General features: G+C 55.0%; 45 protein-coding genes. 34 read left to right on the top strand and 11 right to left on the bottom strand.

Features of this window, described 5'->3' with window-relative positions:
* Positions 1 to 26 precede the first annotated feature (26 nt).
* Both DI14_RS01440 and lipA read right to left on the bottom strand, forming a co-directional pair.
* Positions 27 to 857 carry a lipoate--protein ligase family protein gene (locus tag DI14_RS01440; protein ID WP_034804275.1) on the bottom strand — a complete coding sequence of 277 codons (831 nt, stop codon included), beginning with the start codon at positions 855 to 857 and terminating at the stop codon, positions 27 to 29.
* Positions 858 to 875: 18 nt separating this feature from the next.
* Positions 876 to 1,775, bottom strand: a complete 900-nt coding sequence (lipA, locus tag DI14_RS01435) for a lipoyl synthase (protein ID WP_255344249.1) — start codon at positions 1,773 to 1,775, stop codon at positions 876 to 878.
* Between the two features lie 326 nt (positions 1,776 to 2,101).
* Between lipA and DI14_RS01430 the strand changes: the two genes are divergently transcribed.
* Positions 2,102 to 4,051 carry a glycoside hydrolase family 3 protein gene (locus DI14_RS01430; RefSeq protein ID WP_034804270.1) on the top strand — a complete coding sequence of 650 codons (1,950 nt, stop codon included), beginning with the start codon at positions 2,102 to 2,104 and terminating at the stop codon, positions 4,049 to 4,051.
* A 51-nt stretch (positions 4,052 to 4,102) separates the two neighbouring features.
* On the opposite strand, the gene DI14_RS01425 is transcribed toward DI14_RS01430, so the two are convergent.
* Positions 4,103 to 4,948: a DegV family protein gene (locus DI14_RS01425; RefSeq protein WP_034804267.1), complete on the bottom strand. Its 846-nt coding sequence runs from the start codon at positions 4,946 to 4,948 to the stop codon at positions 4,103 to 4,105.
* A 4-nt stretch (positions 4,949 to 4,952) separates the two neighbouring features.
* A complete protein-coding gene (locus DI14_RS01420; RefSeq protein WP_152545850.1) occupies positions 4,953 to 5,795 on the bottom strand; it encodes a biotin/lipoate A/B protein ligase family protein in 843 nt (280 codons plus the stop codon).
* Positions 5,796 to 5,901: 106 nt separating this feature from the next.
* On the opposite strand from DI14_RS01420, the gene DI14_RS01415 reads away from it, so the two are divergent.
* From DI14_RS01415 to DI14_RS01405, 3 genes are all read left to right on the top strand, one after another.
* Positions 5,902 to 7,197, top strand: coding sequence for an HD domain-containing protein (locus DI14_RS01415; protein ID WP_034804262.1), 1,296 nt, complete (start codon positions 5,902 to 5,904; stop codon positions 7,195 to 7,197).
* A 22-nt stretch (positions 7,198 to 7,219) separates the two neighbouring features.
* A complete protein-coding gene (locus tag DI14_RS01410; protein WP_034804259.1) occupies positions 7,220 to 8,806 on the top strand; it encodes a Na/Pi cotransporter family protein in 1,587 nt (528 codons plus the stop codon).
* A gap of 145 nt (positions 8,807 to 8,951) precedes the next feature.
* Positions 8,952 to 9,545, top strand: a complete 594-nt coding sequence (locus DI14_RS01405) for a hypothetical protein (protein WP_152545849.1) — start codon at positions 8,952 to 8,954, stop codon at positions 9,543 to 9,545.
* A gap of 33 nt (positions 9,546 to 9,578) precedes the next feature.
* Here the strand turns inward: DI14_RS01405 and DI14_RS01400 are convergent, their stop codons facing one another.
* The gene (locus DI14_RS01400; protein WP_034804254.1) at positions 9,579 to 9,767 is read right to left on the bottom strand and encodes a 2-hydroxymuconate tautomerase; all 189 of its coding nucleotides are present in this window, start codon (positions 9,765 to 9,767) and stop codon (positions 9,579 to 9,581) included.
* Between the two features lie 66 nt (positions 9,768 to 9,833).
* Positions 9,834 to 10,613 (bottom strand): VLRF1 family aeRF1-type release factor, encoded by a 780-nt coding sequence (locus DI14_RS01395; protein ID WP_034804251.1) that lies wholly within the window; start codon positions 10,611 to 10,613, stop codon positions 9,834 to 9,836.
* A 155-nt stretch (positions 10,614 to 10,768) separates the two neighbouring features.
* Here DI14_RS01395 and DI14_RS01390 point away from each other — a divergent pair, with 155 nt between their 5' ends.
* The 9 genes from DI14_RS01390 to DI14_RS01350 all read left to right on the top strand — a co-directional run bounded on the left by DI14_RS01390 (position 10,769) and on the right by DI14_RS01350 (position 19,125).
* A complete protein-coding gene (locus DI14_RS01390; RefSeq protein WP_034804248.1) occupies positions 10,769 to 11,623 on the top strand; it encodes a neutral zinc metallopeptidase in 855 nt (284 codons plus the stop codon).
* Positions 11,624 to 11,730: 107 nt separating this feature from the next.
* Entirely contained in the window at positions 11,731 to 12,579 is an 849-nt protein-coding gene (locus tag DI14_RS01385) for a MurR/RpiR family transcriptional regulator (protein ID WP_034804245.1), read from the top strand.
* Complete coding sequence (locus tag DI14_RS01380; RefSeq protein ID WP_034804242.1) at positions 12,576 to 13,040, top strand: N-acetyltransferase; 465 nt, start codon at positions 12,576 to 12,578, stop codon at positions 13,038 to 13,040. Before DI14_RS01385 ends, DI14_RS01380 begins: the two co-directional genes overlap by 4 nt.
* A gap of 126 nt (positions 13,041 to 13,166) precedes the next feature.
* The gene (gene murQ / locus DI14_RS01375; RefSeq protein WP_081825794.1) at positions 13,167 to 14,060 is read left to right on the top strand and encodes an N-acetylmuramic acid 6-phosphate etherase; all 894 of its coding nucleotides are present in this window, start codon (positions 13,167 to 13,169) and stop codon (positions 14,058 to 14,060) included.
* A gap of 13 nt (positions 14,061 to 14,073) precedes the next feature.
* Positions 14,074 to 15,447, top strand: a complete 1,374-nt coding sequence (locus DI14_RS01370) for a PTS transporter subunit EIIC (RefSeq protein ID WP_034804239.1) — start codon at positions 14,074 to 14,076, stop codon at positions 15,445 to 15,447.
* 49 nt (positions 15,448 to 15,496) lie between these two features.
* Complete coding sequence (locus DI14_RS01365) at positions 15,497 to 16,549, top strand: DUF871 domain-containing protein (protein ID WP_034804237.1); 1,053 nt, start codon at positions 15,497 to 15,499, stop codon at positions 16,547 to 16,549.
* 57 nt (positions 16,550 to 16,606) lie between these two features.
* A complete protein-coding gene (locus tag DI14_RS01360) occupies positions 16,607 to 17,110 on the top strand; it encodes a YwhD family protein (RefSeq protein WP_034804234.1) in 504 nt (167 codons plus the stop codon).
* 157 nt (positions 17,111 to 17,267) lie between these two features.
* The gene (locus DI14_RS01355; RefSeq protein WP_034804232.1) at positions 17,268 to 18,530 is read left to right on the top strand and encodes a dicarboxylate/amino acid:cation symporter; all 1,263 of its coding nucleotides are present in this window, start codon (positions 17,268 to 17,270) and stop codon (positions 18,528 to 18,530) included.
* A 61-nt stretch (positions 18,531 to 18,591) separates the two neighbouring features.
* The gene (locus tag DI14_RS01350) at positions 18,592 to 19,125 is read left to right on the top strand and encodes a TVP38/TMEM64 family protein (protein ID WP_034804229.1); all 534 of its coding nucleotides are present in this window, start codon (positions 18,592 to 18,594) and stop codon (positions 19,123 to 19,125) included.
* Here DI14_RS01350 and cls read toward each other — a convergent pair.
* Positions 19,101 to 20,624 carry a cardiolipin synthase gene (gene cls, locus DI14_RS01345; protein ID WP_235193364.1) on the bottom strand — a complete coding sequence of 508 codons (1,524 nt, stop codon included), beginning with the start codon at positions 20,622 to 20,624 and terminating at the stop codon, positions 19,101 to 19,103. The genes DI14_RS01350 and cls overlap by 25 nt on opposite strands.
* 139 nt (positions 20,625 to 20,763) lie before the next feature.
* On the opposite strand from cls, the gene DI14_RS15405 reads away from it, so the two are divergent.
* Positions 20,764 to 20,910, top strand: coding sequence for a hypothetical protein (locus DI14_RS15405; protein WP_160165635.1), 147 nt, complete (start codon positions 20,764 to 20,766; stop codon positions 20,908 to 20,910).
* Positions 20,911 to 20,949: 39 nt separating this feature from the next.
* Here the strand turns inward: DI14_RS15405 and DI14_RS01340 are convergent, their stop codons facing one another.
* Positions 20,950 to 21,870, bottom strand: coding sequence for an EAL domain-containing protein (locus DI14_RS01340; RefSeq protein WP_034804223.1), 921 nt, complete (start codon positions 21,868 to 21,870; stop codon positions 20,950 to 20,952).
* 205 nt (positions 21,871 to 22,075) lie between these two features.
* Between DI14_RS01340 and speE the strand changes: the two genes are divergently transcribed.
* The 4 genes from speE to DI14_RS01320 all read left to right on the top strand — a co-directional run bounded on the left by speE (position 22,076) and on the right by DI14_RS01320 (position 25,316).
* The gene (speE, locus tag DI14_RS01335; protein ID WP_034804220.1) at positions 22,076 to 22,915 is read left to right on the top strand and encodes a polyamine aminopropyltransferase; all 840 of its coding nucleotides are present in this window, start codon (positions 22,076 to 22,078) and stop codon (positions 22,913 to 22,915) included.
* Entirely contained in the window at positions 22,912 to 23,793 is an 882-nt protein-coding gene (gene speB, locus DI14_RS01330; RefSeq protein WP_034804217.1) for an agmatinase, read from the top strand. Before speE ends, speB begins: the two co-directional genes overlap by 4 nt.
* 21 nt (positions 23,794 to 23,814) lie before the next feature.
* The gene (locus DI14_RS01325; protein WP_255344248.1) at positions 23,815 to 24,165 is read left to right on the top strand and encodes a DUF2294 domain-containing protein; all 351 of its coding nucleotides are present in this window, start codon (positions 23,815 to 23,817) and stop codon (positions 24,163 to 24,165) included.
* Positions 24,166 to 24,365: 200 nt separating this feature from the next.
* On the top strand, positions 24,366 to 25,316 hold the full coding sequence (locus DI14_RS01320; RefSeq protein WP_034804212.1) for a sodium-dependent bicarbonate transport family permease: 951 nt from the start codon (positions 24,366 to 24,368) through the stop codon (positions 25,314 to 25,316).
* A gap of 35 nt (positions 25,317 to 25,351) precedes the next feature.
* Here DI14_RS01320 and DI14_RS01315 read toward each other — a convergent pair whose 3' ends face one another.
* A complete protein-coding gene (locus tag DI14_RS01315) occupies positions 25,352 to 26,104 on the bottom strand; it encodes a homing endonuclease associated repeat-containing protein (protein WP_034804209.1) in 753 nt (250 codons plus the stop codon).
* A 462-nt stretch (positions 26,105 to 26,566) separates the two neighbouring features.
* Here DI14_RS01315 and DI14_RS01310 point away from each other — a divergent pair, with 462 nt between their 5' ends.
* From DI14_RS01310 to DI14_RS01275, 8 genes are read left to right on the top strand one after another with little or no spacing between them, the layout of a single operon-like run.
* Positions 26,567 to 28,480, top strand: a complete 1,914-nt coding sequence (locus tag DI14_RS01310) for a nucleoside-diphosphate sugar epimerase/dehydratase (protein WP_034804207.1) — start codon at positions 26,567 to 26,569, stop codon at positions 28,478 to 28,480.
* Positions 28,477 to 29,505, top strand: a complete 1,029-nt coding sequence (locus DI14_RS01305) for an NAD-dependent epimerase (protein WP_034804206.1) — start codon at positions 28,477 to 28,479, stop codon at positions 29,503 to 29,505. The genes DI14_RS01310 and DI14_RS01305 overlap by 4 nt, the downstream gene beginning before the upstream one ends.
* Positions 29,505 to 30,848 (top strand): phenylacetate--CoA ligase family protein, encoded by a 1,344-nt coding sequence (locus DI14_RS01300; RefSeq protein WP_034804204.1) that lies wholly within the window; start codon positions 29,505 to 29,507, stop codon positions 30,846 to 30,848. Before DI14_RS01305 ends, DI14_RS01300 begins: the two co-directional genes overlap by 1 nt.
* A gap of 25 nt (positions 30,849 to 30,873) precedes the next feature.
* Positions 30,874 to 32,238, top strand: coding sequence for a phenylacetate--CoA ligase family protein (locus DI14_RS01295; RefSeq protein WP_034804202.1), 1,365 nt, complete (start codon positions 30,874 to 30,876; stop codon positions 32,236 to 32,238).
* Positions 32,239 to 32,251: 13 nt separating this feature from the next.
* Complete coding sequence (locus tag DI14_RS01290; RefSeq protein ID WP_152545848.1) at positions 32,252 to 33,583, top strand: nucleotide sugar dehydrogenase; 1,332 nt, start codon at positions 32,252 to 32,254, stop codon at positions 33,581 to 33,583.
* Positions 33,571 to 34,701, top strand: coding sequence for a glycosyltransferase family 4 protein (locus DI14_RS01285; RefSeq protein ID WP_034804198.1), 1,131 nt, complete (start codon positions 33,571 to 33,573; stop codon positions 34,699 to 34,701). The genes DI14_RS01290 and DI14_RS01285 overlap by 13 nt, the downstream gene beginning before the upstream one ends.
* A gap of 27 nt (positions 34,702 to 34,728) precedes the next feature.
* Entirely contained in the window at positions 34,729 to 35,430 is a 702-nt protein-coding gene (locus tag DI14_RS01280; protein ID WP_051622491.1) for a hypothetical protein, read from the top strand.
* Between the two features lie 51 nt (positions 35,431 to 35,481).
* A complete protein-coding gene (locus DI14_RS01275; RefSeq protein WP_152545847.1) occupies positions 35,482 to 35,850 on the top strand; it encodes a hypothetical protein in 369 nt (122 codons plus the stop codon).
* A gap of 27 nt (positions 35,851 to 35,877) precedes the next feature.
* Here DI14_RS01275 and DI14_RS01270 read toward each other — a convergent pair whose 3' ends face one another.
* Together DI14_RS01270 and DI14_RS01265 are read right to left on the bottom strand one after the other, a co-directional pair.
* Positions 35,878 to 36,639 carry a MerR family transcriptional regulator gene (locus DI14_RS01270; RefSeq protein ID WP_034804194.1) on the bottom strand — a complete coding sequence of 254 codons (762 nt, stop codon included), beginning with the start codon at positions 36,637 to 36,639 and terminating at the stop codon, positions 35,878 to 35,880.
* Positions 36,640 to 36,686: 47 nt separating this feature from the next.
* On the bottom strand, positions 36,687 to 37,151 hold the full coding sequence (locus DI14_RS01265) for a GNAT family N-acetyltransferase (protein ID WP_034804191.1): 465 nt from the start codon (positions 37,149 to 37,151) through the stop codon (positions 36,687 to 36,689).
* A gap of 213 nt (positions 37,152 to 37,364) precedes the next feature.
* Between DI14_RS01265 and DI14_RS01260 the strand changes: the two genes are divergently transcribed.
* From DI14_RS01260 to DI14_RS01225, 8 genes are all read left to right on the top strand, one after another.
* Entirely contained in the window at positions 37,365 to 39,092 is a 1,728-nt protein-coding gene (locus DI14_RS01260; RefSeq protein ID WP_034804188.1) for an alpha-glucosidase, read from the top strand.
* A 127-nt stretch (positions 39,093 to 39,219) separates the two neighbouring features.
* Positions 39,220 to 39,639 (top strand): DUF1934 domain-containing protein, encoded by a 420-nt coding sequence (locus tag DI14_RS01255; RefSeq protein ID WP_034804186.1) that lies wholly within the window; start codon positions 39,220 to 39,222, stop codon positions 39,637 to 39,639.
* A complete protein-coding gene (locus tag DI14_RS01250; protein ID WP_034804183.1) occupies positions 39,636 to 40,064 on the top strand; it encodes a hypothetical protein in 429 nt (142 codons plus the stop codon). The genes DI14_RS01255 and DI14_RS01250 overlap by 4 nt, the downstream gene beginning before the upstream one ends.
* 47 nt (positions 40,065 to 40,111) lie before the next feature.
* Positions 40,112 to 40,627 carry a GNAT family N-acetyltransferase gene (locus DI14_RS01245; RefSeq protein ID WP_034804180.1) on the top strand — a complete coding sequence of 172 codons (516 nt, stop codon included), beginning with the start codon at positions 40,112 to 40,114 and terminating at the stop codon, positions 40,625 to 40,627.
* 6 nt (positions 40,628 to 40,633) lie between these two features.
* Entirely contained in the window at positions 40,634 to 41,350 is a 717-nt protein-coding gene (locus tag DI14_RS01240; RefSeq protein WP_034804177.1) for a hypothetical protein, read from the top strand.
* A gap of 90 nt (positions 41,351 to 41,440) precedes the next feature.
* Positions 41,441 to 43,567, top strand: coding sequence for a (Fe-S)-binding protein (locus DI14_RS01235; protein WP_034804175.1), 2,127 nt, complete (start codon positions 41,441 to 41,443; stop codon positions 43,565 to 43,567).
* Positions 43,568 to 43,669: 102 nt separating this feature from the next.
* Positions 43,670 to 45,028, top strand: a complete 1,359-nt coding sequence (gene mgtE, locus DI14_RS01230; RefSeq protein ID WP_034804172.1) for a magnesium transporter — start codon at positions 43,670 to 43,672, stop codon at positions 45,026 to 45,028.
* Positions 45,029 to 45,316: 288 nt separating this feature from the next.
* The coding region (locus DI14_RS01225) for a transposase (RefSeq protein WP_034804169.1) at positions 45,317 to 46,048 on the top strand (732 nt) is incomplete at its 3' end.

The following is a 46,048-nucleotide window of genomic DNA, read 5'->3' as shown; positions in this document are numbered from 1 at the left end:
AAAAACGAGTCGCGCGACTCGTTTTTTTAGCGTTTCCATATCCATTCGTCACTCTCGTACTTCAAGACGAGCTGACGGATTTCTTCTTGTTGCGACTCGGTGAAGACGAGCGGTTCGAACGTCAAGTCGAACGCGTCACGGAACCCATCCGTGAACGCGGCAGCGACCTCATCGAACGACACGTCGCGTCCGAGCGTCTCGTTGAGCGAGACGGCCTTATCTCCGAATCGTGCTTTCGCTTCTACTTTTTCGTCTGCCTCGAGGTTGAAGCAGTCGAACAAGACGTCATCGTCCATCGACAAGGGAATCGACCCGTGCTGCAAGACGGCGCCTTGATGGCGCACTTGGGCGCTGCCGGCGATCTTCTTCCCGTCGACGGCAAGCTCATAATACGAGGCGGCGTCGAAGCAGACGGCCGACTTCGGTTTCCGAAGTGCTTCGCGGTCGGCTTCTGTCAGCGGGACAGAAAATTCGGCCGGGACATCGAGTGCGCGGTATCCGCGACGTACCCCTTCGGTCAACAAGCGATAACTCTCGATGACGTTCGTCGGGAGGGACGGCATCGTCTCCGGCAAGATGACGCTATACGTCAGCTCATCCGCATGGAGCACGGCGCGCCCGCCGGTCAGGCGCCGGACGACCGGGATTTGGTTCTTCCGTAACGCGTCCCGGTCAAGGTCGCGCGTGGCCCGTTGGAAGCGACCGACGCTGATGGCGTGCGGGGCCCATGAGTAGAAGCGGAGCGTCGGTTTTAATTCGCCTCGCGCGACGAACGTCGCGACGGCTTCATCGATGGCCATGTTCTCGGCCGGCGAGCGACCTTCTGTCGTGATTAAGTGCCACGTCGTTCCATTCATACACTTCTCTTCTTTCTGTTAATCGATTGGGAGCATCGTGTGGCGACGCGCCTTGTGGACTTGTTCGTCGGCATGATACGACGAGCGGACGAGCGGGCCGGCCTCACAGTGTGAGAAGCCTTTCATCAACGCGATCTCTTTCAACTCGGCGAACTCGTCCGGATGGTAGTAACGCTCGACGTCTAAGTGTTTCTTCGTCGGTTGCAAGTATTGGCCGAGCGTTAAAATATCGACGTGGTGAGCCCGGAGGTCATCCATCGCTTGAATCAACTCATCTTTCGTTTCACCGAGCCCGACCATGATCGACGACTTCGTCGGGATGTCCGGATTCAGCTCTTTTGAACGCTTCAAAAACTCGAGCGTGCGGTCGTACGTCGCTTTCGCCCGGACTCTCGGCGTCAGACGGCGCACCGTCTCCAAGTTGTGGTTCATGATATCGGGACCGGCATCGATCAACGTCTGGAGCGCCGAGAAGTCGCCCATCATATCGGACGGCAGTACTTCAATCGACGTCTCCGGATTCATCGCGCGGACGGCCCGGACCGTCTCGGAGAACACCGTCGCCCCGTAATCGCTCAAATCGTCGCGCGCGACAGCGGTGATGACAACGTGCTTCAAGTTCATAAGGCGGACCGATTCGGCGACGCGTTTCGGTTCTTCCCAGTCGAGCTCGTTCGGTTTGCCGGTCGTGACCGCACAGAAGCGGCAGGCGCGCGTACAGATGCTTCCGAGAATCATGAATGTCGCCGTGCGGCGGACGGCCCAACATTCATGGATGTTCGGACATTTCGCTTCCTCGCAGACGGTATGTAGGTTTTTCTCGCGCATCATGTTTTTCAGGCCGGTGTATGTCTCGTTCGTGTTCAGTTTGATTTTCAACCATTCCGGCTTTCGTTTCAGTTCCCCTCGTGCCAAGATGATTTCCCCCTTTTTTAAGTTAACCCCTAACGAAATGAGTTTACCAAAAAATACGGAAGATTCGAACCACCGAAATTATTGGTTTTGCCAATACAGAGGAAGGTTGTTACAAAACAGGTTGTTTATTTCAAATTGGTTACGCTTTCATGTGAAGTATTGTTTCCCTTTTTTGAAGTTGCTATACTGACGTTGACCACCTGAATAAGGACCATATGTAACTGATACGATCAGGCATGGGGTGAACGAGCGTTGATGAGGCAACGCTTCTTCCTCCATGCCTTTTCGTTTGGGGGTCGGGGATAAACTTTCAAAAAGGAGTGGGGAACATGAACAAAGCATTGAACTGGACGGCGACACTCGGGCTGACGACGGCACTCTTCGTCTCATCGGTCCCGATGGCGAACGCGGTCGTGGCGGAGGAGGCACCACCGCTCTCGGTCGAGCAGCGGGTGACGAGCAAACTTGACGCCATGACGCTCGAACAGAAACTCGGTCAAATGATCATGCCAGACTTCCGATTATGGAACGGAGCGAACCATACGGCACTCGCACCGGATGTGGCGCGGGTCATCGACCGGTTCGACCTTGGTGGCGTCATCTTTTTCGCGGAGAACGTGACCGAGACCGAACAAACGACGAAACTCGTCCACGACTTGCAAGAAGTCGTCAAACAAGATGAGAGCAACGACATCCCGCTCTTCATCACAATCGATCAAGAAGGCGGCATCGTGACGCGGCTCGGGACCGGCACGAACCTACCGGGCAACATGGCGCTCGGCGCGACGCGGAGCAGCCAGTATGCGTATGATGCGGGGAACATTATCGGTTCAGAGTTGAACGCGCTCGGGGTGAACGTCAACTTCGGACCGGTTCTAGACGTCAACAACAATCCGGCCAACCCGGTCATCGGCGTCCGTTCGTTCTCGAGCGACCCAGAACTCGTCGGTGAGCTCGGTTCGGCGATGACGCAAGGCATCCAAGACCAAGGGGTCGCCGCGACGGCGAAACACTTCCCGGGACATGGGGATACGGCCGTCGATTCACACTATGGCCTCCCGATTGTCGACAAGTCGCTCGAGGACTTGCGCGGTCTCGAGTTGCTCCCGTTCAAACGGGCCATCACGGAAGGCATCGACATGATCATGACGGCTCACATCGGTATGCCGCAAATCGAGGATGAGGTCGTCGAATCAGCGCGCGGCACGTTCCCGCTCCCGGCGACGCTCTCGGATGATGTCATCACAGGCGTCTTACGTGAAGAGATGGGCTATGACGGCATCGTCATCACGGACGCGTTGAACATGCAGGCGATTTCGGACAACTTCACAGAAGCCGAAGCCGTCATCAAGACGTTCGAGGCGGGCGTCGATATCGCGCTCATGCCGACAATCTTACGGACGAACGCGGACGTCGTGAAATTGGAACGCATCTTTGATGAAGTGAAAGCCGCGGTCGAGAGCGGACGGATCGACGAAGCGAAAATCGATGCGGCCGTCGAGCGGATTTTGACGCTCAAGGCTGAACGCGGTATTTGGGAAGAGTCGGTCGACACGACGACGCTCGAGGCGAAGCTCGCCGAGGCGAACGCGGTCGTCGGCAGTGCAGAACATAAAGCGAAAGAACGTGAAATCGCAGAAGCGGCTGTCACACTCGTGAAAAATGATGACAAGACGCTGCCGTTCAAGCCGAAAAAAGGAGACACGGTCCTCGTGATTTCGCCGGCGAAAGATCAGACGGACAGCATGGTGAAGGCGATCAAGTCGCTCGAGAAAAACGGGGGCAACATGAAAGACGTGGTCGTCACGACAGCGAACTATACGGCGTCGACACCGCGCCTAGCGAACAACCCGAGCCTGAAACAAAAAGTCGAGGCGGCTGACTATATCATCGTCGGCTCGAACGTGAACAACAGCGCGAAGCTCGGACCGAATGCGGCGGACAACTACGTGCCGGCGGAAGTGTTCCGTTACGCGAACGAGACCGGGAAGAAGTCGGTGCTCCTCAGCCTCCGGAACCCGTATGACGTCGCCGTTCAACCGGACGCACCGGCCCAGCTCCTCATTTACGGTTTCAAAGGGGACCCGAACGGACCGGACTCAGAGGCAGGGAACTTGAAGTCGGCTGGGCCGAACCTCCCAGCTGGCATCCGTGCCATCTTCGGTGAAGTGAAACCAGGCGGTAAGCTTCCGGTCGACGTACCGAAGTTCGAGAACGGGACGTTCCAAAACGAGCTTCATCTCGAATTCGGTGACGGATTTAAAAATTGGAACAAATAAAAAGACAGCGAGCGCCCATACGGGTGCTCGCTGTTTTCGGTCGTCCATCGATTACGCCTCGAAATACGCGACGACGAGGAGGCCGGGACCGGTGTGCGCCCCGATGGCAGAGCCGACGATCGTCTTCGTCACGTGACGCGGCGTGACGTGTTCACGAAGCATCGATTCGAACTGGTCCGCCTTTTCAGGGTCGTCCCCGTGGCCGATAAAGACGTCCCCGCCTTCGACGATCGGTTTCGATTCGGTCATCCATTCCGTGATGCGGCGGAGCACTTTTTTATGACCGCGAACCTTCTCGATTGGGACGAGTTTCCCGTCCTCGACCGTGAGGAGCGGGAGGATGGTGAGCAAGTCGCCGATGAATGCGCTTGCTTTCGAGACGCGGCCACCGCGCATCAAATATTCGAGCGATTCGACCGTGAACAAGTGGCGAATCTTGCCGACGAGCGTCGACGCGTAGGCGACGGTCTCTTCGTATGTATGCTCTTGCCCGTACTCGGCGACCGTCTTGACGAACAGACCCTGTCCGACCGAGGCGGTACGCGTATCGAGAATATGGAACGGGCTGTCCGGGTATTCTTCTTTTAACGCGTTGCCGACCATGACGGCCGTCTGGTACGTGCCTGACAGTTCGCCGGAGAAGGCGAGATACAGGAACGGGATTTCCGACTCGAGATGTTGCCGGAAGCAATGCTCGAGGCGCGCGGCCTCGATTTGAAACGTCTTCGGCGTCTTGCCGGAACGCATCGCGGCGTACACATCTTTCGGCTGAATCGTCTCGCCGTCGAAAAATTCTTCATTGTCGATGATGACACCGAGCGGTAGTAGTTCCAAGCCGTATTCGACGATTTGGTCTTGGGTCAAGTCGGCGCCGGTGTCCGTGATGATTTTAAACATGCGTTCACTCCTCTTCTAGTTGGTGTTCAATGTCGCGAATCGGTTCATTTCGTTTCCACATCCGATCGAGTTGCGCGGCGAGCATCTCTTGTTCGGCCGCGTCGAGCGTCCCTGACTCTAGCTCGCTGACGCTTTCGAGCACGTCGTACGCCCGTTTTAACACGTCTTGGACGGTGAGTGGAATCCCGAGCAACTCCTCGAGCGAGGCCATCGTCTCAGGAATGATTGCCGGATACGTGTGTCGCGTCGGTTCGCCTTGAATCGCGGCGTCATAAAAGTCGCGGATGAGGGCTGCGCGTTCGCTCCCACTCTTTCGGACGCTTAAATAAATTTGAACGGCGACGCCACCGCGGACGCGGCGCTGCGAGATGCCGGCGAACTTTTTGCCGTCGATTGACAAATCGAAGCTACCGGGACAGTACGACCCGACGATTTCCCCGGCGACGATGGCGTCGGTCACGTCACGGAACATCTGTTGGATGAGTGACGTCATCGCCTCGTAGCCGCTGTCGATTTGAATTCCGTCATTCTCGGGTAAGATAAGAGATAAGTTCAATACATCTTCGTCAAGGACGACGGCAAGTCCTCCTGAATTTCGGACGACGGGGCGATACCCGCGCTCATGGAGCAGACGGATTCCGTCTTTCAAGTGGGGAAGGCGCGCGTCTTGAATCCCCAGCACGACCGTGTTCAAATGGACCCAGGCGCGGAGCACCGCACCTTGGATTTTCGTCGAGGCGCATAGCGTGTCGTCGGTCGCGAACGACTGCTCGGCTTGGAACATCGGACCGAGCGACGATTGGTCGATGAGGCGATAGGCCGGTTGGCGTAAAAGTGGATGGATCATATACATTAATTCCTTTTCAAAAGATAGTTTCCTGTTCATTATAGCATGGAGGGAACGACGCGCTGAAAGGCGAAATACATATTATTGAAACGTAGGGGGCAACGTCATGTACACGTCACGAGGTCAATTGTCCGGGTCGAAAGTGTTCAAAGACCCGGTTCATCGCTATATTTACGTCTACGATCATCTCATCTGGGAGTTGATTAACACGAAAGAGTTTCAACGGTTGCGTCGCATCAAACAGCTTGGGACGTCATTTTTGACGTTCCACGGGGCCGAACATACGCGCTTCCACCATTCGCTCGGCGTCTATGAGATCGCACGCCAACTCATCGACCAGTTCCATGAGTATCCGGAGTGGGACGACCGCAATCGGGAGCTGTTGCTCGCGGCGGCGCTCCTGCACGACGTCGGTCACGGGCCGTTCTCGCATGCGTTCGAACACGTCTTCTCGGTGCGCCACGAAGTGTGGACCGAGCGCATCATCTTAGGCGATACGGAAGTGAACAAAGTGCTTTCGGAGATGGGAATCGGCTTCCCGGAAGAAGTCGCGGCCATCATCAACAAGACGCATCAGAACCGGCTGCTCGTCAACATGCTCAGTTCACAGCTCGACGTCGACCGGATGGACTATCTTCTCCGCGACGCCCATTTCGCCGGCGTCAGTTACGGCAAGTTCGACTTGGAACGGATGCTTCGCGTCCTTCGTCCGGATGAAGATCAAGTCGTCGTCAAACAGTCGGGCATGCATACGATTGAAGACTATATCATGCGCCGCTATCAGATGTATTGGCAGGTCTATTTGCACCCGGCGACCCGCTCGAGCGACCTGCTCTTGAAAGCTGTCCTCGAGCGGGCGCAAGAACTGTACGAGTCAGGCTACACGTTCAACATGGAGCCGCGCCACTTCCTTCCCATCTTCAACCGCGAAGACATGACGCTCGCCCATTACTTGAAGCTCGACGAGACGGTCGTCTACTTCTATTTCCAAGAGTGGATGGAAGAGGCGGACCCGATTTTGGCGGATCTCGCGAGCCGATTCGTCAACCGTCGCCTATTGAAGTATAAGAACTTCCCGGAAGCGAGCCGGGTCCGCTATATGGACCGTCTTAGACAGACGATGGAGACGATTGGCCTGCCGACGCGTTATTACTTGCTCGAAGACCAATTGAGCCAATTGCCCTACGATCTATATAAAGGCCACGGCAACTACGAAGGGATTCTTCTACAGATGAACGATGGGGAGCGCCGCGAAATCTCGGAAGTGTCGATGCTCGTCCAATCGATTCTCAACTCGCGTCAGTCGGATGAGAAGATTTATTATCCGGAGGATGTGCTTTTGAACTTAAAAGATCATGCTTCAGAAAAGTCGTGGATGCTGTCAACGTTACGAGGAGACTGATCGCTGAAAAGGAAGTGACACGATGGGGATCGCGACTTTAGTCGGAGGGATTGGGATTTTCCTGCTCGGCATGATGCTCTTGACGGATACGCTGAAAAGCCTCGCTGGGGAGCGGCTCCGGCGCCGGCTCAATCAGTTCGCGGAAGGGCCGGTCGCGGGTGCCGTGCTCGGGGCGACGCTGACGACGTTGTTTCAATCCTCGACCGTGACGACGCTCATGACGATCGGTTTTGTCAGCGCCGGCTTGTTGACGTTCGTGCAGGCACTGACACTCGTCATTGGGGCGAACGCGGGCAGTGCGACGACCGGGTGGATCGTGGCGCTCCTCGGTTACAACCTGGATATCCGCCAACTGTTCTTACCGCTCATCGGGGTCGGCATGGCGTTACGCTTTATCAATCGCCGGTTACGGCGAATCGGGATGTTGTTTGTCGGCATCGGGCTCATTTTTGTCGGGATCGGCACGCTCCAAGAGTCGATGCGCGACGTCGTCACGTTCTCGCTCAACGAGTGGAACGCGGACACGCCTCTGCACCAGTTGGCTTTGCTCGGAACCGGGCTCTTGATGACAGCGGTTTTGCAATCGTCGACGATTGGCCTCGTCTTGACGATGACGGCGCTCGCGACCGATACGGTATCACTGACGCAAGCTTGTCTGCTCGTCCTCGGGCAAAGCGCCGGGACGAGCCTTGTCGTCGCCATCGGCTCGATCGGGGGTTGGAAGTCGGCGAGACGGATCGTGCTCGCCCACGTCCTCATTCATGGGTCGATTTTAGTCATCGGTTGGCTGACGTTTCCGCTCTTGTTCGGAGTCGTCAACGAGGTGGCCGACCGGCTGAATTGGAATGAACTATTGCGGCTCGCCTTGTTCCATACCTCGTTCCATCTGCTCGGAGTGTTCACGTTCCTCCCGTTCCATGAGGCGTTCAGCCGTCAGTTGCTTAAGTGGATCCCGAGCCGGGCGGAAAAGCTAACCCGCTTCCTCGACCCGAACATGGCCCGCATCCCGACGGTCGCGCTCGAGGCGGCCCGGCGCTCGTTGATTGAGATTGAGCGCTATTTGGCCAAAGAGACGCAACTGTTGCTGAACGAGGCACGTAAACGTGATGATGAGCTCCAACTCGTCGAGAAGACGCTCGGCGACGTCCGCGTCTTTTTGAGTACGATTCAATTGGAGGAAGGGCGAGGACGCAACGACTATGGCCAACATCTGTCGCTCCTCCATACGATTGATCACTTGGAGCGGTGGCTGTTCGTCATGCGGGAAGTCGACCCGGTCGACGCGCTCCGCGATACGGACTTTCTGGTCGCGCGCCAGCTCGTCTTGCATGAACTCGATATGGTTGAGACGCTCAATCATCACACGCCTCCGGAAGAGTCTCGACAGTGGAAGACGGCCTCGAAGCAGCTCGCCGAGTATCGGAAGGCGCACCGGGCCGAACTGCTCGAGGAGACGGCGGCCAATCAGCTCGAGATGGACCAAACGATTCAAAAGGTGCAAGCGCTCCTGTGGCTCGACCGAATCGGTTATCACGTTTGGCGTGCGACGCGTCATCTCATTAAACCGACCGTCCCGAGCGAGCGGTTCGAAGTGAATCTGGAAGACTGATGAGTTGGTAAAATTTTCTTCCTGCTTGTAAAGAGACTCTTCCTCGGCTATAACAGGAGAAAGAATGAACAATAGGGGGAGAAGCATGGCGACATGGGTCACGCATTTTCGGATTGCAGAAACGTTATTACACGAGGAGCCCAGCTTGGATCGCATTGCTTTCCTAGTCGGGAATATAGGGCCTGATTGTGGGCTTGTCGGGGAAGACGGCCGTCCGGTTCCGCCAAAATCGATCACGCATTTCAAGCAGGATGGTCAACTTCCTTCAGAGTTGTTCAAACAACAATATTTGAACGATTTGGAGCAAGCGTCGAACGTCACACGCTCGTATCTGCTCGGCTATTATTTACACCTCGTCACAGATGAACACTGGATTCAATTGACGACCGCCAAAAAACGAGAGTCTCCCGTGCAAGAAATTGTCGGAACACCCGATTATACGCGTCTCGTCAAGACGGACTGGTATGGCGTTGATTTTCAGTATTTGGCCACGCATCCAGAACACATCTTTTGGACCGACTTCCGACACGTGCAGTCGTTCGAAGACGTGCTCCCGTTCTTTCCCCAAGGCCAGACCGCGCAACAGATTCGAAACATTACCACGTTCTATGAGACACATACGCTCGAAGCGAATCACGTGTTTCGTTATATGCATCCGCATGACATCGATTTGTTTATTGACCGGACGCTCGTTGCATTGCGTTCGAGTTTGTCCTCGCTACTTCGACAGAGCGTTTAAAAGGAGCCCATCCATCGGATGAGCTCCTTTCGTTTACTTCTTATCCGCGTGCATGACACCGGCTTGGCCGTAATGCGTCGCATCCATCTCTTCGATGAAGACAGTGATGTTCTCTTTCGGTGCGTTCGTCGTCTCGGAGACGGCGTCCGTCACTTTCTCAATCAAGGCGCGTTTTTGCTCGAGCGAGCGTCCCGGTAACATTTTCACGGTCACGTATGGCATATCGATTCCTCCTTTTTCTCGTACGCTTTTATTTTAGAGAATCGAGGCGCGCGAGGGAAGTAAAAATCAATGGAATGCCGCTTCGACGATGTGCGATTCACTCGACTTCGACAAATTCTTATGCACGACACGTTCGGGTTTCGTCCGGAGCTCGTCTCGGAACGAGTTGGCCAGTTCGGCCTCGCCGATGACGACGAGCCCTTCCCAGTCGTGCGCGCCTTTCATCTGTTCGACCGTTTGGGCAAGGTCCCGGTAAAAGCGGTTCAAGTTCTCGGCGAGACGACGATCGAACTTATCGACTTGCGAGCTACTCGAAGCCATCCGGTCACCTGACGCCGTTCCCTCGAAGCGGACCCATTCTTCCGTCTCGGGATCGAATGCGAACAAGAAGGCGGCATCGACATGGCCAAGCGACGTGTCGAGGACAGTCACGTGATCGAGGTTCGTCAAGATGACGCCCGTCGACGGATACTTAGTATGCAACGCCTCGAGCGGTTCGAGCACCGGTTTCGTCTCCCAATGGAACGCCGTCTCGACGTCATGCTGTAAGTAGTATGACTCGAATAGGTTATTTTGTTCTGAGGCGAAGATGACGAGGCTGCGGGTGAGATCGTTCCGGTGTTTGCCAAGCTCGTCGTCGACTTGTTTGCGCAACTTTTTGAAGCTCTTCAGTTGCGTCGCATCCCCGGACGCCTCTAAGTATTCGCCGATGCGTTTCAAGCCGTTCTTCAGATGAATATTCCAGTCGCCTTGTTGGTTCGGTCCTGTATTCAAATAAACGGACAAGACGCACTTGTCCTTGCATTCGACATCACGTAAACGTTTCAAATCACTCGCTAATCCCATAATCATTCCTCCTTAAAATTTGTGTCTCTTAGTCTGTATCCTACTTGCCCTCCACATAAACGCTAGAGACGGTGGGAAATCGTGAAAAATCAGGTGCGAAACGTATAGAAACGGGGTAAGGAACAAGACAGACTCGACGTAGGAGGAAACGATATATGAAATGGAAGGGTAGACAGGCGAGCCGGAACGTGGAGGACCGACGCGGACAACGGGTCGGCGGGAAAGGCATCGCCGGCATCGGTGGTGGTTTCGGTCTCATCTTGGTCATCGTGTTCACGCTCTTGAACGGCGGCAACCCGGCCGACATCGTCAACAACATCGGATTGAATGAACCACAATCAGCTGAAACGTATCAAGGATCGGCCCGGGAAGAAGAAATGGCCGATTTTGTCTCGGTCGTGTTACGAGACACGGAGGAAGTATGGACCGACATCTTCGCCGAGAACGGACTCACGTATCGAGAACCGACGCTCGTCCTCTTCACCGGACAAGTCGAATCCGCATGCGGCATCGCCGGTTCCGCCGTCGGACCGTTTTACTGTCCGGGCGACCAGAAACTGTACATCGATTTGAGTTTCTATGACGAGCTGAGCCAGCGCTTCAACGCGCCAGGCGACTTCGCGATGGCCTACGTCGTCGCCCACGAGGTCGGCCATCACGTCCAGACGCTTCTCGGGACGACGAACGAGATTATGCCGCTCCGAAATGAGATGAGTGAGGCCGAATTCAACAAATACTTGGTCCGGTTCGAGCTTCAAGCCGACTATTACGCCGGGGTGTGGGCGCACCACGCCCAAGGGATGGGCTATCTCGAGGCCGGTGACTTTGAAGAGGCGATGAACGCGGCCCATCAAATCGGGGACGACACGCTTCAAAAGCAAGCACAAGGATATGTCACGCCGGACTCGTTCACGCACGGGACGTCGGAGCAGCGGAAACGTTGGTTCGAAAAAGGGTTCCAAAACGGGACGATTCAAGGCGGGGACACGTTCAACACGAACAATCTATGAGTCGAGGGTCGGGCGGATGCTCGGCCTTTTTTGATTGCGGTTGGCTTGTATTGAAAGAATCCGCTATCATTAGAACAAGACACCAGTAGCAGGAAGGGGATGACCGGATGGAATCCTTACTTAAGAAAATCGAACTCGCCTTGAGCGAGATGACGTCCGTCGAGAAGAAAATCGCGGACTATATTTTGACGCACTCGACACTCGTCCCGAACATGACGACGAAAGAGCTCGCGCAAAAGACCGACGTGTCGGAGGCGAGCATCGTCCGCTTCGCGCGTGTCGTCGGCATCGACAGCTTCAAAGCATTCAAGCTCGCGCTCGTGAAAGACTTGGCGATTACCGAGACGACGTTGACTGACTTCAATGTGCTCCAACAAAAGGACACCCCGTACGACTCGTTCCAAAAAGTCATCCATGTCAACAAGATGGCCATCGAAGCGTGTGCCGAGGCGATGGACAAGCGCGAGCTCGAGCACGCAATCGATACGTTCGCCCGTGCCAACCGGGTCGTCTTCTACGGCGTCGGTGGTTCGTCAACGGCAGCCTATGACGCGCAGTATAAGTTCACGAAGCTCGGCTACGCCGCCCAGACGTCGCAAGACTTTCATTACATGTTATCGCTCATCCCGCACCTCGGACCGACCGACGTCTTCGTCGCCATCAGCACGTCAGGACGGACGAAAGACGTGCTCGAACTCGTGCGCTTCGCGAAAAAACAAAACGTTCCTGTCGTCGCCATCACCGATCTCGACAAGTCACCGCTCTACCGCGAAGCCGACGTCCGGCTCTGCACGCCGAACGTCGAGCGCGATTTTAGAATCGCGAGCATCGCCTCACGGATGACGCAACTGACGATCGTCGACACGCTCTACATGGGTTTGCTCCACCGAAAAGGAGAAGGGCTCATCGACAAGTACGCCGAGGCACGCGACGAGATGGTGAAATTGCGGCGATGAAGCTCGCGTCGTATAAAGCGGCGGACCGTGCGCGTTTCGAGGCGTTCCTTCGCCGGCAACAAACGTTCGCTGCCTTGAGCGGCCAGACAATCGATGCGTTTAGCGAAGAGAACGTTGCGGACTTCGAGGCGGACGGGACGATCAGCTTGATCGTGGAAGCAGACGCTGAAGTGATCGCCGTCGTCGACTTGTTGAGACGGCATCCGGTCGACGGCTCGCTCTGGCTCGGTCTGTTCGTCGTCGACGAACGATACCACGGCAACGGAATCGCACAATCGCTTTATGAACAACTTGAGCAAGAGCAGATGCTTCCTTTTCACTCGGTATTCCGGCTCGGCGTCTTGCCACATAATGAACGGGCGTATCGTTTTTGGCAACGCCAAGGTTATGTGTACGAGAAAGAGTCCGTGACGGCACGAGGCGACCACGTCCACGTACTCATCAAGACAATCTGTCCGTAAACTCGACTGGTGAACAGTCGGGTTTTTATTTAGAAAAAAATGTAATGAAACTTTATTTCCTTATTTTTTTAAATAAGTTTGACTTTAAATTTCAAATTAGTAAAATGGACGTATAGAGAAGAAAGGATGGTGGCGATGCTACATAAACTTGCTACAGAACGACGGAATGAACGGACGATGCACTTAGACGAGCTGTCTGTCGAGACGTTATTGACCGTGATGAACGAGGAAGACGAGCGTGTGCCACACGTCATCAAGGAAGAGGTACCTGTCATCGCCCGAGTGGCAGAACGGGCCATCGCTTCGTTCAAACAAGGCGGACGTTTGATTTATCTCGGCGCCGGCACGAGTGGACGACTCGGGATTTTGGATGCGGCCGAATGTGTGCCGACGTTCGGGGTATCACCGGATATGGTCGTCGGACTCATCGCTGGGGGCGAACGCGCACTCATCAAGGCGGTCGAAGGGGCAGAGGACAGCAAAGATTTGGCGGTTAACGATTTGAAAGCGCTTCACTTGACGGAGCGCGACACGGTCGTAGGCATCGCGGCGAGCGGACGGACACCGTACGTCATCGGCGGACTCGATTACGCCCGTGAAGTCGGGGCGACGACGGCGGCATTATCTTGCAACAAAGGTTCAAAAATCAGTGAACACGCCGAGTTCAAAATCGAGGTCGAGACGGGTCCGGAAGTGTTGACCGGATCGACGCGACTGAAGGCCGGGACGGCGCAAAAGCTCGTCCTGAACATGATCTCGACGGCGTCGATGATTGGCATCGGCAAAGTGTATCAAAACTTGATGGTCGACGTGCAACCGACGAATGAGAAGTTAGAGATTCGGGCGAAACGGATGATTGCGGAAGCGACAGGGGTCGACGAACAGACGGCCGCGCGTTATTTCGATTCATCGAACGGCCACGTCAAGACGGCTATCGTCATGATTTTAGCCGACGTCCCATATGCGGAGGCAGTCGAGCGACTAGAGCGTGCGAACGGATTCGTCCGCGACGCGTTATAAGGGGGAACACGAGATGAAGAAAGAAGAGGTGTTGGCACACGCCATACTCGAGCATGTCGGGGGGAAAGACAACATCCGTCAGCTCGCACATTGCATGACACGCGTGCGTTTGGCGTTAAAAGATCCGACGAAAGCGAATATCGAAGGTTTGAAAAAAATCGACGGTGTCATGGGGGTCATCGATGACGAGACGCTCCAAATCGTCGTCGGGCCGGGGACGGTCAACCGCGTCGCCGACCATTTGAGCCGCGAGACGGGACTTGCGATCGGGGAAGAAGCGGTCGATGCGAACTTGACGCCGGACGAACGGGCCGCCATCGAGCGTCAAAAAGTGAAAGAGAAGCAGAAGTCACCGTTCAAGCGTTTCTTGCGTCGCTTAGGAAATATCTTCATCCCGCTCATCCCGGGACTTGTCGCCTCGGGAATCATTAACGGGACGGCGAACTTCGCGAAAAACGCCGGCGTTGACCCGACCGAGACGTGGATGCAAATCCTCTTATTGCTTGGTAGCACGGTCTTTGCGTATCTCGCCATCCTCGTCGGCTGGAACACGGCGAAAGAGTTCGGTGGGACACCGGTACTCGGAGCCATCGCCGGGGGGATTCTCTTCAACCCGATGCTCGCCGACATTACGATTTACGGGGAGCCGCTCGTCGTCGGACGTGGTGGATTGTTCGGGGTCATCTTTGCCGCATGGCTCATGACGTACATCGAGAAAAACGTCCGTCGCTTCATGCCGACGGCGGTCGATATCATCTTCACACCGCTCCTCACCGTCCTCGTCGTCGGTTTCACGGCGCTTTATGCGATCATGCCGGTCGCGGGCGTATTGTCAGACGGCATCATGCGTGGGTTGAACGCCGTGCTTGAGATTGGTGGGCCGCTCGCCGGCGCCGTCCTCGCCGGTTTCTTCCTCCCGCTCGTCATGGTCGGGTTGCACCACGGGTTGACGCCGATTCACTTGGAGCTCCTGAACACGGTCGGGAACACGGCGCTCTTGCCGATCCTCGCGATGGCCGGTGCCGGACAAGTCGGGGCCGCGCTTGCGATTTTCGTGAAGACGCGCAACCAACGTCTCCGTAACATCATCAAAGGTGCGATTCCGGTCGGATTCCTCGGAATCGGCGAGCCACTCCTCTACGGGGTCACGCTCCCGCTCGGGCGCCCGTTCTTGACGGCGTGTATGGGCGCCGCGGTCGGTGGTGCGTTCCAGGCGACGATGAAGACGGCCGCGCTCGGGATTGGCGTCTCAGGGCTCTCGCTCACGCCGCTCATCGACAATGGCATGTACTTGACGTATATTGGAGGTCTCGTCATCTCATATACGGCAGGCTTCATCTTCACGTACCTCTTCGGCTTCAAAGAAGAGATGGCAGACGGGATTTGACAATCGAGGTGGCTCTTTGGAGTCACCTTTTTGCATAGGAGGAAGGCAGATGAGAGGACTATCGGTTTATTTGAGTCAGCCTGTGACGGCTGCATACGAGACGTGGCTCGCCGAGATGCGTCAGAGCGGGTTCACGTCGCTATTCACGTCGCTCCATATCCCTGAGGATGACGCGTCCGTCTACACGGAACGGCTCGAACACCTCGGGCGAATCGCCAAGGCGCTCGAGATGGAACTGTTCGCGGACATCGCCCCGACGTCGCTCGAAGCACTCGGGAAGACGTGGGACGACGCGCATACGCTCCTCGACTGGGGCGTGACCGGACTTCGCGTCGATTATGGCGTGACGCCGAAGCAAGTGGCCGACTTGTCGCAGCGGATGACGGTCGCGCTGAACGCGAGCACGTTGTCCGAAACGGAACTGGCCGAGATGGTGCGCCACGGTCTCGATTTGAGGCGGGTCGAAGCGTGGCACAATTTCTATCCGCGACCGGAAACGGGGCTTGACCGAGACTGGTTCGATGCCAAGAACGACTGGCTGAAGCGGCAAGGTTTGAGCGTCCAGGCGTTCATTCCCGGGGACGGGACATTACGTGGACCGCTGTTCGAACGGCTGCCGACGCTCGAGGACCATCGCAAGCTGTCGACGTTCGCTTGTTATTTAGATCTCGAGGATTCCGTCGACCGTATCTTGATCGGCGATCCGGGACTCGCCGACGAGACGATAGAACAGTTCGCCTCACACGCCGACGAGATGCTCGTCCTGCGGGCCGAAGCGGGGACGACGATTGAGGCCGCCTTCTATCGTGTCCAGACGAACCGGATGGACCCGGCACGTGACGTCGTCCGTTCGGTCGAATCGAGGGGCTATGGCCGTCCGGGGGACCGCTTGCTCGAGCCGATGGCAGCAAGACCGCGTCCGCTCGGAACGATCACGGTCGATAATGCGAAGTACGGACGCTACGCCGGCGAGCTGCAAATCACAAAACACGATTTAGTGGCCGACGAACGGGTCAACGTCCTGGGGCGTGTCATCGAGGCAGACCGGCCGCTCATCCAGGCGATTGGACCGGGTACGAAGTTTCGAATCGAGTGGTGCTGACGTTCCGGATTGCCACATTCCCTTGTCTTTGTGTACAGTAGAGAGGGAGGGAATGCCATGAAAGAGATCAATTTTAATATCGTCGCTGACGATTCGACCGATGGCCACGGCGGTTTTGGGGTCGGTTCGCTCAGTTTGAACAATATGTCTCCCGTCATCATCGATGTCGAGGCGGGGACCGCGGTCATCGATATGGGAGCCATGCATGCCAAATCGGCGATCGAGAAACGCATCAAGTTTTTGACCGACCCGGAAGCGGTGCCGAACGGCAAACCGTATTGGATCGTCTGGGTCACGGTCGGCCGAAAGCCGGAAGGGTTCTATTACGGCGGTGTCGCGGCTTGTGACATGTCGATTGACCTTGAGGTACGGCGCGGTTATAAACTATTGCCGTATCACGTCAACCAGATGGACAAGTCACTCAAAGGCCGCATCCTGATTGATATGATGGATGCCCCGTCACGTGAGGTGCTCGCTGCCTTCTTGAAAGAACATCGTCCTGAAATTTGGGAACAATCGACCGAACTTCAAACCGAGCTTGAGCGTTTGAGCGCCGAGTGAAAAGATTGGACCGTTTTGGTCTCCAATCTTTTTTGTTTTCGTGACAGACATAGTAAAATCGTCAACATGTTACAAAATTGTGACACTGGCGTAATTGTATGAATATTCAGCATTATGCTATACTAAACACACTGTGTAAAAGAGAAAGGGTGACACGATGAGTGAAACTAAGAAAATTATGATTGGGCTACTGTTGGGGGTAGCCGTCGGTCTAGGATTAGCGGGATTACCGGGTAACATCTATGATATTACGAACACGTATGTCCTCTCGCCAGTCGGAACCGTATTTTTGAACTTAATTAAAATGTTAGTCGTCCCGATCGTCTTCTTCTCGATCATTCTTGGTGTCATGGGTCTTGGTGACCCGAAAGAACTTGGTCGCGTCGGAACGAAGTCGATTCTATTCTTCTTGACGACGACAGCTATCGCCATCGTGTTGGCACTTGGTGTGGCTGCGATTGTGAAACCTGGAGAGCGTGGAGACTTCCCGACGACAGGCTTAGAGTTTGACGCTTCTGGTTCAGAAGAGTCATCGGATATCGTCAGTACCCTTGTGAACATGATTCCAACGAACCCGGTTCAAGCGCTCGCGGAAGGCAATATGCTTCAAATCATCGTCTTCGCGGCATTTATCGGATTTGCGTTGATCGCACTCGGTGAAAAGGCGCGCACGTGGCGCCGGTTCGTCAAACAAGGCGACCGCATCATGATGTACTTGATTCACTTGGTCATGAAGCTTGCGCCATATGGTGCGTTCGCGTTGATTGCTTCAGCAATCGGTGGAATTGGATTTGCAGCTGTTCAAGCGATGGCGTGGTATATGTTTGCCGTCGTCTTCACATTGGTCTTGCACTCCGTCTTGATTTACGGAGGAGCGGTTGCTTTCCTCGGAAAGATGAATCCAATCTTCTTCTTCAAAAACTTCTACGAAGCAATGACGTTCGCATTTTCAACATCGTCGTCGAACGCGACGCTCCCGGTGTCGATGGAAGTGGCGCAAACGAAACTCGGCGTCCCGCGCTCGATTTCTTCGTTCGTCCAACCGCTCGGTGCTACGGTCAACATGGATGGGACGGCCATCATGCAAGGGGTGGCGACAATCTTCATCGCGCAAGTGTTCAATGCCGATTTAACGATGGCTGAACTCGTGACGGTCGTCATCACAGCGGTACTCGCCTCAATCGGGACGGCGGGCGTACCAGGTGTCGGACTTGTCATGCTCGCGCTCGTCTTACAATCGGTCAACTTACCGGTCGAAGGGATTGCCCTGATCATCGGTGTCGACCGCGTCCTCGATATGCTCCGGACTACGGTCAACATTACGGGAGATGCGGCCTGTGCGGTCGTCGTCTCGAAACTCGAAGAGAAGCATCTTCCTGCAGTCGACGAAGACTCGTGGGATGAAGTGGACGCAAAATAACTTAAAGGCTGACCCGGTTCATACCGGGCCAGCCTTTTTACATGAAGTGAGGTTTTAATGAATGGAATGGGAAGTTCTGCCGATCCCGCTGTTTGTCGTAATCAGTATCATATTAAACAGCATCATCGCCATCGTAGGTGTGTTACCGAGCGCGTTTTTGACGGCGCTGAACGTGCAACTGCTAGGGTTCGGACCCGGAGTCGCCGTCTCCGTCGTCGGTGAGGCCGTCGGCGCCGTGCTCAGCTTCATCCTGTATCGCCGGGCGCTCCATCGTTATACGTCACCGGACGGGAAGCGGCTGCGACGTCTCCGCGAGGCCGAAGGAATCGAGGCGTGGTTCCTCGTCCTCGGTCTCCGGCTGTTGCCATTCGTGCCGTCCGGTCTCGTCACGCTGTCGGCCGCCTTCAGCCGGATGTCGCTCCCATCGTTCGCGGTGGCGAGCACGGTCGGAAAAGTGCCGGCGTTATTGATTGAGGCGCTTGCGGTCGCGACCGTCCTAAACGTCGCAACCGGATGGCAACTCGGCCTTGTCGGTATGCTCGCCGTCCTGTACGCCGTGTATCGCTTATCTCAAAGGAGCGGCGAGAAGATATGACAGAACGCTTCGACGAAGCGTTTGCCGTTCGACTTCTTGCGCAGCATCGACCAGTCGACGAGAATCGATTCATCAAAGTCGTTCAAGAACGCTTGATACAGCTCTTGGATGGACGATGTCTCGAATTGGGCTATGGTCATCTCGTGGTTCAAATACATGCTCCGAAAATCAAAGTTAGCCGTCCCAACGAGTGCGATTTTGCCATCGATGAGGACGGTTTTTGCGTGGATAAAATGACGATTGTATTTATAAATTCGGATATTCCGCTTGAGCAGTTGCTCGAAATAATATTCAGTCGCATGGAAGCTGAACCATTCGTCGCCTTTCCCAGGCACGACGATGCGAACGTCGATGCCGCGCTTACCGGCGACTTCTAACAATGCGAGCATTTCGGGCGGCGGAATCAAGTAAGGGGTCGTCATCCAAATCGATTCCTTCGCCTCCATCAACAGGGCTATGAGCCCATCCCGAATCGTCACGTCTTTCCCCGGGGACGTGACGAGTAGCTGCGTCGCCCCGTTGTCTGGTTGTGGCTCATCGATAAAGTATTCTGGTAAGTGTTTGCTGTCGGCAAATAAATCCCACGTTTCTTGATCTTCCTCATGACCGGCATATAACCAATTCTCGACGAACAAACGTTGCATTTCCCGCACGAGCGGTCCTTCGAGACGAAGATGGGTATCCCGCCAAAATCCAAGTTTTTTGTGTTTACCCAAGTATTCATCTCCGACGTTCAAGCCGCCCGTGTAGGCGATCCGTCCGTCGATGACGATCAACTTCTGATGATTACGGAAGTTGGCGTTAAACACGAGAAGCGGATGAACGACCGGATCGAACGCTTGGACGTAGACGCGGGACTCACGGAGCGGTTCGATGAATTCTTCATTGATTTCCTGACTGCCGAGCCCGTCGTACAAGAAGCGGACGGTGACGTTCTCATTAGAGCGTTTAATCAAGGCGTCGCGAATTTTGAGCGAAATCTCATCAGTCCGGAACAGATAGTATTGGACATGGATGTGATGCGTCGCTCGCTCGATGTCGTGGAGCACCGCTTCGAACTTGGCGTCCCCGTTGACGAGCAGTTTCGTCGATGTGTGACCGTCGGCGCCGGTCGCCCCGAGTTTTTCGAGCGTGCGCGTGAGCGGATAGCGGTCGGACACGTCGTTGGACGTCTCGATACGTTCCCCTTCAATCGCTTGCCGGAACATTCGAATCTCGGTCGAGGTCCGTTTGATGCGGCGGTGGCGTCGCGGTGTCCGTCCGAACAATACCCAGGCGAGGGCGCCAAGGAAAGGGATGAACAGGACAGCGAGCAGCCAAGCTAGCTTGGCCTGCGGTTGGACTTGGTCGAATAAAATTTGCCAGCCGACGAGGAGCGGTGCCACGATTGCGAGACCGATCAGGAATGGAATCAATCCGTCCACAGAATAGAGGACGAGGAGAAGGAGGAGGCCGAGTACAATCATGGTGAGGAGTTGCCAAACGCGTCGTTTCAACACGTACACCTTCTTTCTGTTCAGTTGTCATCACTGAATTCATTCCACCGTTTACACATTGTTAATCTAAAATCACGTTTCACGACATGTTCTAAGGGAATTATCGTAACTGTACGACACAACGTATAAAGGGGTGCTAATGATGAGGAAGAAAGGTACATTGGCCGCGTCGCTCTTAGCGACAGGCATCATTCTCGGGGCTTGCGGGGGAGCAGACGAAGAACCGATGAACAACGACGATACGGAAATGCAAGAGAACGATGATGATATGGACGAGGACGACGATTAAAAAAACGGCCTAGAGCGGATGCTCTAGGCCTTCATTGCGTCAAAGCGAATACGGGGACGGTTTGCCAAAGTAATAGCCTTGGGCGAGGTCGAAGCCGAGTTCACGACAGACGTCGACTTCTTCGGCGCGTTCGATACCTTCGGCGAGAATCGTGATGTCCATCGATTTGGTCAATTGACGTACATTTTTCAAAAATGCCCGTTTTTCGGCATCCTGGTCGCAAAACGAGATGTACGACCGATCGATTTTGACGTAGTCCGGTTCGAGTCGTTTCAACATATCAAGCGTCGAGAAGCCGGCACCGACATCGTCGAGGGCGACTTTCATGCCGCGTTTCTTATATGTAGAGAATACGTGCTGCAAATGGGCCACGTCCTGTACTTTCTCCGTCTCGACGACTTCGAAGATGAAGCGGTCGGGACTGAGCCCGTACTGGTCGATAATCTCGAACGTGTGTTGCAGACAGTAGTCCGGATTATAGATTGTCGACGGCAAGAAGTTGATGAACGTCTTCTCGTGCGGTGCGACGGCATGATATGTTGCTTTAATCGCCTCGGCGCGGGCGCGTTGGTCGAGTTTCGAATGTAAGCCGAACCGGTTAGCGGCTTGGAATAGCTGGCCAGGCGAAATGTCGTTACGGCTGCGCAGGAGCGCCTCATAGCCGAAACGTTCCCCGGTATCGAGGTGGACGATCGGTTGCAAGTGGCTCTCGAATTCACCGTGTTGGATGAGCTCGATCGTATCGCGGTTGGCGATTTGATCCAACAGATTCCCGGCGGTGATGGGCGCGGTTTGGCGATTCGTCACGGGATCGATGCAGTAGACGTTCGATTGGATATCCGCGAGCCGGTTCGTCAACTCGTCTAGCGAGTCGTAAGGATGGGACTGTTCGTTGACGACGACGAGTCCGCGTTCAAAAAATGGGATGGTCGTGGCGCATGCCACGCAAGGTGACCACATGGTTACTCCTCCTTTCGGTTGTAAGAAACTTCTATATGTAGTGTATCGGTTGCAACTCACGGAAATCTCACACAACGCGACCGATTAATAAAAAAATCGTGCAAAATGGGTACAGGTTTTGTATACTTCCTATCGTATGAATAAGAAGCGCCTCAAAACGCCACTCGCATACGAACAACTTTTTAATCAGAAAGGGGTTCTATCGATGGACCAAAAATTAAAATTATGGTTTACGGAGCACCAGACAGAAGATTACGGAATCACGTTCCGTGTAAACCACGTTTATGAGAGCGAACAAACGGAGTTTCAACGACTAGAAATGGTCGAAACGGACGAGTTCGGAACAATGTTGTTACTTGACGGAATGGTCATGACGACGGATAAGGACGAATTCGTCTATCACGAGATGGTGGCTCACGTCCCACTCTTCACGCACCCGAATCCGAAGCATGTGCTCGTAGTCGGCGGTGGAGACGGCGGCGTCATCCGTGAGATTATGAAACACCCATCAGTCGAAAAAGCAGTTCTCGTCGACATCGACGGGAAAGTCATCGAATATTCGAAGAAATACTTGCCAAACATCGCCGGTGAACTCGACAACCCGCGTGTCGAAGTCATCGTCGGCGACGGTTTCATGCATATCGCCAAGTCGGAGAACGAGTATGACGTCATCATGGTCGACTCGACAGAACCGGTCGGCCCAGCGGCGAACTTGTTCACGAAAGGCTTCTACGCCGGCATCTCGAAAGCGCTCAAAGAAGACGGCATCTTCGTCGCGCAGACAGACAACCCGTGGTTCACACCAGAACTCATCCAGACGGTCCAACGCGACGTGAAAGAGATTTTCCCAATCACGAAGCTTTATACGGCGAACGTACCGACGTACCCGAGCGGCATGTGGACGTTCACGATCGGCTCGAAGCAGTACGACCCGGAAGCCGTAGCACCAGAGCGGTTCCATGACATCGAGACGAAGTACTACACGCCGAAGCTTCACAACGCGGCGTTCGTGTTGCCTAAATTCGTGGAGGATTTGACAAAATGATTAAACGTTTCGACGAAGCCTACTCAGGCAAAGTGTTCATCGCGAGCCTCCCGGAAGTCGCTGACGCGAAGACGGTATTGTACGGCATGCCGATGGACTGGACGGTCAGTTTCCGCCCGGGTTCACGTTTCGGCCCGAACCGCATCCGCGAAGTCTCCATCGGGCTTGAAGAGTATAGCCCGTACCTCGACGGCGATTTGACAGAAGCGGCCGTCTACGACGCCGGTGACATCCCGCTTCCGTTCGGGAACGCACAAAAGTCACTCGATATGATCGAGTCGTTCGTCAAAAACGTCATCGACGCCGGCAAGTTCCCGCTCGGAATGGGCGGCGAGCACCTCGTCACTTGGCCGGTCATCAAAGCGATGCACGATAAGTATGGGGACGATTTCGTCATCTTGCACTTCGATGCGCATACGGACCTCCGTGACGAATACGAAGGCGAGCCACTCTCGCACTCGACACCGCTCAAAAAAGCAGCCAACTTGATTGGCCCATCGAACTGCTACTCGTTCGGGATTCGTTCTGGGATGAAAGAAGAGTTCGACTGGGTGAAGGAAGTCGGCTACAACATGTTCATGTATGAAGTCATCGAGCCGCTCAAACGCGTCTTGCCGACGCTCGCCGGGAAGAAAGTGTACGTCACAATCGACATCGACGTCCTCGACCCGTCGGCAGCACCGGGTACAGGCACGCAAGAAATCGGCGGCATCACGACGAAAGAGTTGCTCGAAGCCGTTCACGCGATTGCGAACGCTGACCTCGACATCATCGGCGCCGACCTCGTCGAAGTGTCACCGGCGTACGACCAGTCGGATATGACGGCGATTGCCGCCGCGAAGATTCTTCGCGAGATGATGATCGGGTTCGTGAAGTAATCATGCCGAAAAAAAGGTCAGCTGGAGATGGAACTGAGCGCCCGCATCACCCAATGGGAGAAAGAGTATCTCGGACGCGGTTCATTGACGTGTAAGGCAGACCTGCTCCGTGACTTGGCCATCGTGACGTTACAAGGCGTCTTGACCCCGGCCGAGTACGATCTCGCCACGAAATCGGCGGGACGCGAGCAATTGAAGAAATACCGCAACAATCTCGTCGAGTCGGGTCGTCCGCAACTCGAGGCCATCGTGCGCGAGGTGCTCGGCCGGCGGCTCATCTCGCTCCACACGGACATCAGCACGAAGACAGGGGAACGCCTCATCGTCTTTCGGCTCGATGCCGCGTGGGACAGTGGGATTGACAAGCCGTGACGACGTTTATACACTAGAAAGCAGATACGTGTCAGGATTGATGGAGCGAGCTTCGGAGCGCTTCATCGTCGTCTTGACCCGGAGCTGAACGAATCATAACCCGACAGTTGTCGGCTAGACGGAGCGAACGTGTTCGAGCCGTCGGCATGCAGCGCACACCTTTCTTTGGTGTGCGCTTTTTGTCGCCTAGGGGGAGAAACATGGAACTATTGATGTTTTTATTGACGAGTGCCCCGGTATTAATGTTTGTGACCGGTGTCGTGGCCGCGCTCGGCAAATCGAACTTAAAAATCCCGGAGTCGCTCGGCATCACGCTCAACTTATACTTATTGCTCGCCATCGGACTCAAAGGCGGGATGGGGCTCGCCTCGGTCTCGTTTGACGACTTGGCGCTCCCGCTCGCGGTGACGCTCGTCCTCGGGATGGTGCTGCCGCTCGTCGCATTCGGGCTCGGCGGCTTATTCAAGTTCAGTTTTCATGAACGGATTGCCATGGCGGCGACGTTTGGTTCGGTCTCGCTCGTGACGTACGTCGCGGCCGCGGCCCAGCTCGAACGGCTCGGCATTGCGTACGAACCGTTCATGACGACGCTCGTCGTCGTCCTCGAGATCCCTGGTCTCGTCGTCGCGTTGTTGTTATACAATCAGACGCCCGTTCTCGGCATCACGGCCGCCCCGAGCCAGTCGTTCACCGTCATTCGGGATAGCCTGCTCTCGAAGAGCATCTTGCTCCTCATCGCCGGGCTCATCGTCGGACTCGTGACGCCAGACACGTCGGCGCTCACACCGTTCTTTATCGATTTATTCCCGGGGGTGCTTCTCTTATTCTTGCTCAGCCTTGGCGTCAAAGTCGGGCAACAGTTGAAGACTGTCCCGTCTTATGGGATCAAGTTTTTAGTCATCGGGATGACGTTCCCACTGATTGGCGCGGCGATTGGTTATGCCGGTGCCATGTTTGCCGGGTTGTCAGACGGTGGAACGATTCTACTCATGACGCTCGCAGCGAGCGGGTCGTACATCGCCGCCCCGGCGATGCTTCAGGCGTCCGTACCTGAAGCGGAACCGTCCTTTTATTTGACGCTCGCCCTCGCCGTCACGTTCCCGTTCAACTTGCTCGTCGGAATTCCGCTCTTCATCACAATCGTCACATGACAAAACGCCGTCTCGGCTCCCGAGACGGCGTTTTCTTATTGCATCACTTTCTGTTCTTCCATGCATCGTAACGCGGCGGTCCAACTGCCGAACAAGGCGTTGATCGTCGACGTGCTCGGCACGTTTCGACCTTCCGCCCATTTGCGGTAATGGAGGATGCTGAAATGGTTCAATTCGTCCTTGGCGAGTCGGAGTGCGTCGATGACGTCATCTTCATCCCATTTCCGTTTCGGCGGGGCGATGTCGAGGACGAACAAGGCATAACTCCAAGAACCATACTTGCGGGCGATTGTCGCCACGGTCGGATAGCCTTTCACTTGCGCCCAGACGGCGTAATGTTGCGACGTGAGCCGTTCGAGTTCGGCCGACGCTTCGATGAGGGCTTGGATGATTCGCTCTTCATTGTTTCGAGCCGTCGTCGTTTGGAGTTTTGCTTCACGGAGCGCATTCGACCAAGAACCGAAACGGCTGCTAATCAAGGTGAGCGACGGCGCTTGGGCGATTTTGGCCCATTCACGATACGTCTGGCTCGTGAAGATATCGAGTTCTTCGGCGGCCTCGTTGAGCGCGGTCAAGATGTCTTCATCGGAATAATACCGGTACATCATTTTAATATCGGCGGCCTGGACGGCTTCGCGCCATGAGCCAAACTTGTAAATCACGGTCGATAGGGAAGGGACGTCTTTGCTGCGGGCCCATAGAGTGTAATGTTTTGTATCGAATTCGTCGAGTTCGTTCGCTGCTTGTTGTAGGCATGAGAGGATCTGTTGCTCTGTCCATCGTTTCATCGTGATGTCTCTCCTTTTTGGAAGCGAAGGTCGCTTCAAAGGTCGTGGTGTGGTTGAACAATGATGGTCCTTTAAGGAAAGCCCAAGCGGTCAAGGGCACGTATACAATTGGCAACGTTCAAGAAAGGGAGCCGAAGTCGGCATGGGAGAAAGGCAAACGGTTCGTGTTCAGGTTATTGGACGGTGCAGTGACACGTTTCGATGAATCATGTAACCTCCTTTGTTATTTACAATTTACACCTAATTTACAACCATGTACTTTCCATATTACCCATTTAATACGGAAATATTCACAAACCAAAGGAAATAGTCAACACACATTCATAAAACCGTTTAATGGCTAAATTTCGTTGCTATGAAAAAGCTATGGTTTTCTTTCGGATTGTGAATCGTGAACGGGTACTAATGTAGCATCCACCCATACATCGACTCATTTTCGTACTCTGCAAAGGCGGTGACAGAATGACTACACGATTCACGTATTATCCGATGGACCGGAAAAACGCGATGCTCATGATGCTTGACGTCATGATTGCGGCGGCGGCCATCTTCCTTACCTTCAAGTTGCTTTTCGCCCACGACACGACGGTCTCGGGTGACACGACGAAACTGATGACGATTTTAGCGCTGAAAACGGTGGCGCTACTCGCGCTCGGGTGGGCGACACGAGTGTATCGCATCGATTGGCGTTACGGCTCGATGCGGGAGTTGCAGTTGCTCGCGCTCGTCTTGCTCACGAGCGACCTGCTCGTACTTGGCGCTGCGCTTGTCGTTTTAAAGAGCATCTCGTATCAGGCGTTGTTCGTCCAAAGCTTGCTCGCCTTCAACGGGATGTTGTTCATCCGGCTCGTGGCTCGAACCCGTTCGTTCTTCCGGTTCCGTCACGCCCAACCGAGCGGGAAAGCGACGCTCATCATCGGCGGCGGCGACTCCGGACAAAAAATCACGAAAGAGTTGAAAGAGTATCGGACGAACGTGTTGAACGTTGTCGGGATTTTGGACGACAACCCACTCTTACAACGACTCTACATCCACGGAACACCGGTCATCGGCTCAATCGATGCACTCGAACGGAAAATCGAGGAATACGGGATCGAGGTCGTCGTCCTCGCCATCCCGTCGCTTCCTTATAGCAAGCGTATCCAATTATTGAAACGAATCGAGAAGACGGGCGTCGAGTCGCATGCCTTGCCGATGCTGTCGGAGCTCGCGTCGGGGAAAGTATCGATGAACGAGATGCGCGAAGTCGCAATCGAGGATTTGCTCGGACGCGAACCGGTTCAGCTCGATGTGTCTGAGATTTCGCAAAAACTAAAAGGTGCCACCATCTTCATCTCTGGCGCTGGTGGGTCGATCGGTTCGGAGTTGTGCCGGCAGTTGATCAAGTTCGAACCGGGACGCCTCGTCTTGTTCGGGCACGGGGAGAATAGCATCTACTCGATTGACCGCGAGCTACGCGGACTCGATACCGAGACGGACATTTATCCGGTCATCGGTGACGTCCAAGACCGGAACCGGTTAATCGAAGTGTTCGAGCATTACGAACCTGACATCGTCTACCATGCCGCGGCCCACAAGCACGTCCCGCTCATGGAAGGAAATCCGAAAGAAGCCGTCAAGAACAACGTCTATGGGACAAAAAACATGGTGGAAGTGGCCCACTTGTTCAATGTCGAGCGGTTCGTCATGATTTCGACCGACAAGGCGGTCAATCCGACAAACGTCATGGGCGCGACGAAACGAGTCGCCGAGATGGTCGTCCAGCAGCAGGCCCGTCACAGCGAGACGACGTTCTCGGTCGTCCGCTTCGGCAACGTCCTCGGCAGCCGCGGCTCGGTCGTCCCGTTGTTCAAAGAACAAATTGAACGGGGCGGACCGGTCACGGTGACCCATCCGGAGATGACACGCTACTTCATGACCATCCCCGAGGCGAGCCGGCTCGTCATCCAAGCGAGCGTCCGGGCGAGCGGGGGCGAAGTGTTCGTCCTCGATATGGGGCAACCGGTCAAAATCGTCGACTTGGCGCGGCGCATGATCACGCTCAGCGGCTTCACGCTCGACCAAATCCCAATCGAATACAGTGGCATCCGCCCTGGGGAAAAATTGTACGAAGAACTGCTTGCGACGAGTGAAAAAACGGACAGCCAAGTATACGACAAAATCTTTGTCGGTTGTACACGGCCGTTCAAGTCGGTCGATCCGATCCTGTTGACAATCGACCATCTCCTCGACCAACCGAATGCGCTCACCTCCTTCCTCTTGTTCGTTGCCAATAGCGAGATTCCGGAAGAAGTGATGGAAAACATGTTCACCCCTCAAATCGAACCTGTCCGGATGCGGACGAACGATTCAACTCAAAGGAGGAAGACGTTATGACAAAGACCGTACTCGTCACGGGCGTGGCAGGGTTTATCGGGTTTCACTTGGCCCGCCGACTATTACGAGAGGGGCATCGGGTCGTCGGGATTGATGAAGTGAACGATTATTACGACCCGAGTCTGAAAGAGTCCCGACTTCACGTGCTCACGCATCCGAACTTCAAGCTATATCGTGATTCACTCGAGAATAAAATGGCGGTCACGCGGGTGTTTGAGAAGCGGCGGCCCGACATCGTCGTCAACTTGGCGGCCCAAGCAGGTGTGCGCTATAGTCTTGAAAATCCGGACGCCTACATCCAATCGAATATCGTCGGATTTTTGAACGTACTCGAGGCGTGCCGGCATTATCCGGTCGAACAACTCCTGTACGCATCGTCTAGCTCGGTGTACGGATCGAATCGGAAGATGCCGTTCTCCGAACAGGACCCGGTCGATCATCCGCTCTCGCTATACGCCGCTTCGAAGAAGGCGAACGAGCTGATGGCGCATACGTACAGTCATTTGTTCGGGATCAAGACGACCGGACTTCGTTTCTTTAGCGTCTATGGACCGTGGGGGCGCCCAGATATGGCGCTCTATAAGTTCACGGAAGCGATTATGAAAGGCGAACCGATTGACGTCTACAACTACGGGCAGATGGCGCGTGATTTCACGTACGTCGACGATGTCATCGAATCGATCGTCCGCTTGATGGACATCCAGCCGCTCGCTGATGAAGAGTTCGACTATGTCGCGCCGCTCCCAGACCGAAGCGACGTCCCGTTCCGTGTCTATAACGTCGGCAATCATAGTCCGGTCCAACTGATGGACTTCATTCGCATTATCGAGCAAAAACTTGGCAAGCGGGCGATTTTAAACGAACTGCCACTGCAACCGGGCGACGTACCGGAAAGTTTTGCCGATGCCTCGGCGCTGTATGAGTCGGTCGACTTTCGACCGCAAACACCGATCGAGCGCGGTGTCCATGAATTTATCGACTGGTATCTCGCCTATCACCATGCGTTGAAGGAGGGGATTGAGTGATGCCGTCCCTACATGACAAAATATATGCTCGTTCACCGCTCCCGGTCCAAAACTGGCTCATCTCCCTTTACGGGTTGAAGTTATACCGGGAACGTTATGGTCCATATTACGACAAAGAGTTAAAGAAACTGCGAAGACAACGGCTCGTCGACCCGGATGCGGCCCAGCTGAACCGACTCAACCGCTTCCTCCATTTCTGTCAGAGACACAATCGTTATTATCGAAACTTGTTCAAACGCCATGACATCGAGTTGCCGCTCAAGCACCTCGAGGAGCTCCAGCAAATCCCGGTGCTCGAGAAAGAGACGCTCCGAACGAATCCCGACATCTTTTCAGATGTGAAAGCACCAATCATCGGGAGTACGGGCGGGACGACGGGAACGGCGCTCCAAGTCCGTTTCACCGTCGAAGACTATCAAGCGCGGATGGCCCACCTCGACTATTTCAAAGAACAGCACGGTTTCACAAAAGGGATGAAGCGGGCGAGTTTCACAGACCGGATGATTTGTCCCCGTGACCAAGAGGAGCCGATCTATTGGCGCTACAACGCCCCGATGAAACAAATGCTCTACTCGGTCGTCCATTTCCATGAACGGACCATCCCGGATTACGTAGACTCATTGAACACGTATCGACCGGACGCCCTCGACGGTTCACCGTCCGCGATGATTGAAGTCGCCAAGTACTTAAAAGAGACGGACACCCGGTTGACGTTCAAACCAATCGCCATCTTCCCGACGTCCGAGACGTTATCGCCGTGGGGACGGGCGTTATTGACCGAAATCTTTCAAGCCCCGGTTTACGATCAATACGCTTCCTCGGAAGGGGCGCCACTCGTGACGGAGTGCAAACATGGACGGATGCACCTGCATCCGGAGACCGGCATCATCGAGCCCGGTGAGAACGGAGAGATTTTAGTGACGAGCTTCACGACGCACGGGACGCCGCTCGTTCGTTATCGTATCGGCGATCGCATGACGCTCAGCGACGAGACGTGTCCTTGTGGTCATTCCGGAACAGTCATCTCTTCCATCGATGGTCGGCAGATGAATTACGTCGAAACACCAGAAGGTTACAAAGTGTTCGAAGGTGATTTGACGGCGACGGTCGCCGTCTTGCCGAACTCTGTCCTCCAAGTCCAAGTGTTGCAACACGAGGTCGATCAAATCGAGATGCTCTATGTCAAAGACGAAGAACGGTTTGAAGACGAACATGAGACGATCCTCAAGCAAGAGGTCGAACGGTTGTTCACCCCGAACATGCGGATTCGCCTAAAGAACGTGCCAGCCATTAAAAAAGAGCCAAACGGAAAAATCCGGGTCGTGAAGCGACTTCACGTCTGACCTATACAAAAAGGGGAGTTCAAGAATGACCACTTTCGCGTTGCGGGACATGTATTTCAAAGCGCCGATTCGGTTTCAAAACTGGATGACGTCACTATATGGATTGAAGTTATGGCAAGAACGGTATGGTGAGGCGTATCGCCGGGAGCTCATCCGTTTGAAGGACCGCCCGACCGACGCGGAAGCCGTCTATCAGGATCAGCTTGATCGGTTGAACGTCTTCCTACAGTTTTGTGCAGCGAACAACGACTATTATGCACGCTTGTTCAAGGAGGCGAACGTGACGCTCCCGCTCCGTTCGTTCGAGGAGATGCGCCATATTCCAATCCTCGAGAAAGAGACGGTCCGGGCGACCCCTTCGATTTACTCCAACATCAAGACGGACATCGTCGGAAAGACGGGTGGGACGACCGGGGCGTCGCTCCAGGTGAAGTTCACGAAAGACGATTATCAAATCCGGATGGCCCATCTCGACTACTTCAAAGAGCAACATGGCTTCAAGAAAGGGATGAAGCGGGCGAGTTTCACCGGTCGCGTCATCTGTGATCCCAACCAGGCGGCCCCAGTGTTCTGGCGTTACAACCGTCCGATGAATCAATTGCTCTTATCGCTCTTCCATTTGACACCGGACAACATCCCACACTATATCGAGGCGCTCAACCGGTTCAAACCGGCCGTCCTCGATAGCGCGCCGTCCGCCATGGTCGACATCGCCTCGTATATGAAAGAGCACGGCATCACGCTCGACTTTCAAATGATCGCCATCTTTCCGACGTCCGAGACGTTGACGGCGGGTGGGCGCAAACTGCTCGAAGAGGCGTTCAACGCCCCGGTGTACGATCAATACGCCTCCTCAGAAGGGGCACCGATTTTGACCGAATGCAGCCACGGTCACATGCATCTGCATCACGAGACGGGCTATATCGAGCCGTACGGCGACGATGGTGAAATTCTCATCACGAGCTTCACGACACACGGGACGCCGCTCGTCCGCTATCGAATCGGTGACCGTATGAAATTCGGAGAAGGGACGTGCCCGTGCGGCCAAGGTGGCACGTACGTCACCTCGATCGAAGGACGGCAGTCGAACTACGTCGTCACCCCGAAAGGATTGAAAGTGTATGAAGGCGATTTGACAACAATCGTCCGCGTCTTACCGAACTCGGTCATCCAGACGCAATTCCGGCAGTTCGATTTGCATCATATCGAGATGCGCTATATCAAAGATCCGGAACGATTTCTTCCGTCCCATGAACGGGTACTCGAGCGAGAGCTGAAAGAGTTGTTCGGGGAAGGCGTCGAAATCACCCTCACCCCGGTCAAACAAATCCCTCGCGGGAAAAACGGGAAAATCGTCGTCGTCGAGAAGTTGATGGATCAAATTTCATAATAACTGGAGGCAGATGGACATGGACAAACTCATCTCAGAATCACGGACAACACGACGAACCATTGCCAATCGCCATATCGCCGTCGTCGGACTCGGTTACGTCGGACTCCCGGTCGCGGTCGCGCTCGGGGAAGTCGGAGACGTCATCGGCCTTGACATCAACGAGGCGCGCATTCACGAGTTGAACGAACACGTCGACAGCACAAGGGAAGTCGAGCGGGAGGCGCTCGAGGCGGCGTCAGTCACGTATACGACCGATGCTAAAAAACTGGAGGAATCGGACTTCATCATCATCGCCGTGCCGACCCCGATCAATGAACAGAATCAACCGGATCTCGGCCCGATTTGCGGCGCCACGCGCGCGGTCGGGAAACATTTGCAGCCGGGAACGATTGTCGTGTACGAATCGACGGTGTATCCAGGGTTAACCGAAGAAGAATGTATCCCGCTCCTCGAGCAAGAGTCTGGCCTTCGGGCCGGAATCGACTTCAAAGTCGGCTATTCGCCTGAACGAATCAATCCGGGTGACCGGGTGAACACGTTCCGGACAATCAAAAAGGTCGTCGCCGCCGAAGACGAAGCGACGCTCGACGTCGTCGCCGCCGTCTATGAGACGGTCGTCGACGCAGGGGTGCACCGGGCTTCCTCGATCAAGGTCGCCGAAGCGGCGAAAGTCATCGAGAACACGCAACGCGACTTGAATATCGCCCTCATGAACGAACTTGCCATCATCTTTGAGCGGATGGACATCGACACGCTCGAGGTGCTCGAGGCGGCAGGCACGAAGTGGAACTTCCTTAACTTCCGCCCCGGACTCGTCGGCGGACACTGTATCGGCGTCGACCCGTTCTATTTGACGATGAAGTCCGAGATGCTCGGCTATCATCCGGAAGTCATTTTAGCCGGCCGTCGGATCAACGAGACGATGGGCAGTTTCATCGCCACATCGCTCATCAAGACGATGATTCGCCAAAACATGCCGGTACTCGGCTCCCGCGTCACCGTGCTCGGCATGTCGTTCAAAGAGAACGTGAGCGACATCCGCAACTCGAAAGTCGCCTCGCTCATCCGTGAGATTGAAGAGTTCGGACTCGAGGTGCAAGTGTACGATCCGCTCGTCGACCATGAAGAAGTGAAGCACGAGTACGGCATCGAGGTGAAAGCGTATCATGAGCTGAAACCGGCCGAGGTCGTCATCTATGCCGTCTCGCACGACGAGTTCGTCGATGCCGGCTGGAAGCTTGCCGCCCGCCAGTTGAAGATGGGTCGCGGCGTCGTCATGGATTTGAAAGGCATCCTCGACCGTAGGACGAAGCCGGAGGAGGTGTACTTATGGCGCCTTTGAAGATTCTCCAGTTCTGCGCGGTCGACGCGACGGCTGACGTCTTGTTGCGTCCCCTCATCGAGTCTTTGAAAACCGAAGGCCATCAAGTGGATATCGCCTGTGCCTACGGTGACCGGACCGATCAGTTACGAGAGGAAGGCTGGGTCATCCACACGTTGCCGATCGACCGGAAGTTCCATCCGAAACGAAATTTACAGACGATTCAAGAACTCGTCACGCTGTTGCGGCGGGAAAAATACGATGCGATTCACGTGCATACCCCGGTCGCCGCTGCGCTCGGCCGCGTCGCTGCCCGCATCGCGCGAACCCCGCACATTCTCTACACGGCGCACGGCTTCTACTTCCACGAACGGATGAGCCGTGTCGCCTATGAACTCGTGTTCTGGCTCGAAAAATCGCTCGCCGCCCTCGCCACGGACTGGCTGCTCCTTCAAAGTGAAGAAGACTATTCCCTCGCGAAGACGCGTCAGTTCAAGCGGGACGACCGTCTGCTTCATCTCGGTAACGGTATCGACTTGAACCGCTTCAAACCGATTGCGAAGACGCATAATCCGGAACAGCTGAAATTTTTGTTCGTCGGCCGCCTCGTCCGAGAGAAAGGAATCTTGGATTTGCTCCAGGCGTTCACGCAACTTTCGAAAACGCACCCTGGCGCGACGCTGACGATCGCCGGCGAGCTGATGGTGAATGAACGGGACCAAGAAACCGGAAAACTCGTCGAGGCGTACCTCGCCGACAATCCGAACGTCCATTATGCGGGCTTTGTCAAAGATACGCCGACACTCTTCAGCGATCATGACGTCTTCTTGTTGCCTTCCTACCGAGAAGGGTTGCCGCGTTCCATCTTAGAGGCGATGGCATCCGGTCTTCCGGTTATCGCGACGAACATCCGTGGTTGCCGTGAAGAAGTGATTGACCACGAGACGGGCTATCTCGTCCCTGTCGCCAGTCCCGATGCGCTCGCTGAAGCGATGGAGTCGTTCATCCTTCATCCGGATCGGCTCGAGACATACGGACGCCGTGGCCGGGAAGTCGTCGAGGAACGGTTCGATGAATCGATTGTACTGACGCGGCAACTCGATTTATTCGCGCAAATCAGTGCGCGGGAGGCCGGCTGATGCGGGCGATTGAAAGGGGGAGGCGGCATGGAAGAAAAGCAAGTCGTTAAGCAACTGAGGACGGCGGCCGTCGACGGCCGCCTCACCATCCATATGTATCAGCAATGGCAAAAGCGTAATGATGGTCCGACGGTGCTCGAACTGCTTGAGACGTATGGATCGTGGGCGAACGTGCTCCGCCTCGCCGGACTCGACAATCAAATGCCTCGTTTCACGAAAGCCGAGGTGGTTCGGGCGCTCCGTCGGGCCGCGAAAGAAATGGGTTCGATTACGAGTGCGGATTACCGGAAGTGGGCGCTTGACCGGGACGTGCCGTCATTGACCGAGGTCGTCATCTTGTTCGGGTCATGGAAAGTCGCCTTGATTGAAGCGGATTTACTCGGCATGATGGCCAAAGACCAAAAGTGTGAAATCATTCAAGCCCTCCTCGAAGCGAGTGAGGACATCGAGCCGCTCACATCGACCGCTTATGCGAAGTGGGCACGGGCGCGTCAACAGCCGAGCATCACGAAAGTCGTTCGACGGTTCGGTTCGTGGAGCCAAGCACTTGAAGAGATCGGGCTCTCGAACCGCAAAACGTTCACGGAAGACGAGATTTTAAACGCATTGAAAGAGGCGGATGAGGAACTGGCAATCCTCTCGCCATGGGGTTATGAGATGTGGCAAAAAAAGATGGGAAAGGGCCGGCCCTCAAAGAAGTTCAACAGATGTTCGGCTCTTTTGACATAGCGGTGGAAGAGATGCGACTGAGCCGGAGTGAAGGACGGAATCGGAAAGGAGGTGCGTCATGACGAGACCAAGCTTGACCGTCTCATGCCGGAACTCCTCATCTTCCATGAGACGGGACCGATTGAGCCGGATGTGCTCAATCGAATCGATTGCCCGATTTTGACGATTCGACCATCGATGGCGGCGGGACAGCTCGAGGCGTATTGGGCGTTCCGGGCCAAACCGGACGTCTGTGAGGTACGCATCGAACAGTGGAGCGACCGCGGCTGGAGCGTCCTCGACCGGGCCGTCCTCTACCTCGGCGGTACGGACAATTTCGCGACTTATCCGTACCTCCAGCTCTCGACTGGATTGCCGCTCTTGAAGCGTCAAATCGAGATGATGCTCGAAGAGGACGTCTACGACCGTAGAATCGAGTAAAAACGGCCAGAGCTTTCGCTCGGCCGTTTAACTTTTGGTGATGCAATAATGTTGAATCGCGTCGTTGTAGTAGACGGCGAGACCGGGGGCGTACTTGTCATAGAACGCCGTAAAGCGCGAGTCTGCCACGTACATCTGTCCGAGGCCGCTGAACATATCGAGCGAGCAATCGTAGAAGTGGTCGTGGATGAAAGCATGGTTCGCCTCGACCACCACTTGGACGCGCGGGTCTTCGACCGGGACACCGGCCGTGAACAAGTCGACGAGCGGTTTGACGAGGTCGACTTGCTGTTGGCTGAGCGCCTCCCAGTCCTCTTTCGTCCGTCCGTGGGCCCGTTTTTGTGACGTCGTATAGGCGTCACTGTCGCCCCAGCGTGACGTCACTTCGGTCTCATATTTCGTCTCGTGCGCTTTCAGCTCGTCGAACGACAAGCCTTTGAACAATGATTCTTCTTCCATTTGAACGCCTCCTTCAAGTGAGGCGAGCGTCGCTTCGGCGGTCTCGGCGAGTGTCGCGAAATAGGCCGCCTTTTTACGCAGCGCGTTCACTTGTGTCTTAAGGATGTGAGCCCGGTCGGTGTCCGTTTTTAACAACGTATGAATCGTCTCGAGGGGAAAATCGAGCGAGCGATAGAACAAGATGAGTTGGAGCCGCTCCATGTCTTGTTTCGAATAACGGCGGTACCCGTTCGCGTCACGCGACGGGACGAGCAGCCCGATCGCGTCGTAATGCCGAAGCGTCCGGGTCGTCGTGCCGGCGAGTTTTGCAAGTTGTTGAATCGTAACCATCTGCTCACCTCCTTATGGACAGCATAAGCCTTGACGTCGGGTTAACGTCAACCCTCTTTTGTGAATAAGGAAAACCCGTCGCGTTCACCGACATACGCAAAACCGAATTGTCGATAGTAACGGTTCAAAAATGTGTTCGTGGCGACACAGTCGAGGCGAATCGTCCCGACCGTCTGGTTGAGCGCGTGGCGTATCAATTGTTCGCCGACACGCTTCCCTTTCATCCGGGCATCAACGACGAGCCGATGCACGTAGACCGCTACCTCGGCGTCATCCCATAAATTGTGGTCCCATGACGTCGGGGGAATCAAGCTGACCGACCCGGAAATCCTCCCGTTTTCTTCATATACATAGACCGTCCCGTTCGTAACGTCGTGACGGACGAGCTCGGTCCGACTCGGTTCTAAATATTTTTCCCACTGCGTCTTTCCGGCAGCGCGAAACGCTTTTGCCTTATTTAAAATCAATGAATCGATTGCTTGAAGATCGGCCCGTGTGGCCAAACGAATCATGTAAGTCGCCTCACTTTCATTTCATTTCAAAATCGTGTAGGGTACACGTTGAGTAAGCTGTTGAAAAGCTCATTGTAGCGGTTTGTCTTTTTTGTTAAGATAAACGTAGTGCATCGTGCAAACGATTGCGCTAATGAGAGATAACGTCAACAGCACTGATATTAGTATATAGGATGAGCAGTGAGTTTAGGGATAAGGGAGTATCATTGACACATGCAACTTTTACAACGTGACCAACACACAAAAGGATTACAACAGACACAAACAAAAACGCTAAAACGTAATTGGTGGAAAGAAGCCGTCGCATACCAGATTTACCCGCGCAGCTTTTACGACGCGAACGGGGACGGAATCGGCGACATTCAAGGCATCATCGATAAACTCGATTATTTGAAAGAGCTCGGAGTCGACGTCATCTGGATCTGCCCGATGTACAAGTCGCCGAACGACGACAACGGCTATGATATCTCGGATTATCAAGATATCATGGATGAGTTCGGGACGATGGAAGATTTCGACCGTCTCTTGAATGAAGTCCACGCACGCGGCATGAAGCTATTGTTAGACCTCGTCGTCAACCATACGTCGGATGAGCATCCGTGGTTCATCGAGTCGAAGAGTTCGAAAGACAACCCGAAACGCGACTGGTACATTTGGCGTGACGGGAAACCGGACGGCTCGAAGCCGAACAACTGGGAATCGATTTTCGGCGGGTCGGCATGGGAGTTCGACGAGACGACAGAAGAATACTTCTTGCACGTCTTCTCGAAGCGTCAACCGGACCTCAACTGGGAAAACGCGGACATGCGCCAAGCCGTGTACGACATGATCAACTGGTGGCTCGAAAAAGGCATCGACGGGTTCCGTGTCGACGCGATCAGCCACATTCGCAAAAACCCGACGTTCGGCGACTTGCCGAATCCGGAAGGCCTTGATTTCGTGCCGTCGTTCGAGATGCACATGAACGTTGACGGCATCCACGACTATTTAGAAGAGCTTCGAGACGAGACGTTCAACAAGCACGACATCATGACGGTCGGGGAGGCGAACGGTGTTTCGCCTGACGACGCCCATCTTTGGGTCGGCGAGCAAGACGGCAAGATGAACATGGTGTTCCAATTCGAACACATGGGCCTCTGGCGCGAAGACGCCGAGTCGAAACTCGACGTCGTCCATTTGAAGAACGTGTTGTCGAAGTGGCAAAAAGGACTCGAGGAAGACGGCTGGAACGCCCTTTACGTCGAGAATCATGACCAGACACGTACCGTATCGACGTGGGGGGACGATGAGCGCTATTGGAAAGAGAGCGCGAAATCGATCGGGATGATGTACTTCCTCATGCAAGGAACACCGTTCATCTATCAAGGCCAAGAGATCGGAATGACGAACGTCAAGTTCGACTCGATTGACCAATACGACGACATCGCGACACGTAACCGTTATTACATCGGTCTCGAACACGGCAAGAGCCACGAAGAGATGATGGACATCACGTGGAACTCGTCGCGCGACAACTCACGGACGCCGATGCAGTGGAGCAGCGCAGCGAACGCCGGATTCACGTTCTCGGACACGCCTTGGTTCGGCATCAATCCGAACTACACGGCCATCAACGTTGAAGAACAACTTGAAGATGAAGACTCAATCCTCAACTTCTATAAAGAGATGATTCGCCTCCGGAAACAAGATGAGACGTTCGTGTACGGCACGTATGACGTCGTCTTGCCGGAACACCCAGAGATTTACGCGTATACGCGCACGCTCGGAGACAGCCAATACCTCGTCATGACGAACTTGACGGGTGGCGAGGCAATCTTCGCTTCAGACCTCACACTTCGCTCGGAGGATGTCGTTTTGAAAAACATGCCGCTCGATCCGCATGACGAGACGACACTCCTTCACTTGAAGCCGTTCGAAGGACGCGTCTATAAATTGAGTTAACCGTTAAGACAGGGGTGACCCTGTCTTTTTGTGGTGTGAAGCACATGCGAACCGGGAAAGAAAAAGTTAGCGATTCCGGACCGTTTGTGAGGTATGGTACAATGGGACAGCGGAAAGGGGAATCATCATGGCAATTGAACCGAAACGTATACGCGTCCGTCAGACGACGAAAATGAGCGAACTCGATGAACCGATCGTGCTCGTCGCGGACGGTCACTATTATGAACTGAAGACGGGCTTCATCTTGACGTTTGACCAAGAGCGTGAGGACGGCATCGTGCCGACGACGTTGAAATATACGACAGGGCGGCTCGCCCTTATACGTAAAGGACCGATTGAGATGAACCATTCGTTCATCGAAGGACGGCTGACACAGAGTGTATACAAAAACCCATATATGGCGATGACGATGGCGACGACGACGGAACGCCTTGACGTTTCAGATGGGCGTTGCCAATTCGACTACGCGTTAACGATGAACGACGATGTCGCCGGCACGTACGCGGTCGACGTCACATGGACGTTTAAAGGAGGAGACGAAGCATGAACTTTCAAGAGCGAGTGAAAAAGATTGAAGAGATGTTGAACGAGGACTGGTTCGAGATGCTCGAGACGAACGAGGACGAGTATGAGGAATGGCGCGGTCGCCTCGAAGATCATGCCGAGCACGTCATCGGACATTACGACAACGAGACCGGCGTCGACATGGACTCGGTCGACAAGTTGCTCCAGTTGAACGACGAGTTCCCGCTCCTTTACGGAGAAGACACGGTCCGGTTGTACCTCGCCTTAATCGAGGCACGTCCGGAAGACAAGTCGGTGTACGAACGTTACGTCGACTATTTGGCCGCGATTGGGGACGCTTCGCACGAAGAGTTTTTACGGTTCCATACGCTCGTCGACGCGGGCAGGCTCGACGAGGCACGAAAGCTCGCTCCGGAGATGCCAGCACGATTGGGACTCGAAGAATAAGGCCGCATTGCGGTCTTTTTTCTACATAAAGATAAGGGGGAAGGGCGATGTTACGTCTTGTGAAGACATCGATGGACCAAGAACAGCAAGTGCATGCATTTTTGAAGGAGTGGCGTGAACGGGATGAACGCATCGTCCCGAACGCGGTCGACGGGGAGGCGTCTGACTTTGAGACGTATGTCAAAGCGATTCGGGCGCGTGAGGTACGCGCGGAGAACGTCGGTTGGGTGCCGAGCACGACGTATTGGTTGACCGACGGGGAAGAACTGCTCGGGGCGGCCAACATTCGGCACGAGTTGAACGAGCAGTTACTCAGTTTCGGTGGTCACATCGGCTACGGAATCAAACCGAGCGCTCGGGGTCGGGGACTTGCGACGAAACAGCTCGCCCTCGCGCTCGAGAAGGCGAAGTCGCTCGGCATCGAGCGCGCGTTGATCACGTGCGATCGAACGAACGTTGCCTCGAAGCAAGTCATTTTGCGTCACGGTGGGGTGCCGGACACGCCGTTCATAGAAACGGATGGGACGGTCGTCGAGCGGTTTTGGATTGAGCTGAAAGGGTGACGACACATGGGCGACTGGATCGTGGTGTACTTGGCGGCCATCAACTTCTTCGGCATCTATTTGTTCCCGCGGGACCGCATCCCGTCGAAGAAGTGGTTCTCGTTCTCGGGCGGGATCGCCATCACGTATTTCTTCATGTACTTACTCCCGTCGCTCAATAAGCGCCAAGACACGCTCCGAGTCGACGGGCTCGACCTTGCCTTGCCTTCAGAGATTTATGTCGTCAGTCTCATCGGGTTCACCGTCTTTTACGGGACGATGCGGTTCGTGCGGACTCCGCACTTCCAAGATGAGACGCTCGACCGAAACGTCTCGTACATGCTTCAAGTGACGCTCCTCACGGCGTATATGTCGTTCTCGGCATACGTCGTGACGGAGACGTCGGTGACGAACGTCGCCCAAATGTTTTATGCGACCGCACTCGGCGTCCATTTTCTCGCCGCCGGTCACGACTTGTATCGCCATTACGGCGAGGTCTACTTGACGCAAGGACGCTACTTTTTCACGGTCGGCATCCTCGTCACCGGCTACGTCGCCCGCTACGTCGACTTGGCGTCGCACGTCGAGACGATTCTGTTCGCGTTCGTCGCCGGGGCGATGATCCTGAACATCGTCAAGTTCGAGTTGCCGGCCGACCGGAATCTTCACTTCCGTACGTTCGTGCTCGCCGTGACGATTTACGGGGGACTTCTTCTCATCTTGAAGCACGTTCTCTATTTTTAAGTTCTCCTAAGAAAATGAATGACTGTTCATTCATTGTTTGGTATACTGATTCCAAGAATGAATCCGTTTTCATTAAGGGGGATGTTGGGGATGTCTACATTTTTAATCGTCAACTGGATTCTGTTCTTGCTCGTTCTCGGCTATGGCTTGTACTTGTTCGCGTCGCTCGTCTATCAGCGGTACACGTTCATCAAGCTCGGGAAGAAGGCAGAATGGAGCCAGACGAACAAAGAACGGCTTGAACAGGTGATGATCAACGTGTTCGGGCAAAAGAAATTGTTGAAAGATAAGAAGAGCGGCATCATTCACGTCATGATGTTCTATGGGTTTATCCTCGTCCAGTTCGGGGCGATCGACTTCATTTGGAAAGGGCTCGCCGTCGGGACGCGTTTCCCACACGTGCCGCTCGGTCCGCTCTATCCAATCTTCACGTTCATGCAAGAGATCGTCATGCTCATGATTCTCGTCGCGGTCGTTTGGGGATTCTATCGCCGCTATATCGAGAAGCTCGTGCGCTTGAAGCGGAACTTTTTGGCCGGTCTCGCGCTCATCTTCATCGGTGGGCTCATGGTGTCCGTCTTGTTCGGGAACGGCTTTTACCTCGTCTATAAAGAAGAGCTCCCGATGTGGGGCGAGCCGGTCGCGACCATCATCGGCTCGGCGTTCGCCTGGGTACCGGGCAGCGTCGCGTTCGCGCTCTTCATCGTCTTCTGGTGGCTGCACCTGCTATTCTTACTCAGCTTCATGGTGTATATCCCGCAAGGCAAGCACGCTCACTTGATTGCCGGCACACTCAACGTCTGGCTCGGCCGGACGCATAAAGTCGGTCGTCTCGCACCGGTCGATTTCTCGGCGATGGAAGAGGCGGAAGAGTCGGATGAAGAGGTCGTCTTCGGGGTCAACAAGATCGAAGACTTCAACCAGAAGCAGCTCGTCGACTTGTACGCCTGCGTCGAGTGCGGACGCTGTACGAACGTCTGCCCGGCGACCGGTACCGGCAAGATGCTGTCGCCGATGGATCTCATCGTCAAACTGCGCGACCATATGAACATGAAAGGGGCCGCCATCACCCGGAAGTCGCCGTGGGCGCCGGCGCTCTTGTTCCAAAATACGCAAGGCGCGGAGATCGCCGCGGCCGCGATGGATGGGAACATGCTCGTCGCCGACGAGTTGATCGGCAACGTCATCACGGAAGAAGAGATTTGGGCGTGCACGACGTGCCGCAACTGTGAAGACCAATGCCCGGTCATGAACGAGCACGTCGACAAGATCATCGACCTTCGTCGTTATCTCGTCATGATGGAAGGGAAGATGGACCCGGAAGCGCAGCGCACGGTCGCCAACATCGAACGTCAAGGCAACCCGTGGGGGATGAACCGGAAAGAGCGCGAGAACTGGCGCAAAGACACGGAACTCGTCATCCCGACGGCGAAAGAAAAGAAGAAGGCGGGCGAAGAGTTCGAATTCCTCTTCTGGGTCGGGGCGATGGGCTCATATGACAGCCGCAGCCAAAAAGTCGCCCAGAGCTTTGCGAGCGTCTTGAACAAGGCCGGCGTCTCGTTCGCTATCCTCGGCAACGAAGAGAAGAACTCGGGCGACACGCCACGCCGCATCGGGAACGAGCTGTTGTTCCAAGAGCTCGCCGAGGCGAACATAAAGCTGTTCGAGAAGTACGGCGTCACGAAAATCGTCACGGTCGACCCACACGCGTACAACACGTTTAAAAACGAGTATCCGGACTTCGGCCTCACTGGTGTGAAAGTGTATCATCACACCGAGCTCCTCGCCGAACTGCTCGACACGGGGCGCGTCAAACCGGACTTCGCCGTGAATGAACGGGTCGTCTATCACGATTCGTGCTATCTCGGTCGCTATAACGGCATCTATGACGCACCACGCTTCGTCTTGGAGCGCATCCCGGGCGTCGAACTCGTCGAGGCGGCCCGGAACCGTGAGAACGGGATGTGTTGTGGGGCCGGTGGCGGTCTCATGTGGCAAGAAGAGAAAGTCGGCACGCGCGTCAACGTCGCACGGACGGAGCAATTACTTGAAACGAAACCGACCGTCATCGGATCGGCCTGCCCGTATTGCTTGACGATGCTCTCAGACGGGACGAAAGCGAAAGAAGTCGATGAGACGGTCGGTACGTTCGACGTCGTCGAACTGCTCGATCGTTCACTCGCTCCGCTCGAAGTACCCGAACCGCTCGTCCAATAAATTAGTGACCCGCTTCCGTATGCTGGAGCGGGTCTTTTTAGTTTCGATGACGCGAAATATCGGAATAAGAAAGGAGATACATTTAGCAGAGGAAGTGAGCGTATGGTTGAAATGATGACGGACAACGAGATCGCCTTGGCCATCATCCAAGCGTTGAAAGACGGAAGACGCACCGAGTTCCAGGAAATCGTGGACGAGCTCCAGCCGTATGACGTCGCCCAACAGTACAAGCTGTTGCCGGGTAAGCATCAAAATAAGTTCTTGCTTTACTTGACGCTCGAACAGATGACCGACATGATTCAAGAACTCGACCAGACGACACGGCTCCAGGTATTGCACCGGCTCGGGTTCGAACGGACGTCCGAGGTGCTCGACTTGATGGAGAATGATGAAGTCACGTCGTTCATGTCCGAACTTGACCCAGAACGTGTCGAGGAACTATTGTCGGAGATGAAGCTTGAGGAATCGAGCGTCGTCCAAAACATGATGACGTACCCGGAAGAGACGGCCGGTCGGCTCATGAACAACCGGTTCGTCTGGATTCCGGAACACTATTCGATTCGGCAAGCCGTCGACAAGTTAAAAGACTTCGCGGCACTCGCCGAGTATTTGAACTATTTATATGTCGTCGATGCCGATAAACGGCTCCTGGGCGTTATCTCGTACAAGGATTTGATTTTGGCCGACATCGATGACGCCGTCGCCGACGTCATGTACAAACGTGTCGTCAAAGTCGATGTCATGACCGACCAAGAAGAAGTCGCCAAACTGATTAACCGGTACGACTTCATCTCGATACCGGTCGTCGAGGATGGCGACCGGCTCGTCGGCATCATCACGGTCGATGACGTGCTCGATATCGTCATCCAAGAAGCGAACGAGGACATCGAGAAGCTGTCGGCTTCCGGTAAGGCGATTGATTTCGACACGAAACCGCTCGTCGCCGCCTATCGCCGCTTGCCGTGGCTCATCTTGCTCTTATTCATCGGTTTGATTTCAGGCAGCATCATCGACGGGTTCTCCGGCACGCTCGAACAAGTCGTCGCGCTCGCGTTCTTCATGCCGATGATTGCCGGGATGACGGGGAACACGGGGACGCAATCGCTCGCCGTCGTCGTAAGGGGTCTTGCGACGCGTGATTTGACGTTCCGCCAAGTCGTCGCGCTCATCTTCCGTGAGTTGTGGGTCGGTGTCATCATCGGTGTCACGTGTGCCATTTTAATCGCCGTCATCGCGTTCGTCTGGCAAGGGAGCTGGACACTCGGTTTCGTCGTCGGCAGCTCGCTCCTCGCGACGCTCATCATCGGGACGCTCGCCGGGACGATTATCCCGCTCATCCTATACAAGTTGAACGTCGACCCGGCCGTCGCATCCGGACCACTCATCACGACAATCAATGACATCTTGTCGCTCCTCATCTATTTCGGGGTGGCGACCGCCTTCTTGGCGCGACTCATGTGAAAACACCCGGACAACGGTCGAGGGCACTGAAAAACTTCAAATGTTTTTGAACAGAGGAGCGTCGTCCCGGAAGGGATGGCGCTCCTCTGTTTTCATCGCCCTTCAGCCGCCCTGTCCGGCACGCCGCTTTCCTGGGGGCGGGCGTCGAGCCGCATCGCGACGTCGTCGCTGCTGGGTCTCGCCTTGCCCGCTGATTCCCCGGGAGTCGGCGTGCCCTCGGGCGGCGCTGTACGCGCCTGACATTCCGGACTATACTGGCTGTAACCAACCAATCTGGAGGCGATCCCGATGATGCCTGACCTGCCCAACATGCCGCCGAGCCCGTATGCGGCCCTCTATGACCTGTTGATCCCGGCCGATGACGAACTGCGGCTCATCCACGACCTCGTCCCGTTCGATTTCATCACCGAGTTGCTCGAGGACACGTATTGCCACGACAACGGTCGGATGGCCGTCCATCCTGTCCGGATGTTCAAATATCTGTTCCTGAAGGCGCACTCGAACCTATCGGACGTCGACCTCGTCAGACGGGCGAAGACCGATCTCGCCTACAAATATTTTCTGGACCTGGCACCGGAGGATGACGTCATCAACCCCTCCTCGCTCACGAAGTTCCGCCGTCAGCGTATGGACGACGACGAGCTGCTCGACAAGTTGATCGGGCACACGGTCGAGGTCGCGAAAGGGATGGGGCTGCTCAAGGGACGGACATTGATCGTCGACGCGACCCATTCACGGGCCCGATACGGGCAGAAGCCGATCGGGAAGGCGATCATCGAGGAGGCGAAGGGACTCCGTCATGCGTGCTACAAAGAAACCAAGAACGCGAAGGGGCGCTTTCCGGAGAAGGTGGACGAGTCGGACATCGACCAGCTCCTCTCGTATGCGCTCGCCGTCGCAGAGACCGTCGAGACCGGGATGCCCGAGCTGATGTTTCGCGAGCACATCCGAGACCAGGTGAACCGGGTGCGTGAGCTAGCGGAGGATGCGCATGTCGAGCTGCAGGTGTCCAAAGACAGC

The sequence above is a fragment of the Exiguobacterium sp. AB2 genome (genome assembly GCF_000696055.1).
In the GTDB taxonomy this organism is placed as follows: domain Bacteria; phylum Bacillota; class Bacilli; order Exiguobacteriales; family Exiguobacteriaceae; genus Exiguobacterium; species Exiguobacterium alkaliphilum.
This window is presented reverse-complemented; position numbering and strand designations above follow the sequence as displayed.

Excerpts from the sequence above, each read along its gene's own strand:
- DI14_RS01440 (WP_034804275.1), bottom strand. The coding sequence starts at position 857 with ATGAATGGAACGACGTGGCACTTAATCACGACAGAAGGTCGCTCGCCG.
- DI14_RS01430 (WP_034804270.1), top strand. The coding sequence starts at position 2,102 with ATGAACAAAGCATTGAACTGGACGGCGACACTCGGGCTGACGACGGCA.
- DI14_RS01425 (WP_034804267.1), bottom strand. The coding sequence starts at position 4,948 with ATGTTTAAAATCATCACGGACACCGGCGCCGACTTGACCCAAGACCAA.
- DI14_RS01420 (WP_152545850.1), bottom strand. The coding sequence starts at position 5,795 with ATGATCCATCCACTTTTACGCCAACCGGCCTATCGCCTCATCGACCAA.
- DI14_RS01415 (WP_034804262.1), top strand. The coding sequence starts at position 5,902 with ATGTACACGTCACGAGGTCAATTGTCCGGGTCGAAAGTGTTCAAAGAC.
- DI14_RS01410 (WP_034804259.1), top strand. The coding sequence starts at position 7,220 with ATGGGGATCGCGACTTTAGTCGGAGGGATTGGGATTTTCCTGCTCGGC.
- DI14_RS01400 (WP_034804254.1), bottom strand. The coding sequence starts at position 9,767 with ATGCCATACGTGACCGTGAAAATGTTACCGGGACGCTCGCTCGAGCAA.
- DI14_RS01395 (WP_034804251.1), bottom strand. The coding sequence starts at position 10,613 with ATGGGATTAGCGAGTGATTTGAAACGTTTACGTGATGTCGAATGCAAG.
- DI14_RS01390 (WP_034804248.1), top strand. The coding sequence starts at position 10,769 with ATGAAATGGAAGGGTAGACAGGCGAGCCGGAACGTGGAGGACCGACGC.
- DI14_RS01385 (WP_034804245.1), top strand. The coding sequence starts at position 11,731 with ATGGAATCCTTACTTAAGAAAATCGAACTCGCCTTGAGCGAGATGACG.
- DI14_RS01380 (WP_034804242.1), top strand. The coding sequence starts at position 12,576 with ATGAAGCTCGCGTCGTATAAAGCGGCGGACCGTGCGCGTTTCGAGGCG.
- murQ (WP_081825794.1), top strand. The coding sequence starts at position 13,167 with ATGGTGGCGATGCTACATAAACTTGCTACAGAACGACGGAATGAACGG.
- DI14_RS01370 (WP_034804239.1), top strand. The coding sequence starts at position 14,074 with ATGAAGAAAGAAGAGGTGTTGGCACACGCCATACTCGAGCATGTCGGG.
- DI14_RS01365 (WP_034804237.1), top strand. The coding sequence starts at position 15,497 with ATGAGAGGACTATCGGTTTATTTGAGTCAGCCTGTGACGGCTGCATAC.
- DI14_RS01360 (WP_034804234.1), top strand. The coding sequence starts at position 16,607 with ATGAAAGAGATCAATTTTAATATCGTCGCTGACGATTCGACCGATGGC.
- DI14_RS01355 (WP_034804232.1), top strand. The coding sequence starts at position 17,268 with ATGAGTGAAACTAAGAAAATTATGATTGGGCTACTGTTGGGGGTAGCC.
- DI14_RS01350 (WP_034804229.1), top strand. The coding sequence starts at position 18,592 with ATGGAATGGGAAGTTCTGCCGATCCCGCTGTTTGTCGTAATCAGTATC.
- DI14_RS15405 (WP_160165635.1), top strand. The coding sequence starts at position 20,764 with ATGAGGAAGAAAGGTACATTGGCCGCGTCGCTCTTAGCGACAGGCATC.
- DI14_RS01340 (WP_034804223.1), bottom strand. The coding sequence starts at position 21,870 with ATGTGGTCACCTTGCGTGGCATGCGCCACGACCATCCCATTTTTTGAA.
- speE (WP_034804220.1), top strand. The coding sequence starts at position 22,076 with ATGGACCAAAAATTAAAATTATGGTTTACGGAGCACCAGACAGAAGAT.
- speB (WP_034804217.1), top strand. The coding sequence starts at position 22,912 with ATGATTAAACGTTTCGACGAAGCCTACTCAGGCAAAGTGTTCATCGCG.
- DI14_RS01320 (WP_034804212.1), top strand. The coding sequence starts at position 24,366 with ATGGAACTATTGATGTTTTTATTGACGAGTGCCCCGGTATTAATGTTT.
- DI14_RS01315 (WP_034804209.1), bottom strand. The coding sequence starts at position 26,104 with ATGAAACGATGGACAGAGCAACAGATCCTCTCATGCCTACAACAAGCA.
- DI14_RS01310 (WP_034804207.1), top strand. The coding sequence starts at position 26,567 with ATGACTACACGATTCACGTATTATCCGATGGACCGGAAAAACGCGATG.
- DI14_RS01305 (WP_034804206.1), top strand. The coding sequence starts at position 28,477 with ATGACAAAGACCGTACTCGTCACGGGCGTGGCAGGGTTTATCGGGTTT.
- DI14_RS01300 (WP_034804204.1), top strand. The coding sequence starts at position 29,505 with ATGCCGTCCCTACATGACAAAATATATGCTCGTTCACCGCTCCCGGTC.
- DI14_RS01295 (WP_034804202.1), top strand. The coding sequence starts at position 30,874 with ATGACCACTTTCGCGTTGCGGGACATGTATTTCAAAGCGCCGATTCGG.
- DI14_RS01290 (WP_152545848.1), top strand. The coding sequence starts at position 32,252 with ATGGACATGGACAAACTCATCTCAGAATCACGGACAACACGACGAACC.
- DI14_RS01285 (WP_034804198.1), top strand. The coding sequence starts at position 33,571 with ATGGCGCCTTTGAAGATTCTCCAGTTCTGCGCGGTCGACGCGACGGCT.
- DI14_RS01280 (WP_051622491.1), top strand. The coding sequence starts at position 34,729 with ATGGAAGAAAAGCAAGTCGTTAAGCAACTGAGGACGGCGGCCGTCGAC.
- DI14_RS01270 (WP_034804194.1), bottom strand. The coding sequence starts at position 36,639 with ATGGTTACGATTCAACAACTTGCAAAACTCGCCGGCACGACGACCCGG.
- DI14_RS01265 (WP_034804191.1), bottom strand. The coding sequence starts at position 37,151 with ATGATTCGTTTGGCCACACGGGCCGATCTTCAAGCAATCGATTCATTG.
- DI14_RS01260 (WP_034804188.1), top strand. The coding sequence starts at position 37,365 with ATGCAACTTTTACAACGTGACCAACACACAAAAGGATTACAACAGACA.
- DI14_RS01255 (WP_034804186.1), top strand. The coding sequence starts at position 39,220 with ATGGCAATTGAACCGAAACGTATACGCGTCCGTCAGACGACGAAAATG.
- DI14_RS01250 (WP_034804183.1), top strand. The coding sequence starts at position 39,636 with ATGAACTTTCAAGAGCGAGTGAAAAAGATTGAAGAGATGTTGAACGAG.
- DI14_RS01245 (WP_034804180.1), top strand. The coding sequence starts at position 40,112 with ATGTTACGTCTTGTGAAGACATCGATGGACCAAGAACAGCAAGTGCAT.
- DI14_RS01240 (WP_034804177.1), top strand. The coding sequence starts at position 40,634 with ATGGGCGACTGGATCGTGGTGTACTTGGCGGCCATCAACTTCTTCGGC.
- DI14_RS01235 (WP_034804175.1), top strand. The coding sequence starts at position 41,441 with ATGTCTACATTTTTAATCGTCAACTGGATTCTGTTCTTGCTCGTTCTC.
- mgtE (WP_034804172.1), top strand. The coding sequence starts at position 43,670 with ATGGTTGAAATGATGACGGACAACGAGATCGCCTTGGCCATCATCCAA.